This window comes from Aeromicrobium alkaliterrae (genome assembly GCF_039529015.1).
Lineage (GTDB): Bacteria > Actinomycetota > Actinomycetes > Propionibacteriales > Nocardioidaceae > Aeromicrobium > Aeromicrobium alkaliterrae.
In genome coordinates, this window is the sequence record NZ_BAAAME010000004.1 from 223,746 (window position 1) to 281,416 (window position 57,671).

Consider the following 57,671-nt stretch of genomic DNA (forward strand, 5'->3'; position numbering starts at 1 on the left):
AGGCGCTCGCCGCCGTGTTCTACGGCGCGATCCGGTCCTCGGCCGAGTTCGTCGCCGACTCCAGCGACCCCGACGTGGCCAGCGCCCGCGTCGAGGAGGCGATCACCGTGATCCTCACGGGACTGCGCACGCTCGGCCAGCTCGTCACCGACTGAGCGCGCCTCCCCCTACTGGAACGTCGCGGAGCCGCGGTCCTGCGAGACCAGCTCGATCCAGGTCTTGCCGGCCGGGATCGTGACCGGGGCGCCCGCCGCGTCGACGAACGACACGGTGCTGTTGAGCGCCTCCTTCGTCCAGGTGACGTCGACGGCCTGTCCGCCGATCACGACGACGCCGGGCCCACTGCCCTGGAAAATGGTCTCGGGCACGCTGTTGCCGGCCGGGTCGCGGTAGCCCGCGTCGCGCTCCTGCGCGTAGATCACGACGAGGTTGTTCGCCACGAACTCCTCGCCGGGAGCCGCGAAGCCGTTCGTCCGCGTCCAGCCGCCGTCGGCGTACCCGAAGGTCGTCGTGTGGCTGCGCGAGAACGTCACGCTGGCCGAGGTGACCGGGCGCGCCCCGGCGGCCGCCGCCGGGGTCTCACCAGCCGGCGTGAACTGGAAGTAGGGGCCGGGGATCGTGGTCGGTGACGCCTGCGCCGCGACGGTGGTCAGGTCGAGCAGGCGGTTGTAGGGCCGCTTCTTGGCCGAGTCCGTGCTGAACCCCGGGGAGTTGTTGTCCTCGGTGTAGGTCGTGAGACCGGCCTGCGCGATGACGTCGTAGGCCGGGCCGGCTCCGCCGGAGGCCACGACGTGGGCGCCGACGGGCGAGGCGATGCCGGCGTCGGTCCCGCGGAGCGAGCGCACGTGACCGATCTTGGTCGGCAGCGTCGTGTGGTACAGCGCGGCGAGGCGCGTGATGCCGCCCTCGACCATCTCCTCGACGACCATGTCGGCCTGGTTCACGCCGTACTGCGGGGAGCCCGACTTGCTGTTCTCGACCTTGACGACGAAGACCGGGTTGACCGGCGGCTCGCCGCCGAACTCCAGGCCCGTCAGGGGCGAGACCTGGACCACCGTCTGGCTGTCGCCCTTGGTCGACTCCTGGTCGTCGGCCGGCTTGTCGTCGCCGCTGCAGGCGGTGGTCACGAGGGCCAGGGCGGTCACGACGGCGATGAGGCGGAACTTCATGCCCGCCAGCATGCCTCAACCCCTGGGGCGAACCGATTCGGACACGCGGGCGTTCCGCAGGCCGGCGGGAGGTCCTCCGCCGTGCGATGTCAGTGGTCGCTGGGACGATGGCGGGGTGTCCGATCCGCTCGCCCGATTCGCGCCTGCCACCCGTGCGTGGTTCGGTGAGAGCCTGGGTGCGCCCACCGCCGCGCAGGCGGCCGCGTGGTCGGCCCCGGACGACCGCCACCTCCTGGTCGTCGCCCCCACCGGATCCGGCAAGACCCTCGCCGCGTTCCTCAGCGCGATCGACACGCTGCTTCACCGCGAGCCGCGGGCGGCCGACGCCCCGCCCCGCGGCACCTCAGTGTTGTATGTCTCCCCGCTGAAGGCCCTGGCCGTCGACGTCGAGCGCAACCTACGCTCCCCGCTGGTCGGGATCTCGCGCACCGCGGCGCGCGAGGGCGACACCGTCGTCGACGTCAGCGTCGGCATCCGGTCGGGCGACACGCCGCAGCAGGAGCGGCGCCGACTCGCCACGCATCCGCCGGACGTCCTCATCACGACGCCGGAGTCGCTGTTCCTCGTCCTCACCTCGGCGGCCCGTGAGTCGCTGCGCGACGTCCACACCGTCATCGTCGACGAGGTGCACGCCGTCGCCGGCACCAAGCGAGGCGCTCACCTGGCCCTCAGCCTCGAGCGCCTCGACGCCCTGCTCGAGCGTCCCGCCCGACGCGTCGGCCTCAGCGCCACGGTGCGTCCGGCCGAGGAGGTCGCCCGCTTCCTCGGCGGTGGCCGGCCGGTCGAGATCGTCGCCCCGCCGTCGCCGCGGCACCTCACCCTCGACGTCCGGGTGCCGGTCGACGACCTCACCGACATCCCCTCGATCGACGAGGACAGCCCGGCCGGCACGATCTGGCCCCACGTCGAGCGTCAGGTGCTCGACCTGGTCCTGTCCCACCGCTCGACGCTCGTCTTCGTCAACTCGCGCGGCCTGGCCGAACGGCTCACGTCGCGGCTCAACGAGGCCTACGCCGACCGCCAGGGCAACGCCCGGGCGCCCGAGTCCGACGCGCGGGCGCCGGCCCAGGTCCTGGGTGGCAGCTCGCAGTCGAAGGGCGTCGCCGACGGCACGTCCGACCTGGTCGCCCGCGCGCACCACGGCTCGGTCAGCAAGGAGCAGCGCGCGCTGATCGAGGACGACCTCAAGACGGGTCGCCTGCCGTGCGTCGTGGCCACGTCGAGCCTGGAGCTGGGCATCGACATGGGCGCGGTCGACCTCGTCGTGCAGGTCGGTTCACCACCCACCGTGGCCTCGGGGCTGCAGCGGGTCGGACGCGCGGGCCACCAGGTCGGTGCGCTGTCGAAGGGCGTCCTGTTCCCCACCTCCCGCACCGACCTCCTCGGTGCGTCCGTCACGGCCGACCGCATGATGGCGGGCGCGATCGAGGCGCTCCGCGTGCCCACCAACCCGCTCGACGTGCTGGCGCAGCAGACCGTCGCCACCTGCGCGCTCGAGCCCGTCGACGTCGAGGAGTGGTTCACGGCCGTGCGCCGGTCCGCCCCGTTCGCCACGCTCCCGCGGCGCGTCTACGAGGCCGTGCTCGACCTGGTCTCCGGCCGGTACCCCTCGGAGGACTTCGCCGAGCTGCGTCCCCGGGTCGTGTGGGACCGCGACGCCGGAACCCTCACGGGGCGGCCCGGCGCGCAGCGGCTCGCCGTCACCAACGGTGGCACGATCCCCGACCGCGGCATGTTCTCGGTCGTCCTGCCCGTCGACGAGGAGTCCACGGCCGCGCGGCCCGCGCCACGACGCGTGGGTGAGCTCGACGAGGAGATGGTCTACGAGACCCGGGTGCAGGACGTCATCTCGCTGGGCGCCACGAGCTGGCGCGTCCAGGAGATCACGCACGACCGGGTCGTCGTCGTCCCCGCGCCCGGCCTCCCGGCGCGCCTGCCGTTCTGGCGCGGCGACGCAGCGGGCCGCTCGCCGGAGCTCGGCGAGGCGATCGGCGCCGCCGTGCGCGAGCGCAGCGCCGGCGGGGGTGCGAGGTCCTCCGACGATCCGTCCCTCCTCGACGACCGGGCGGCTGCCAACCTCGACGCCTTCCTCGCCGAGCAGCGCGCCGCCACGGGCGTCGTGCCCACCGACCGCACCCTGGTCGTGGAGTCCTTCCGCGACGAGCTCGGCGACTGGCGGGTCGTCCTGCACTCGCCGTACGGCCGTCGGGTGCACGCCCCCTGGGCGCTCGCGGTCGCGGCGCGCATCCGCGAGCGCTACGACCTCGACGGCGCGGTCGTGGCGTCCGACGACGGCATCGTCGCGCGCCTGCCCGACCTCGACGGCGACGCCGCCCCGGCCCTCGCCGAGCTGTTCGCCTTCGACCCCGACGACCTCGAGCGCATCGTCACGACCGAGGTCGGCGGATCCGCACTGTTCGCCGCCCGCTTCCGCGAGTGCGCGGCGCGGGCCCTGCTCCTGCCGCGGCGCAACCCCGGCTCCCGCGCGCCGCTGTGGCAGCAGCGCCAGCGGGGCTCGCAGCTGCTCGAGGTCGCGCGGCGCCACCCGGAGTTCCCCATCCTGCTCGAGACGGCCCGCGAGTGCCTGCAGGACGTCTACGACCTCCCGGCCCTCACCCGCCTGATGCGGGGCGTCGACGACCGCACCGTCGCACTCGTCGAGGTCACGACCGAGAAAGCCTCGCCGTTCGCCCAGAACCTCGTCTTCGGCTACGTCGCCGCGTTCCTCTACGAGGGCGACGCGCCGCTGGCCGAGCGGCGCGCGGCGGCGCTCTCGCTCGACTCCGGGCTGCTCGCCGAGCTCCTGGGCCGCGCCGAGCTGCGCGACCTGCTCGACCCGGAGGTCGTGCGCGAGGTCGAGGCCGAGCTGCAGCGCACCGCGCCCGACTTTCGCGCCCGCGACGCCGAGCAGGTGGCCGACCTCGTGCGGCGGCTGGGGCCGATCCCCGCCGACGAGGTGCAGCAGCGCTCCACCGATCCTGAGGCAGCACCGCAGTGGCTGGCCGACCTGCAGGAGTCGCGCCGCCTCGTCGAGGTCAACGTGGGCGGCCGAGCGATGTGGGCCGTCGTCGAGGACTCCGGCCGGCTGCGCGACGCCCTGGGGGTGGCGCTCCCGCTCGGTGTCCCCGCCGCCCACCTCGAGTCGCCCGCCGACGCGCTCGGCGACCTCGTGTCGCGCCACGCGCGCACGCACGGCCCGTTCTCCGCCTCGGCCCTCGCCGCGCGCTGGGGCCTCGGGGTCGGGCCGGTGCGCGACGTCCTCAAGCGCCTCACCGCCGACGGCCGCCTGGTCGAGGGCGAGTTCCGCACCGACACCGAGGCCACCAGCACCGACCGCACCGAGTGGGTCGACGCGGAGGTCCTGCGCCGTCTGCGCCGACGCAGCCTGGCCGCCGCGCGCCGCCAGGTCGAGCCGGTCGACGCCACGACCCTGGTCCGGTTCCTGCCGAGCTGGCACCGCCTCGACCGCAGCCGCCGCGGCGAGACCGGGCTCCTCGACACGATCGACCAGCTCGCCGGCGTGGCCCTCCCGGCCAGCGCCTGGGAGTCGGTCGTCCTGCCGGCCCGCGTGAGCGACTACTCCCCCGCGATGCTCGACACGCTGCTCGCCGAGGGCGAGGTGGCGTGGGTCGGCGCCGGGACCCTCGGTCGCACCGACGGCTGGCTTCGTCTGCTCCCCGCCGACCTGACCGGGCTCCAGGACCCGCTCGAGGTCGAGCGGAGCGAGCTCCACGACACGGTGCTCGAGCGGCTGCGCGCCGGCGGCGCCTTCCGGTTCACCGACCTCACCGCCGAGCTCGACGACCCCGACTCCAAGGCGGCCGACGTGCTGTGGGACCTCGCGTGGTCCGGTCTGGTCTCCAACGACTCGTTCGCCCCGGTCCGGGCCCGGGCCGGGAGCCGCAGCGGCACCCGCGCCCGACCGACCGGACGCCCCCGCCGGCTCAACGCCCGGTCGCTGCGCCCGGCTGCTCCCCCGGCGCTGGCCGGCCGCTGGTTCGCCCTGCCCGACGACCCGGTCGACCCCACCCGCCGCGCCGTGACGCGCGCCGAGCTCCTGGTCGCCCGCCACGGCGTGCTGACCCGGGGTGCGGTGATGTCCGAGCAGGTCCCGGGCGGATTCGCCGACGTCTACCGCGTCCTGCGCGAGTCGGAGGACCGCGGCGCGGTGCTGCGCGGGATGTTCGTGGAGGGCCTGGGCGCGGCCCAGTTCGCGGCCACGTCCACGATCGACGTGCTCCGCTCGTACGTGCGCGAGTCCGACGACGAGACCGTCACCCCGGCGTTCGCCCTGGCCTCGACCGACCCGGCGCAGCCGTTCGGCGCGGCGCTCGGCTGGCCCGAGACCCTGGCCGCCGCCGACAGCACCCACCGGCCGTCGCGCCGTGCGGGTTCGCTCGTCCTGCTGCACGACGGCGCCCTGGTCGCCTACGTCGAGCGCGGCGCCCGCCGCATCCTCACGTTCACCGACGACCCGGCGCACCTCACGGCCGCCGCTGCGGCCCTGGCCGACCTGGGACGCACGGGCCGCATCGGACGCCTCCGCGTCGAGACCGTCGACGACCGCTCCGTCGGTGGCACCGCGATGGGCGAGGCGATGACGGCGGCCGGGTTCCGCGCCCACCCGAAGGGACTGCAGCTGCATGCCGGAAGGTGACACCGTCTTCCGCACGGCGCAGAAGCTGCACGACGGCCTCTCCGGCCACGTGCTCACCGTCAGCGACTTCCGGGTGCCCCAGCACGCCACGGCCGACCTGACGGGCCTGGTCGTCGACGAGACCGTCAGCCGCGGCAAGCACCTGCTGACCCGTGTCGGCCCCTGGACGATCCACACGCACCTCAAGATGGAGGGCGTCTGGCGCGTGCACCCTCACGGGACGCGGTGGGACCGGCCCGCCCACTCGGCCCGGCTCGTGCTCGAGACGGCCGAGCGCCAGGCGGTCGGGTTCTGGCTCGGCACCGTCGACCTCCTGCCCACGGCCGACGAGGAGACCGTCGTCGGCCACCTGGGGCCCGACCTGCTCGGCCCCGGATGGGACCTCGACGTCGCACTCGACCGCCTCTCGGCGGCTCCCGATCGCGAGGTCTTCACGGCCCTGCTCGACCAGCGCAACCTCGCCGGGTTCGGCACGGAGTACGTCAACGAGCTGCTGTTCGTGATGGGCGTCCACCCCACGACCCGGGTCGGGGCGGTGCCCGACCTGCGCCGCATGATCGTGCGCGGCCAGCAGATGATCCGGGTCAACTCCACCCGCTGGGAGCGCTCGTTCACCGGGAGCACGCGGCCGGGCCAGGAGCGGTGGGTCTTCCACCGCGAGCGCAAGCCGTGCCGCCGGTGCGGCACCCGCATCGCCGACGCCGACCTGGGCGACGTCCCCACGCAGGAGCGCAACGCCTTCTGGTGTCCGCACTGCCAGCCCGGCCAGGGGCCGGAACCCGCTCCCCGCAGGGCGAGAACTCACTCCTGACAGGGCGGGAATCCACTCGCGAGGGGGCGGGAATCCACTCGCGAGGGGTCAGGAGATGGCGGTGGGGGCCTTGGCGGGGGCGGTGTCCCAGACCATCGCCTCGTCGAGGTCGGTGCGGCGGTGGTCCCACGAGTCGAGCCACCAGTTCTGGCGGATCGTCCACGGGCGGCTCGTGCCCTGCTTGGGCAGCAGCTGCGCGACGCGCTGCACGTAGCCCGAGGTGAGGTCGAGCAGCGGGCGCTCGTCGCCACCGGGGCCGTCCGGGTGCGGGGCGCCGAAGCGGCGGCCCGTCACGCGCAGGTGCTCCACGAAGCTCGCGACGTACTGCGACGTCAGGTCGGCGCGCAGCGTCCAGGAGGCGTTGGTGTAGCCGACGCACCAGGCGAGGTTGGGCACGCCGCTGAACATCAGGCCCTTGTAGACGTACAGCTCGTGCGGATCGAGCACCTGGCCGTCGACCTCGAGCTCCGCCGTGCCGAAGTTGACGAGCTGGAGACCCGTCGCGGTGACCACCACGTCGGCGTCGAGGTGCGTGCCGTCGGTCAGCTCGATGCCGGTCTCGTCGAACCGGGCGATGTGGCCCGTGACGATGTCGGCCCTGCCGTGACGCAGCGCGCGGAACAGGTCACCGTTCGGCACGATGCACAGACGCTGGTCCCACGGGTCGTAGCTCGGGTTGAGGTGCGTGTCGACGTCGAAGCCCTCCGGCAGCGAGCGGCGGGCCCGGGCCAGCAGGACCCGGCGGGCCAGCTTCGGGAAGCGCTGGCAGAGCTCGTAGAAGCCCACCGCGACCGAGGCGTTGCGGAAGCGCGTCAGGCGGTGCGCGAGGCCCGCCGGCAGGATCTTGCGGGTGATCCCGGCCAGCGGGTCGACCTCGGGCAGGCTCGTGATGAACGTGGGCGAGCGCTGCAGCATCGTGATGTGCTCGACGTCGTCGGCCAGCGACGGGATCAGCGTGACCGCGGTGGCTCCCGAGCCGATCACGACGACGCGCTTGCCGCTGACGTCGAGGTCCTCGGGCCAGAACTGCGGGTGCACGACGGTGCCGCCGAAGGACTCCAGCCCGGGGAACTCCGGGGTGTAGCCCGTGTCGTACGAGTAGTAGCCGCTGCAGAAGTACACGAACGAGGCGGTCAGCGTCGTGACTCCGGTGTCGGTCGTGGCCGTCACGGTCCAGAGCGCGTCGTCGCTCGACCAGGAGACCTTGACGACGCGGTGCCCGAAGCGGACGTGCGGCAGCACGCCGTCGGCCTCGGCCGTGTCCTGGATGTACTGGCGGATGTCGGCGCCGTCGGCGATCGACTTGCGGTTCGTCCAGGGACGGAACGGGTAGCTCAGCGTGTACATGTCACTGTCGGAGCGGATGCCGGGGTAGCGGAACAGGTCCCACGTGCCACCGATGCGGTCGCGCGCCTCGAGGATCGTGAACGAGGACGTCGGGGACATCTCGCGGAGCCGGTGGGCCGCGCCGATGCCGGACAGGCCGGCTCCGACGATCAGGACGTCGACGTGGTCGGTGCTCATGGTGGACTCCTCGGGCCGTACGTGACACTGGCGATGTCACCATACCGATGGTATGTCCACTTGTCACCGTCCTTGCCTACACTGGCGGCGTGACTGACACCGAGCTCGCGGACGCGAGCCCCTCCACGGAACCGCGCGAGAACCTGCGCGGACTCGGCATCTTCCTGATCGTGTCCGGCGGCATCGCCCTGGCCTCGGCCCTGATCCTCACGATCGAGAAGATCCACCTGCTCGAGAACCCCGGCGAGGCGCTCAACTGCGACATCAGCGCGTTCGTCAGCTGTGGCGGCGTCGTCAACCAGCCCCAGGCGTCGGCCTTCGGCTTCCCGAACACCCTCCTCGGCATCGTCGGCTTCACCCTGGTCGTGATGGTCGGCGTGCTGCTGGCCTCCGGCGTCCGGCTCCCCCGCTGGTACTGGGGCGGCGTGATCGTCGGCGTCACGTTCGGCATCGGCTTCGTGACCTGGCTGCAGAGCCAGAGCATCTACGTCATCCAGGTGCTGTGCCCCTACTGCATGGTCGTGTGGACCATGATGATCCCGATCTTCGTCGTCGCGATCGGCCAGGCCGTGCGCGAGCTGCGCCCCGAGTCCGGCGTCGGCCGCTTCCTGGTCGAGTGGCGCGTGCTGATCATCGCCCTCTGGTACGTCGTCGTCGCGAGCCTGATCTGGTTCCAGTTCGGCACCACGCTCTGGGCCTGAGCACAGGTACGACACCCCGCGGGCGCCCGCGCGTCACCGTTCGTCCACCTTCGGGTCACGGAGTCTCCCTACGCTCCGGCCATGTCTCACTCCCCCCACCGCTCGGCGACGTACCGCCGGGTGAGGGCCCTGGTCACTGCCACGGCCCTCCTCGCCCCCCTGGCCCTCCTCACCTCGGCGCACGCGGCCACGCCTGCGCACACCGACTCCGCCGAGGGCGCTGAGCTGTCGCTCGACGTCCTGGGCACCCACCGCACCGACGTCTTCGACGCGAGCGCCGCCGAGATCGTCGCGTTCCACGCGGCCACGGCCCGCACCTTCACGGTCAACGCCCAGTCGGGCCAGATCGACGTGATCGACGCCTCCGACCCGGCCGCCCCGGTCAAGATCGACGCGATCGTCGCTTCCAACGCCGAGGGCATCGACGAGGGCTCCACCGCCAACTCGCTCGCGATCCGTCCCGACGGCCTGATCGTCGCCGCGATCGAGGCGCCCGAGAAGACCGACGCCGGCTGGCTCCTGTTCGCCGACGCGAACACGCTCGACATCCTCGGCACCGTCCAGGTCGGTGCCCTGCCCGACATGGTCACCCTCACCGCCGACGGCTCGCGCGCCGTCGTCGCGAACGAGGGCGAGCCGTCCGACGACTTCCTGACCGACCCCGAGGGCTCGGTCGGCATCGTCAACCTTCCGCCGTCGCTGACCGCCCCGGTCCAGGACGAGGTCAGCACCGCCGACTTCCACGCCTTCGAGGCGGGTGGCACGAAGACCCTGCACGAGGACGTGCGCGTCTTCGGTCCGACCCCGCACGGCGACGACCTGCCGGTCTCGCGCAACCTCGAGCCGGAGTACGTCGCAGTCGAGCCCGACGGCAGCGTCGCGTACGTCGCGCTGCAGGAGGCCAACGCCGTGGCGGTCGTCAACCTCGCCACCGCGACGGTCGACGAGATCTGGCCGCTCGGCTTCAAGGACCACAGCGTCGACGGCCAGGGCCTGGACCCGTCGGACCGTGACGGCGGCATCAACATCGCCACCTGGCCGGTCAAGGGCATCTACATGCCCGACGGCATCAACGCGTACCAGGCCGCCGGCTCGACCTACCTGGTCACCGCCAACGAGGGCGACGCCCGCGAGTGGGGCAGCTACGTCGAGGGCCGCCGCGTGAAGGACCTCGGCAAGAACGGCATCAAGCCGATCTGCGAGGACTCGCCGCTGCAGGCCGCCAAGGGCGACGCCGCCCTCGGCCGCCTCAACGTGACGACCGAGAACGGCCTCAACGAGGCCGGCACGTGCTACGACGAGCTCTACTCCTACGGCGCCCGCTCGTTCTCGATCTGGACGACCGACGGCACGCAGGTCTTCGACTCCGGGCAGGACTTCGAGGAGATCGTCGCTCGCGTCGTCCCGGAGTACTTCAACTCCAACCACACCGAGTCGAACCTCGAGGGTCGCAGCGAGGACAAGGGTCCCGAGCCGGAGAACCTCACGATCGGCCAGGTCGGGGACCGCACGTACGCCTTCATCGGCTTCGAGCGCGTCGGCGGCGTCATCGCCTACGACATCTCCGACCCGGAGAACCCGTTCTACGTCACGTACATCAACAACCGTGACTTCTCGGTCTCGGTCGACGGCACCATCGAGGACGCGCCCGACCCGGCCGCGTTCCTGGCCTCGGCCGGTGACCTGGGCCCGGAGGGCCTGACGTTCGTCAGGGCCTCGGACTCACCGACCGGCGAGCCGATCGTCATCGTCGGCAACGAGGTCTCGGGCACGACGACGTTCTTCGGCGTCACCGACCTCGCCCCGGCCGAGCCGGACTCGTTCACCGACGTCCCGGAGAACCACTGGTTCTTCACCGAGATCTCGTGGCTCGCGGGCACCGGCATCACGACGGGCTACACCGAGGAGGACGGGACCCTGACGTTCCGCCCGAGCGAGCCGATCCTGCGCGAGCAGATGGCCGCGTTCCTCTACCGCCTCGCAGGTGAGCCGGAGTGGACCGCGCCGGCGCAGTCGCCCTTCGCGGACGTGCCCACGTCGCACACGTTCTACGACGAGATCACCTGGCTCGCCGACCAGGGCGTGACGACCGGCTACGCCGAGGCCGACGGCACGACGACCTACCGTCCGTCGCAGCCGGTGCTGCGTGAGCAGATGGCGGCGTTCCTGTACCGCACGGCCGACTCCTCGTCGGTCGACGAGGACGGCCCGACGTTCGCCGACGTCGCACCGAGCCACGTGTTCTTCGACGAGATCGAGTGGCTCGCCGGCACCGGCATCACCACGGGCTACGTCGAGAACGGCGTCACGACGTACCGCGGGGCACAGCCGGTCCTGCGTGAGCAGATGGCCGCGTTCCTGTACCGGTACGACCAGCAGCTGCCTCGCTGAGTCGTCGGTCGACCATGAGCGCCCTGTGCTGCGAGGACGTCCTCGCGGCACAGGGCGCGGTCGTCCGGTCAGCGGCGCGTCGAGGTGACGACGTGCTCGGCGAACAGGCCCGGCCAGGCCACGACCCCGTAGGGCGTGCGCGCGACCTCCAGGCGGCTTCCGTGGATCGCCTTGTGCAGCCGCTTGGCCGTCGCCATCGGGTGCGTCTTGTCGCCGGTCCAGGCCAGGATCAGGGTCGGCGTCTGGATGCGGATGATGAGCCGGCGGTGCGGGAAGTCGCTCGCCGCGGCGCCGCGCAGCACCGACGGCATCAGCAGGGCCGGCACGGTCGGCAGCGTCTCGGGCGCGTGGCCCATCGCGGGGACGGCCGGCGAGACCGCGTCGAGCGCGAGGAAGGCGTCCAGGCCCTCCCGCTCCACCAGCTCCGCGTTCGTCAGGTACGTCTCGGCCTGCTCGCGGCGCAGTCGCCCTGCGGTCGGCGGGGTCACGAACGTCAGGCTCGCGAACCGCGCCGGATCGCGGGTCACGGCGTGCAGCAGGGTGCCGGTGCCCATCGAGGGCCCGACGCCGTGGACGGCCTCGCCCGGCGCGACGTGGTCGAGCAGGGCCAGCAGGTCGTCGGCCAACCGCTCCCAGCGATAGGTGTCCGGATCGGCCGTGCCGCTGGACTCGGCGTGACCGCGCGCGTCGTAGCGCAGGACGCGATGGCCCCGCAGCGCCCGCGAGAGATCGAGCCCGAGCTGACGGTCACGGGCGCGACCCGAGGTGAGTCCGTGCAGCTGCACCACCAGGGGGCCGTCGGCGCCGTCGACGTCGTACGCGAGCGCGGCACCGCTCGTCGTGAATGTGTGCACGCCACCTCGCTCCAGGGCCCGGTCTCCGGGCCTCGCCGCGCCTAGGATAGCCGCGATGCGACTCACCAACGTGGCTCACATGAGGCTCCCCCCGGGTCGTGTGACGAGTCTCTCCACGGGGCTGGCCGGCCTGCCCGGTGTGGCCGTGCCGATCTCGTACGACCAACGACTCCACACCAGCGCCGGGGACCGCGACGGCTCGTGGATGGCGCTCGCGTTCCGGCTCGACCTCGACGCCACGTCCCAGCAGCTCGCCGACGCCTGGTCCGCGGTCGTCTCCCGGCACGGCACCCTGCGCACGGCGTTCTCCCGCCAGGACGGCCGGCTGGCACTCCACGAGACCGAGGTCGTCCACGGCGAGTGGGTCGAGCACCCGCCCACCGACCCGTCCGAGACCTCCCGCGAGGTGCTGCGCCGAGTGCTCGACGCGTCCTGCCGTCCGTTCGCTGCCCCGTCGCACCGGCTCTGCGTCGTCGTGCCCGAGCCGGGCGACGACCCGCGGCCGATCGTCGTCATCGCCGGCGACCACTCCCACCTCGACATGTGGTCGCTCCTGGTCCTGCTGCGGGACCTCCGGACGTGCCTCGTCGACCTCCTGGCCGGCCGAGCGCCCGGTGCCGACCTGGCACCCGCGCCCCCGTTCGCGGCGCACACACGCCTGCTGGAGCAGCAGGAGTCCACGCCCGACTGGGTCGCTGCGCGGTGGGCCGCGGTGCTCGCCGATGGTGGCGGGAGCCTGCCGACGTTCCCGCTGCCGCTGGGCGACGTCAGCGCGCCGAGGGCCGAGGTCGTCGAGGTGCGCGACGTGCTCGACCCGGCTCAGCTCGAGGCCCTCGAGAAGCGAGCCGCCGACCACGGCGCGCGTCTGACGGCCCTCGCGATCAGCGAGGTCGCCGCCGCCACCACCGACCTCTCCGGTCGCCCGTTGCGGGCCGTGTTCCCGGTGCACAGTCGCGACGACCCGTCCTGGTACGGGTCGGTGGGCTGGTTCATCACCAACTCCGTGCTCGACTGCACCGACCCCAGCCCGGTCGGGTGCACCGCAGCCCTTCGCGAGTCGATGAAGATCGGCGCGCACCCTCTGGCCCCGGTCCTGGGCCACCTCGACCGCGAGCTCTCACCGCCCGGCATGTTCGCCCTGTCGTGGCTCGACACCCGACGTCTGCCCGAGGTGCCGCCCGGGCTCGAGGTGCAGTGGGTCTCGGCCGTCACCCGCCCCGACGGGGTCATGGCCTGGTTCCTCGCCGGGGACGACGGCCTCCACGTGCGGTGCCGCTACCCCGACACGCCCGAGGCCCGCCAGCACGTGGGCAGCTGGCTCGACGCCGTCGTCGACCGGCTGACCGCCGCGATGCTCGTCTAGCCGCTCACGGCTCGCGCGGCGCGAGGTGTCGTCCGCCGGGGTCACGACGCCGCTGCCTCACCAGGAGCAGGCCCAGCCCGAGGAGCAGCAGGCCACCCAGCAGGAGAAGCACCGTCGGCCCACCCGTGCTGGGCAGCAGGCCGTCCGTCGGCACGACGGGCACGGGCGGCACGACGGGATTGGTCGTGCACGTCGCTCCGTCGCCGCCCGCCAGGACGTCGATCAGGCTCGGCGGCGCCTCGCACGTCGTCGGCGGGGTGCCGTCGCGGAGCACGAGGAAGTTCGCCAGGACACCGTCGCCCCGGTCGGCGAAGGCCTTCACCACGACCGAGTACTCGACCACCGCGGTCGCCCCGGCAGCGAGCCGGCCCGTCACGGTGAAGCCGCTGGCGTCGACGACTCCGACCTGGACGCCGGGCGCGTCGCCCACGACGCGTGGCGCCTGCGTGAGCGTCGCGTCGTCGACGACGTCCGTGAGGTGGTCGGCGTGTGCCAGGTCGATCACGGTGCCGCCGCGGTTCACGAAGGTCAGGCGGTAGGTCAGGGTCTGGCCGGTGACGACCTGCGTCTGCGACACCGGGTCCACGGACTTCGCGACGGCCAGGTCGGCGACCGGGTGCTCCGTGCACGTCGGCGTGGTGACGGTGCACTGCGCCGGCGGGTCGCCCGCGCCGGCGACCAGGAAGTTCCCGAGCACGGAGTCACCCCTCAGCGCGGCTGCACGGACCTGCACCGCGTACGTCACCTGGACCGCCGCCCCGGCCGCCAGCTCGCCCCGCACCGTGAAGGAGCCGTCGCTCACGGGTGACACGACGACCACGTCGCTCCCGCCGACGACGGCAGGTTCACCGACCAGCTCGGCGTCGTCCAGCACCCCGGCGAGGTGGTCGGTGTGGTCGATGGCCGCCGGGACCGCGCCGGCGTTGGTGAACGTCAGCGTGTAGGTGACCTCGTCGCCCGGGACCAGGGTCGTGCCCGACGCCGGGTCCGCGGACTTGACGACGCCCAGGTCGGCGACCGGGTTCGTGGTGCACGGCAGCTCGCTGCCGTCGACGCACTCCACCGGCGGTTCACCGTCGCCCTCGACGACCACGTTGGTCAGCACCGAGTCGCCGCGATCGGAGTCGGCCGCCACCGTGACCCGGTAGGTCACCTGCACGCTCGCCCCCGGCGCGAGATCGCCCGCGACCGTGAACGTCTGGCCGTCCTCGACGATCGACAGGCCTCCGTCGGGACCCACGAAGGCCGGCCCCGACGTCAGCGTCGCGTCGTCGAGGACCCCCGTCAGGTGGTCGGTGTGGTCGATCGGTGCCGCGACGCCGCCACGGTTCGCGAACGTCAGCGTGTAGGTCAGGAGCTGCCCCGGCGTCACGACGCTGCCCGAGGCCGGGTCGACCGACTTCACGACGGTCAGCTCGGCGACCGGGTTCGTCGTGCACAGCGCGGTGGACGGATCACAGGCGTCCGGTGGCACGGAGTCTCCGGCCACCAGGAAGTTCCCCAGCACCGAGTCGCCGCGGCCGTCCTCCTTCACGGTGACGGTGTACTGCACGACCGCGGTCCGCCCCGCGGCGAGCTCGCCGTTCACGTCCAGCCGGTCGCCCGAAAACGGGTCCGGCGAGAGCGCGAGGCCGAAGGACGCGTCGTCGACGAAGGACGGCTCGCCCGAGAGCACGGCGTCGTCCAGGACACCGGCGAGGTGGTCGGTGTGGTCGACCGCGACCGCGACGGCCCCGCGGTTCTCGAACCGCAGCGCATACGTCAGCTCGGCACCCGGCGCCACGACCGTGCCGGAGGCGGGGTCGACGGACTTCGACACGACGATCTCGGAGACCGGGTTGGTCGTGCACGTCGTCGAGCCCGGCTCGCACTCCGCCGGCGGATCCGTGTCGCCCTCGACGAGGACGTTGGTGAGCACCGAGTCCCCGCGGTCGGCCGCCGCCACGGTCACCTGGTAGGTCACCGAGATCGTGGATCCCGTGGGGACGGAGCCGCTGACCGCGAAGGCGTCGTCGCCGGCGCCGAGCGGGCTCGGGGCGACCGACAGGGCCGGGTCGGACGCGACCGGCTGGGACGTCAGCTCCGCGTCGTCCAGCACGCCGACCAGGTGGTCGGTGTGGTCGACGGCCGCCGGCGCACCGCCGGTGTTGGCGAAGGTCAGGGTGTACGTGAGCACCTGACCCGGCACGACGACCGATCCCGAGGCCGGCTCCACCGACTTGGCGACCGTGAGCTCGGCGACCGGGGTCACGGTGCACATCCGGGTGGCCGGGTCGCACGGACCGTCAGGCGGGGCGTCGCCCTCGACGAGGTAGTTGTCCAGCACCGAGTCGCCGCGATCGGCGTGCTTGACGGTGACGGTGTACTCCACGACGGAGGTCCGGCCGGCAGCCAGGTCTCCTGCCACCTGGAGCCGTTCGCCCGTGAACGGCAGCGGCACGACCGCAAGGCCGTGGCCCTCGCCACCGGCGAAGCCTGGCCCGCCCGTCAGCGTGGCGTCGTCCAGCACTCCGCCCAGGTGGTCGGTGTGGTCCACCGGGACGGCGACGGCTCCCCGGTTCTCGAACCGCAGCGCGTACGTCAGCTCGGCGCCCGGTTCGACGCTCCCGGCCTCGGGGGTGACCGACTTGGAGACGACGACCTCGGAGACCGGGTTGGTCGTGCACATGGACGAGGTCGGCTCGCAGACCTCCGGCGGCTCGGCGTCGCCCTCGACGACGACGTTGCCCAGCACCGAGTCGCCGCGCTCGGCCGCGGCGGCAACGGTGACCTGGTAGGTGACGGAGTACGACGCCCCACCGGGCACCGTGCCGGTGATGCGGAACCGGTCGTCACCCGCGCCGAGCGGGGTCGGCGTGACCGTGAGCGCCGGATCCGACGCGACGGGCTGCGAGGTCAGCTCCGCGTCGTCGAGGACCCCGGCGAGGAGGTCGGTGTGGTCGACCTCGGCCGCCTGTCCCCCGCCGTTGGCGACGGTGATCGTGTACGTCAGCACCTGACCCGGCACGACGACGCTGCCGGAGGCCGGGTCGACGGTCTTGGCCACGCGGAGGTCCGCCGGCACCGGGTGGGTCGTGCACGTCGGGAGCTGCCCCGGGGTGGGCTCGCACGTGCCGGGCGGCGTCTCGCCCTCCGCCAGGAGGACGTTGTCCAGGACCCCGTCGCCCCGCCCCTCCGGGAGCACCTGGGCCGAGTACGTCACGGTGACGGTCGTGCCGCCCGCGACCTCGCCCGTGATCGCGATCGTGGAACCGTCCCGCACCGCCGTGACGTCCGGCGACGAGCTGACGGGCCCCGTGACGACGGCTGCGTCGTCGAGCAGGCGCTCCAGGTCGTCGACGTGGTCGAGCGCGACCGGGGCACCGCCCAGGTTCCGGAACGTCAGCGTGTACGTCACGGTGTCGCCGCGCACGAGCGGTGCGCCCGAGCCCGGGTCGGAGGTCTTCTCGATCTCCAGGTCGCCGGGGATCGGGGACTCCGTGCAGGCGCGGTCGTCACCGCCGTCCTCCTGGACGCAGTTGTCCAGCACGGCGTCGCCGAAGCCCGTGGCCTTGACCCGCACCGTGTACGTGACGGTCACCGGGTCGCCGCGGCCGATCGAGCCCGTGACCGAGATCTGCTCCGTGTCGACCGCCGCCACCACGCCCGGATCCGAGGACGTCGGTCCTGCCGTCAGGTCCGCGTCGTCCAGGACTCCCGCGAGGTCGTCGGTGTAGGCCACCGGAGCAGCAGCGCCGCCCGTGTGGGTGAAGGTCAGGGTGTACGTGACCAGCCCGCCGGGGCGGAGCTCGCCCTGCACGGCCTTGTCGACCGAGACGTCGCCGGAGACGGGGTGGGTCGTGCACAGCCGCGTCGACGCGTCGCACGTCGCCGGTGGGGTGGACCCGCGCGGCACGAGGTAGTTGTCGAGCACGCCGTCGCCGCTGGCGGGCAGCGGGTCGCGCACCGTGGCGGTGTAGGTGACGGTGTACGTCGCCCCGACCGGCACGGTCCCGGAGACCAGCAGTCGCCCGCTGATCAGTCCGGCGGTCAGGTCCGGGCTCGACGACGTGACGCCTGAGACCTCGGCGTCGTCCAGCACGTCGGTCAGGACGTCGTCGTGCGCGACCTGGACCGGCTGCCCGCCACGGTTGGCGAACGTCAACGTGTAGCGCACGGTGTCACCCGGCGCGACCGCCTGGCCCGAGGCCGGGTCCGAGGCCTTCGTGACCTCGAGCGCGCCCGGCACCGCCGTGTTGGTCAGGACGCAGGTGATGTTCGCGCCCGCGACGGGGGTCAGGGCCACCGACCCGGTGAACGCCTGGCCGCGCGGCAGACCGGGCTGCAGGCCCGCGGAGTCGGTGCAGGTCATCGAGCCCCGGTACAGGCTCAGGTCGGTCCCGGCGACGCCGGACTCGGTCAGGACGTGCGGCGTCGTCGTGGCGACGTAGGTGCCGGTCGTCCCCGTCCCGGCGGTCACGGTGGCCCCGGTGCCGCTCGTCGCCGCGTTCGCGGTGGAGCTGACCAGGGGGCCGGTCGCCGAGCCCGTGCGGATCGCGACCGCGAACTGGTCGCCCGATCGGCCGCGAGGGCCGTCGAGCGCCTTCGTGAGGGTGATCCGCGGGGCCCGCACGACGAGCGTCGCGTCCTCGGGGGGCAGCAGGAACGAGGTCGTGACGTTGGCCGGCCCGTTGACGTAGGTGCCCTCGGTGGCCGACGTGACCGCGACGGTGATGGTGCACGAGGTCTGCCCCACCGCCAGGTCGCCTCCGCTGACGCTGATCGTGCCGCTGCCCGGGGCGGCGGTCCGGGTGAGCGCCGCGCCGCCGGAGTCGACGCAGGTGCCACCGATCGCGGGGTTCGCGGCGACGCGGACCCCCGCCGGGAGCGTGTCGGTGAAGCCCCAGTCGAGCTTGCTGGCGAGCTCGGTCGTGTTGGTGATCGTGAAGGTCAGTGTCGAGACGCCGCCCGGCGCGATGATGGTCGGGCTGAACGCCTTGTCGAGGCTCGGCGTGGCGTCCAGGAGGCGCAGGTTGTCGATCGCCGCGTCGTTGCCGTTGCCCGTGCCGGTCATGTTGACCAGGCCCATGCGCAGCTCGCTCGCGGCCCAGCGGATCGAGCCGGGGGACGTGAGGGTGCTGACCTGGGTGTTGGGCTGTGCTCCCTGCGGGCACCCCGTGACCGGGCTCCCCAGGTACACGCGGTCGGCCGTCGCGTCGGCCGTCGACGCCGAGGTCTGGACGAAGAAGCGCATCTGGGCGGGATTCGCGAAGCAGTTGGTGTTCGCGACGTCCAACGACGCGACGTAGTAGCGCTGCGCCGGAGCCGTCACCTGGGGCGAGAGCAGCTGCACGTGGCCGGCACCGGGACTGATGCCGTTGTGGGTGAACGACGAGATCGCGTGGTTCGCGGCGTTGCCGCCGCCCAGTGCGGTGGCCATGGCCCGGATCCCCGCGTACCCGCTGTCGCCTCCGGCATTCACGCAGCCGCCGAACCCGGCCGCCGGCCCCGGGCCGCCGTTGACCCAGATGCCGTTGCAGGCACGGGCCTCGAGCCAGGCGGCATGGGCGCCGAACTCGGGGAAGGCTGCGGTCAGACCTTGCGGAGCCGGCCCGGCGCCGGTCGGCGGAGGCTCGAAGTCCTCGGCGTAGACCTGCACCGGCGCCTCCGGGACCCCGGCCGCGACGGGTCGCAGGTCGTCGGTCGCGGTCGGGCCCTGCGGGTCCGTCCCCGCGTACGGGTCGGGCTGCACGACCGTCAGCGACAGCACCAGCAGCACCGCCAGGGCGGTGACCAGACGGGACCGGACGATCCGTGAACGCATGCGTACTCCCTCGACCGCCTCGCGGCAGCGCTCCCCTGCGGTGTCCCTGCTGACCACGGGTCGACATCGGGCGCCGCTCCCCCCGGGCGGCACCCACGACCCGCGTCCGCGCAGGCCAGGGGTGGGGCCGGCGGACGCGGCATCACAGCACGGCGTTGGCCCGTCCGACCGGACCGGAATCGCGGCGGCAAGCGGCGATCACGCGCGAGAACGGCCGATGACGGCGGTTTCGTGTGGGAAGGGTCACAGGTGAGGGGAGCTGCGGGGATCCCTCGCTGCGCGGCTTCGCCGCGGTCGGGGGGCCCACCCGATTCCCCGCGGCCCCACGACAGACGTGACTGAGCCCCCGTCCTCCCCGAATACATCGGGGAGGACGGGGGCTCAGTCACGTCGTGGAGCTGCGGGGAATCGAACCCCGGTCCTGTAACGCTGCATCAGGGCTTCTCCGGGTGCAGTCCGTCAGACGCTTTTCTCAGCCCCGGTGCTCGGACGAACACGTCACCGACAGGCTCAGCCACGCAAAAGTCCCGATCACACCCCGTGGCACGGAGTGACCAGCAAGTCCCCTGCATGAGACAGACGATCCGGGACGGGGACGCTCCCGGGTCTGCCCTTCACCAGTCGCTGTCAGGCAGCGAGGGCGAAGTCAGTGCGCTTGGAATCGGCACTTATGGGTTGCAACGATCGTTTGAGAGATGACGTTGCCTTCTCTACCCGCTTCACCTGATCCGAACGACCACAGTCGAAACCGATCAGCCCCTCTTGAGTTATCTGCCCAGCATAGCGCTGCGGGCCGACCGGGTATTCCCGCCGGCCCGCAGCGGCTGGTCTCAGAGCTTGTAGTCCTTCAACAGCGCCCGGCCGATGATCATCTTCTGGATGTCGGAGGTGCCCTCGCCGATGAGCATGAACTTGACCTCGCGCATGAGGCGCTCGATCTCGTACTCCTTGGAGTAGCCGTAGCCGCCGTGGATGCGGAAGGAGTCCTCGACGACCTCGTTGGCGTACTCCGAGGCGAGCATCTTGGCCATGCCGGCCTCGACGTCCATGCGCTTGCCGGTGTCCTTCAGCCGGGCCGCCTTGACCATCATGGTGTGGATCGTCTCGACCTTGGTCGCCATCTCGGCCAGGCGGAACAGCACGGCCTGGTGGTCGGCGATCTGCTTGCCGAACGTCTTGCGCTGCTGGGCGTAGGCGATGCCGAGCTCGAAGCCGCGGATCGCCAGGCCACAGGCGCGGGCGGCGACGTTGACGCGGCCGACCTCGACGCCGTCCATCATCTGGAAGAAGCCCTTGCCCGGCTCGCCGCCGAGGATCTGCTCGGCCGCGATCTGGTGGTCCTCCAGGATGAGCTCGGTCGTCTCGACGCCCTTGTAGCCCATCTTCGCGATCTTGCCCGGCACCGTGATGCCCTGGGCCGTCTCGCCGAAGCCCGGCTCCTTCTCGACCAGGAACGTGGTCATGTTCTTGTAGACCGAGTCGTTGCCCTCGTCGGTCTTGCAGAGCACCGCGACCAGGGTGGACGTGCCGCCGTTGGTCAGCCACATCTTCTGGCCCGTGATCGAGTAGCTGCCGTCGTCCTTCTTGGTGGCCTTCGTTGAGACCGCCGAGACGTCCGAGCCGAGCGCCGGCTCCGACATGCTGAACGCGCCGCGGACCTCGCCCGTGGCCATCTTCGGCAGGTACTTCTTCTTCTGCTCCTCGGTGCCGTGCTGCATCAGCAGGTACGCCACGATGAAGTGCGTGTTGATGACGCCCGAGACGCTCATCCAGCCGCGCGCAATCTCCTCGACCACCAGCGCGTACGTCAGCAGCGACTCGCCCAGGCCGTCGTACTCCTCGGGGATCGTCAGCCCGAAGACACCGAGCTCCTTGAGCCCCTCGATGATCTCGGTCGGGTACTCGTCGGCGTGCTCGAGCTCCTGCGCGACCGGGATGATCTTCTCGTCGACGAACTCGCGGATCGTCGAGAGGATCGCGGTCTGCTCCTCGGTCAGGCCCTCGGTGCTGGCGAGACGTCCCATGCGTGACTCCCTGGTCAAAGTGTGTGCAACGACGGGGTGACTCTAGCCCCAGCCGTCGGAGCGCACACGCTCAGTCGACCCGAGGGGCCTCCACCAGGTCCGGCTCGTCGGACGATCGACGGGTCACCACGAAGGCCAGGCCCGCGAGGATCAGCACGAGCCCGACCCAGACGCCCGCGTGCGGCACCTGGTCGAGGAACACGCCCGCGAGCAGCGCCGCCAGCGGCACCTCGAGCAGCAGGAGCAGGGAGACGATCATCGGGCTCATGACCGCGAGCAGGTGGTTGAGGATCGAGTGGCCGAGGAACTGGGCCGCGATCGTGACGCCCGCGATCAGCATCCAGTCGTGGGCCGAGAACCCGGTCAGCGGCACGCCCCCGACCACGGCGGCGACCAGCAGCGCGAGGCTGCACACGGAGTAGCAGACCGCGGTGTAGGCCGTCGTCGACAGCTCGGTGCGCACGGCGCTGCCCGCCACGAGGTACAGCGCGGCGAACAGTCCGCCGGCGACCGCCAGGCCGTCGCCCACGAGCGCGCGCGTCGAGACCGTGAAGTCGAAGCCGGAGACCACCAGCACTCCCGCGATCGCGAGCGCGCAGCCGATGCCGGCCTGCAGCGGCACGGAGGCGCCGCGGATCCGGTCGATCAGCATGACCCACACGAGCTGGGTCGTCACGAGCGCCGTCGCGGCGGCGACCGAGGTGAGCTTGAGGGAGGCGACCCAGGTCGCGAAGTGCAGCGCCAGCATGAGCCCGGCGACCACGACGAGGCGTCGACCTCGCGGCGACAGGGCCTTCAGCTCGTCGCGGCGACGGACCAGCGTGATCGGCGCGAGCACGACCGAGGCCGCGGCATTGCGCCAGAACGCGATCGCCAGCGCGGGCGCGGCGGTCGCGGCCATCAGCGGACCGGACGCCGAGACGCCACAGATCGCGACGACGGCAAGAAGGGCGTTCACCGGAACAGTGTGCCCACCGGTGGTCATCTGACCGTGCGCGGCACCACGGGACAAGCGGCACGGACCAGGAGTCGTCGGCCCGGCTCCTGGTCACCCCCCGCCTCCGGGGGCCGGAAGTGATGCATTTCGGTACCCCGGCAGCCCGAAGGCATCATCGCCGGTCCCGCCCCGCAGGATCGTCCGTGCCCGCTTGTCCTGCACCACGGATCGCGGCCTGCCAGACGTCGCCCCCAGCGCCTACCCTCGACCCATGGACGCACCGCGTGACGCCGACGGGTCGAGCCGGGCCTGGCAGCGCGATCATCCGTGGGCGTTCGTCTACGACCGGATCTCCGGCGACTCACGGATCGGCGCACTGCTGTGGCGCATCGGCGTCGGGTCGGGGGTCGACGTGCTGCACCGCACCGCGGCGGCCGCGCTCGCGCGGCTCGAACCGGGCGCGACGGTGCTCGACATCCCGTGCGGCGGCGGCATCGTCCTGCGTGACCTCCCGCAGGACCACGGGCTGCGCTACCTGGCCGCCGACATCTCGCCCGCGATGCTCGAGCGCACGCAGGCCGAGGCCCGACGACGCGGGCTGACCGGGATCGAGACCGTCGAGATGGACGTCGGCGACCTCCCGCTCACCGGCGGCTCGGTCGACCTCGTGCTCGCCTTCACGAGCCTGCACTGCTTCCCCGACCCCCGCGCCGCCGTCGGCGAGATGGCCCGCGTGCTCGCCCCGGGCGGGCGGCTGGCGCTCAGCACGATCCTGACCGACACCCCGTGGCCCTACCGCGGCGTGTGGCCGGTCGGCCGAGCGGCGGGCGTCCTCGGCCCCGGATGCTCCGGATCCGAGCTGCGCGCCTGGAGCGCCGAGTCCGGCCTGGTCGACGTCCGCCTGAGGGCTGCCGGGGGCCTGTCGTACCTGACCGCCACCCGGGACTGACGCCTCCCGGAGATGTTGCACGGCGCGACCGGTGACAGAGTGGGACGCATGCCTGGCACCAATCTCACCCGTGAAGAAGCCCAGCAGCGCGCATCCGTGGTCGCCGACCCGACCTACGACGTCGCGCTCGACCTGACCATCGGCGACGAGCGCTTCGGCTCGGTCACGACCCTCACGTTCGCGGCCACCGCCGGGGCGTCGACGTTCGTCGACCTGGTCGACGCCGAGATCGACACGATCACGCTCAACGGCGCGCCGATCGATCCAGCCGTCTACGCCGACAGCCGCATCCCGCTCGAGGACCTGCAGGAGCGCAACGAGCTCGTCGTCAGCTCGCGCAACCTGTACTCGCACTCCGGCGAGGGCCTGCACCGCTTCGTCGACCCGAGCGACGACAAGGTCTACCTCTACACGCAGTTCGAGGTCCCGGACGCCCGCCGCGTGTTCACCACGTTCGAGCAGCCCGACCTCAAGGCCGAGTTCACCTTCCACGTCACGGCACCCGCGCACTGGCAGGTCGTCTCGAACTCCCCCACGCCGGATCCCGTGGCCGTCGACGGCACCGACAGCGCCACGTGGCACTTCGCCCCGACCAAGACGATGTCGACCTACATCACGGCCCTCGTCGCCGGCGACTACCACGTCGTCCGCGACACCTACACCGGTGAGCGCGGAGAGATCCCGCTCGGCGTCTTCTGCCGCCAGTCGCTCGTGCCGCACCTCGACGCCGACGACATCCTGCTGATCACCAAGCAGGGCTTCGCGTTCTTCGAGGACGCCTTCGAGATGGCGTACCCGTTCGGCAAGTACGACCAGCTGTTCGTGCCGGAGTACAACATGGGCGCGATGGAGAACGCGGGCTGCGTGACGTTCCGCGACGAGATGATCTTCCGCAGCCGACAGACCCAGGCCGCCTACGAGCAGCGCGCCAACACGATCCTGCACGAGATGGCGCACATGTGGTTCGGCGACCTCGTCACGATGAAGTGGTGGGACGACCTCTGGCTGAACGAGTCGTTCGCCGAGTGGGCCGCGCACCACTCCAGCGTCGAGGCCACCCGCTTCACCGAGGCCTGGACCGGCTTCACCAACAACCGCAAGAACTGGGCCTACCGCCAGGACCAGCTGCCGTCGACGCACCCCATCGCGGCCGACAACTACGACCTGCACGCGGTCGAGGCGAACTTCGACGGCATCACGTACGCCAAGGGCGCGTCGAGCCTCAAGCAGCTCGTCAGCTGGGTCGGTCTGGACGACTTCCTGGCGGGCCTGCGCGCCTACTTCGCCAAGCACGCCTACGGCAACACCGAGCTGGGCGACCTGCTGCACGAGCTCGAGGAGTCCTCGGGCCGCGAGCTCCAGTCGTGGGCCGCCGAGTGGCTGCAGACCACGGGCGTCAACACCCTGAAGGCCGAGTTCGAGACCGACGCGGACGGCGCGTTCACGTCCTTCGACGTGGTGCAGACCGCGCACGCCGACCACCCGACGCTGCGCCGCCACCGCATCGCGATCGGCCTGTACGACCTGACGGATGGTCGCCTGGTCCGCCGCGAGCGCATCGAGACCGACGTGCGCGGCGAGCGCACCGCGATCGCCGAGCTCGTCGGTCTGACCCAGCCCGACCTGGTGCTGCTCAACGACGACGACCTCACGTACGCCAAGATCCGGCTCGACGAGCGCTCGTTCGCGACGCTCGTGCAGGGCATCGCGACGATCGAGGAGTCCCTGCCCCGAGCCCTGTGCTGGGGAGCCGCGTGGGACATGACCCGTGACGCCGAGCTCGCCTCGACCGACTTCGTCGACCTGGTGCTGGCGGGCATCGGCACCGAGACCGACCTGGTCGCGGTCGGCTCGCTGCTGCGCCAGGGCCTCGGAGCGGTCAACCTCTACACGCCCGAGGAGGACCAGGCCGAGCTCGCGGGCCGCTGGGAGGCCGGGGTCCGCGCGCTCGTCGAGGCGGCCGAGGCGGGCAGCGACCACCAGCTCGCGCTCGTGCGCGGCTACGCCGGGGCCGCTCGGTCCGAGGAGTTCCTGCGCTCCCTGCTCGCGGGTGAGCTCGACGGCCTGACGGTCGACGCCGACCTGCGCTGGAGCCTCGTGTCCGCCCTGGCGCGCATCGGCTCGGCCGACGCCGACGAGATCGCCGCCGAGCTCGAGCGCGACGACACCAACGCCGGGCGCGAGCGCGCTGCCGGTGCCCTGGCCCTGCGACCGCTCGCAGAGGCCAAGGAGGAGGCCTGGCGCCGCGCCGTCGAGGACCGCACGACCCCCAACGAGACCCGCCGCAGCATCGCCGCCGGCATCCAGGTCTCGGGCCAGGCGGAGGTCCTCGCGCCGTACGTGGAGAAGTACCTCGAGATGGCCGAGCGGGTCATCGACGACATGGGCGTGTGGATCGGGCAGATCGCGCTGATCAACCTGTTCCCGAACGCGAACCCGTCGCTGTCGACGCTCGACCGCGTCGACCAGTGGCTGCAGACCACCTCGGCCCCGGCCGCGGCCGTCCGCTACGTCTCGGAGGGGCGTGACGACCTCGCCCGCGCCTTGCGCGCCCGGGCCGGCGTCAGGGGCTGACCCACCACGCAGAACGGCCCGGCTCCCTCGTCGAGGGGGCCGGGCCGTTCGTGTCGCGCGAGGTTCAGTGGTGGTCGACGTCGCCCGTCGAGACGTGGATCTCGTTGCCCGGGGCCGGCGGCACGTAGTTGTTGCGCGACAGCAGCGCCGTGAGGACCCAGATGACGGCGATCAGACCGACCGGGATGCCGACCAGCAGGACCGAGTAGCCCAGCCAGCCCAGACCCTCCTCCTGCTCCCACGTGACGGGGGTGTCGGCCATCGCGGCAGCGGGAGCCACGAGCAGCAGGGCGATCACGGACGTGACGAGCGCGAGCAGACGCGAGGGAGTCGACATGCGCCCATCGTACCGCCCGTAGTGTGGAGCCATGCCGGACCTCGACCTCTCGTTGCCCGACGGAAAGCTCTACGAGTACCTCGTCGAACGCCCCGCGGGCGTCCTGATCATCATCGCCGTCGCCCTGCTGATCCGATGGCTCGTGAAGCGCTCGATCGGCCGCGTCGTCCGCCGCGCCAGCCACGGCACGGTGCCGGGCGTGCTGGCCAACTCCAAGGCCGGCGAGATGCTGGCCGACCTGCGACCGGGCGCCTCGGAGCGGCGTCGCCAGCGCGCCTCGGCGATGGGCGACCTGCTGACCTCGATCGCCACGATCGTCATCATCGGCATCGCGTTCGTCATGATCCTCGACCAGGTCGGCGTCAACATTGCACCGCTGCTGACCGGTGCCGGCATCCTCGGTGTCGCGCTCGGCTTCGGCGCGCAGACGCTCGTCAAGGACTTCCTCGCCGGCATCTTCATGATCATGGAGGACCAGTTCGGCGTCGGTGACGTCGTCGACATGGGCGAGGCCGCCGGGACCGTCGAGGCCGTCGGGCTGCGGGTCACGCGGCTGCGCGACGTCAACGGCACGGTCTGGTACGTCCGCAACGGCGAGGTGCTGCGGGTCGGCAACCAGTCGCAGAACTGGGCGCGCACGGTGCTCGACATCACGGTCGGCTACGAGGCCGACCTCGACCGCGTGCAGCGCATCCTGGCCGACGTCGCCCACACGCTCTACGAGGAGCCAGCGCTGAAGGGCGTCATCATCGAGGAGCCCGAGGTGTGGGGCGTCGAGCGGTTCGCGAAGGACGGCGTCGTCGTGCGGCTCGTCCTGAAGACCGCTCCCCTGGAGCAGTGGACCGTCGCCCGCACGATGCGCCAGCGGATCAAGGCCAGCTTCGACGAGGCCGGCATCCGCATCCCGACCTCGTTCCAGACGACCGTCGAGGACCAGGCGTGAGCACCGCGAGCCCAGAGGCGACCTTCTACGACGAGATCGGCGGACGCGCCACGATCGAGAAGATCGTGCACGTCTTCTACACCGGCGTCGCGGGCGACGCGCTGCTGCGGCCGATGTACCCCGAGGCCGACCTCGGGCCGGCCGAGGAGCGCTTCACGCAGTTCCTCGAGCAGTACTGGGGCGGTCCGTCGACGTACAGCGAGCAGCGCGGGCACCCGCGCCTGCGCATGCGTCACGCCCCGTTCGAGGTCACCCCGCAGGCGAAGGACGCCTGGCTGGTGCACTTCCGCGCCGGCCTCGACGCCGCGCACCTGACCCCTGAGCAGGACGCGCGCTTCTGGGAGTACGCCCAGCACGCCGCGCAGTTCATGATCAACACCCCGGGCTGAGCCACAGACGGGTCAGAGGCCCTCGAGGTAGGCGCGCTCGGCCGCGGTCAGCGGCCGAGCCGCCTGCGTCGAGACGTCGAACGCGACGAGCACGGCCGTGTTGCGGGCCAGGACGGTCTCACCGTCGCGCCACTCGCACACCAGCGTGAAGGACTTCGTGCCGAAGCGGGAGACCGCGACGACCATCTCCCACGCCTCTCGGCGCCACGGCACCGGCCGGCCGTACTCGACCTCGACGTGCGCCACGACCACGTGCCCGATCTCCCGGGACCGGCCGGCGCGCGACATCCAGATGATCCGCGCCTCCTGGAAGTACTCGAACACGCGCACCGGGTCGACGCTGCCGGACGGGTCCACGTCGCCGCGGCGACCGCGGAACGGGAACGGCGTGCCGTCGACCTGCGGGGCCCCGAGGTCGGCACGTGCGCCCAGACGGGTCTCCAGACGGGCGAAGACGTCGTGCTGCCCCTCGCGCTCCGGTTCCGCAGCGGGGTCGACGGCCTGGGTGATCTCCTGGGTCAGCACGTCTGCGTCGAGCTCCTGCTCGACGTCGACCGACCGACGCGACAGCATCATGGGCCGCAGGAAGTCGATCCCGATCGAGACCGGCTCGAGGGCCGCGTCGACCACTCCGTCGTCGACCAGCGCGGCTCGCGCCTCGGCCGCGTACGCGAGGTACACGACGTTGTTGACGTGGTTGAGCTGGTCGAGGTCGGCCCAGCGCATCGGCAGTCGGTAGCGCGTCACCGACCGATCATGTCAGCGGTGACGGCCGCGGCAGGTGCGCGGGTCAGGCGCCGGGGGTGCCGTCGATCTCGACGACGACGTCGCCCTCCTGCACGATCTGCCCCTCGTTAACACAGATCCTCGAGACGTGACCGCTTGCGGAGGCGATGACAGGTATTTCCATCTTCATGCTCTCCAGCACCGCGAGCTCGTCGCCCGCGTTCACCGGGTCGCCCTCGCGGACGACGATCTTCCAGACGTTCGCGACGATGTCGGCGCGAGCCGCGATCACGCCTGGCCCGCCGTCAGCATGCGCAGCGCGTCGGAGAGGCGACCGCGGGTCTCCTCCGGCACGATCACGTCGTCGACGATCCCGGACTCGGCCGCGATGTAGGGGCGGGCGACCTCCTCGCGGTACTCCGCGGCGAGCTCGTCGCGCAGGGTGATCGGGTCGTCGGCCGCGGCGAGCGCGCGGCGGTGCAGCAAGGTGACGGCGCCGCCGGGGCCCATGACCGCGATCTCCGCGTTCGACCACGCCCACTGGAAGTCCGCGCCGAGCGACTTGGCGCCCATCGCGATGTACGCGCCGCCGTAGGCCTTGCGCACCACGACGGTCAGGACGGGGGCGGAGGACTCGATGTAGGCCTTGAGCAGCTTGGCGCCGTGCGTGATGACGCCGCGGCCCTCCTCGACCGTGCCGGGCAGGAAGCCGGGGACGTCGACGAAGGTCACGACCGGGAGGCCGAAGCGGCCGCAGAACTCCACGAAGCGCGCGGCCTTGACCGAGGCGAGCGAGTCGAGGATGCCGCCGCGGGCGGCGGGCTGGTTCGCGATGATGCCGACCGGGCGACCGTCGAGGCGGCCGAGGACCGTCAGGATGCTGCGGGCGTGCTCGGGCATGAGCTCGAAGCGCTCGCCCTCGTCCAGCACGCCGTCGAGCACCTGGTTCATGTCGAACACGACGCTGGCCTTCTCGGGCACGACGAACGGCAGGGCGCTGACGGCCTCGGCGTCCGGCTCCACGGCGTCGACGACCGGCATGGGGGCACCGGCGTGCGAGGGCAGGAACGACAGCAGGCGGCGCGTCTCGGCGAGCGCGGCGGCCTCGTCCTCGACCTCGAGGTGGGCGACCCCGGACTTGACCGTGTGCAGCTGCGAGCCGCCGATCTCGTCGGAGGTGGCGTCCTCGCCCGTCGCCGCCTTCACGATGTCGGGGCCGGTCAGGAACATGTGGCCGTGACCCTTGACCATGATCGTCCAGTCGGTCAGCGCCGGCGAGTACGCGGCGGCACCGGCGCACGGGCCGAGGATCACGGAGATCTGGGGGACGCGGCGCTGCGCGACGACGTTGAGCGTGAAGATCTCGCCGCAGCCGTGGAGCGCGAAGACCCCGTCCGGCACGCGGGCGCCGCCGGAGTCGTTGAGGTAGACGATCGGGAAGCCGCGGTCGATCGCCAGGCGCTGGGCCTTGACGACCGCACTGGCGAAGACCGCGCCGATCGCGCCGGACGCCACGGCGGCGTCGTGCGCGATCACGACGACCGAGCGACCGTCGACGCGACCCCAGCCCGTCAGGACGCCGGTCCCCTTGCCGTCAGCCGTGCGCAACGGCGTGATCTCGACGAAGGAACCGGCGTCCACGAGCAGCTCGACCCGCTCGCGTGCGGTGTGCTCACGGGCTCCGCGGGGCTCGATGCGAGCCATCCGGTCGCGACGGCGCTGCGTGAGCGCCGAGCGGTGGGTGGTCGCGTCGAGAGCTGCGAGGTCGAGCTGGGTCACCATGCCTCCAGGTGGGAGCGGGTCAAAACATGAGGTTTCCCTCAACTCTAACAGACAAGATGAGGAACCCCTCATGTTTCATGTCACGTGGGCCGGGTCACGTCCACCCCTCCCCAGCCCGGACGTGATGCGCTACCGTGCTGGAGACGTTGCTAAGCAAGCGCTTAGCGCTCCCGAAACTCTCGAAGGAGACACCTCGTGACCGAGATCCGTACCGCGATCGTCACCGGCGCCGCCCAGGGCATCGGCGCCGCGACGGCCCAGCGCCTCGCCGCCGACGGCCTGCAGGTCGCCGTCCTCGACCTCGACGCCGACCGGGCCCAGCCCGTCGCCGACGCCATCACCGCCGCCGGCGGCAAGGCCCTCGCCGTGGGTGCCGACGTCAGCGACCCCGCGAGCGTCGACGCCGCCGTGGCCAAGGTCGCCGAGGAGCTCGGCGCGCCGACGGTCATCGTCAACAACGCCGGCATCATCCGCGACAACCTCCTGTTCAAGATGACCGTCGAGGACTGGGACTCGGTCATGGCCGTGCACCTGCGCGGCTCGTTCAACACGGTCAAGGCGGCCCAGAAGTACATGACGGAGGCCAAGTTCGGCCGCATCGTCAACCTGTCGTCGACCTCGGCCCAGGGCAACCGAGGCCAGGCCAACTACTCGGCGGCCAAGGCCGGTCTGCAGGGCTACACCAAGACCCTCGCGATCGAGCTCGGCAAGTACGGCGTCACCGCCAACGCCGTGGCCCCGGGCTTCATCCAGACCGACATGACGGCCGCCACGGCTGAGCGCATCGGCGTCCCGTTCGACGACTTCATCAAGTTCAGCGCCGAGCAGATCCCGGTGGCCCGCGTCGGCCAGCCCGAGGACATCGCCCACACCGTCTCGTTCCTCGTGAGCGAGGGTGCCGGCTTCGTCTCGGGCCAGGTCATCTACGTCGCCGGCGGACCGAAGGACTGACGCCGATGACGACACGTGAGACCCCCGACGGCCTCGATCTCGACGCCGTCGGGGCATGGCTCGCCCGGGAGACCCCCGGGCTCCTGGGCGAGCCGCTCACGGCGTCGCTCATCACCGGCGGCAAGTCGAACCTGACCTACCGGGTCACGGACGGCAGCACCGAGGTCGTCGTGCGGCGACCTCCCCTCGGGCACGTGCTCGCGACCGCGCACGACATGGGCCGGGAGTACCGGGTCATGGCCGCGCTCGCCGGCACCGCCGTTCCCGTCCCCGTCGTCCACGCGCACTGCGACGACACCGACGTCACCGGCGCGCCGTTCTACGTCATGGCCTCAGTGCCCGGCACGCCCTACTCGCGCGCCTCGCAGCTGACCGAGCTCGGACCCGAGCGCACCCGGGCCATCGCCGACCGTCTGGTCGACACGCTGGTCGACCTGCACGCGGTCGACCCCGCATCGGTCGGGCTGGCCGACTTCGGCCGTCCTGACGGCTACCTCGAGCGCCAGCTGCGCCGCTGGCGCAAGCAGCTCGACTCCTCGCGCAGCCGCGAGATCTCCGGCATCGACGAGCTCGCCACGCAGCTCGAGCGCCAGCTCCCGACGCACTCCGCGGGCACGATCGTGCACGGCGACTACCGGCTCGACAACGCGCTGGTCGACGCCGACGACCGCATCACCGCGGTGCTCGACTGGGAGATGAGCACGCTCGGCGACCCGCTGACCGACGTCGCCCTGATGCTGGCCTACCAGCAGATGTCGGCCTCCGGCGGCGGGGCGGTCGTGACCGACGCTCCGCTGGCCGCCGGCTACCCCTCGCCGGAGGACGTCCTGCAGCGCTACGCCGCCGGATCCGGCCGGGATCTCGGCGCGATGGGCTTCCACATCGGGCTCGCGTTCTTCAAGCTCGCGGTCATCCTCGAGGGCATCTACTTCCGCCACAGCCAGGGCCAGACGGTCGGTGGCGGCTTCGACGGGCTCGGCGACGCCGTGGCCGTTCTCGTGGCCGAGGGGCTGGAGGCCACTAGGGTGTGACGCGTGACCGTCGAGATCCTCGAGCCACGCAAGCGCCCGACGCAGGAGCGTTCCCAGAAGAAGTTCGACCTTCTTCTGGCGGTCTCGCGCGAGCTCTTGCTGGAGGTCGGGTTCGAGTCGTTCACCTGCGAGGAGGTCGCGCACCGGGCCGAGCTGCCCATCGGGACGCTCTACCAGTTCTTCGCGAACAAGTACGTGATCGTGTGCGAGCTCGACCGGCAGGACGCCGTGGCGGTCCGCTCCGAGCTCGCGACGTTCGCGGCCCAGATCCCCTCGCTCGACTGGCTGCGGTTCCTCGACAAGGTGCTCGACCACATCGCGGCGCTCTGGGCGGCCGACCCGTCGCGCCGGGCCGTGTGGCACGCCGTGCAGTCGACGCCCGCGACGCGCGCGACGGCGGCGGTCACCGAGCGTGACCTCGCGGCTGCCGTCGCCGGCGCCCTCGCGCCGCTGACCCCCGGCACGCCGCGCGAGCGCCGCCGCATCATGGCCGAGGTCATCGTCCACGTGGCCTACTCGATGCTGAACTTCTCGATCCGCGACGGCCAGGAGCACGCCGAGGCCGTCATCGAGCTCAAGCGCCTCCTCGCCGCCTACCTCCTCGCCGCCGAGTCCTAACCCCCGGCAAATTACGGAGTCAACTCCGTAATCGGTGACAGGGCAAGGGAGATCTCGCGTGTCCTGTCGCGGGCTGCCGTGCCGTGTGAATTGTCCACAACCGTCGGCCGTGCACAGACGGGCTGGACTGCCCACCACGGCCGCGGCGGGGACGTCACGATGGGCGGATGGACGATCTCACCTCCCTCTTCGGGGCCTGTGGCGGATCCCTGGAGCGTCACGAGCTCGCCGACCTCGGCTGGACCGAGACGACGGTACGGCGTGCGCTCCGCGACGGTGACATCGTCCGGATCCGGTTCGGCACCTACGCGCACGGCCCCACCTGGCGCCGGGCCGACCCAGTCGAACGGCACCGCATCCTCACGCGGGCCGTGCTCGGTAAGCTCGGCCGCCATGTCTACGCCTCCCACCACTCGGCGGCCGCCCTGCACGGCCTCGACCTCTGGGGCGTCGACCTCGCGGAGGTCCAGGTCGGTCGACTCGACGGCCGATCCGACCGGCTCGACGCCGGGGTTCGCTTCCATCGCGGCGCGATCGACGCCGCCAGCCTGGTCGAGATCGACGGCGTCCTGGTGGCGCCCGCCGGAAGGGCCGCGATCGAGACCGCCCTCGGAGCACCGGTGGAGTGTGGGGCGGTGACTCTGACGTCCGCGATGCGCACCGGCGCAGCGTCCCGCTCGGAGATCGACACGCTCGTGCGGACGTTCGGGCGGTGGCCCGGTGCCGTGAGCGCCAGCCGCGCCGCCACCCTCGCCGACCCGCGGCTGGAGTCGGTCGGTGAGGTGCGCTCCATGTGCTTCTTCGGTGCGCACGCCATTCCGCTGCCGGAACCACAGCACGAGATCTACGACGACGACGGACGACTCGTGGCACGATCCGACTTTTGGTGGCGTCTGTATCGACACGTCGGCGAGTTCGACGGACTCGTGAAGTACGGCCGCCTGAACCCGTACGCGACCGACGTCGGTCGCGTCCTCGTCGACGAGAAACGTCGCGAGGACGCCGTTCGCCGCCTGGTCAACGGCGTGAGCCGCTGGACCTGGCACGAGCTCGATCCGCCGCGCGCCGGCATGCTTGCCACGCGACTTCGGACGGACCTGGAGCGATCCGCGCAGCTCTCGCGGCGGGTCATCGACGTCGGCGCCTGACTCGGCACGGCGAACCGCGACTCGGCACGCGAGATCTCCCGTGCCAAGTCGCGGATTACGGAGCCAACTCCGTAATTCGCTCGGGGTTAGGGGTGGGTGAGGGTGACGTAGGCGGTGGCGTAGTCGGCATCGTGGGAGAGGCTGAGGTGCCACCCGAGATCGGCCGCGCCCGCGCCCAGGGACGTGGCCACCGCGGTGGCGACGTCGCCGAGGAGGCGGATCGCGGGGCGACCCCAGGCGTCGGCGACGACCTCGATCTGCCGGTGCACCCCGTCGGGCGGCAGCACCGGCGGCGAACCGTAGATCGCGGCCGACCACGCCTTCACGACCGCCTCCTTCGCCGCCCAGCGAGCCGCGAGCGACGCGTCCGGATCGGCCCGCTCCGCCGCGTCGGCCCGCTCCCCCGGCGTGAACGCGTCCGCGAACCGCGTGCCCGGCTGCGCGAGCTGAGCCGCGAAGCCGGGCACGTGGACGAGGTCCACGCCCACACCGAGGACCGTCACGAGCAGCCGGGGCCCGAGTAGACGTCGCCCACCAGACGCGCCTCCGGGTCGAGCAGCAGCGCCGCCTCACGCGTCTTGACGCCGGAGTCACCGAGCCGACGGTCCGCCGGACGCTGGTACGCCGGCTCGCCCCCGTGCATGACCTCCACGAGGCGACGACGCCCGGCCAGACGACGGGCCTCCGAGCGCGTCAGGTACTCCGCACGCTGCTCGGCCGGCACCGTGGCCAGGAAGGCGGCCGGGTGCGCCAGCGCGATGAGCCCGGCCACGTGCCCGAAGCCGAGGCTCGTCACGAGCCCCGCGCGCAGTCCGCTCGTCGCGAGCGGCTTGCGCAGCCACACGAGGTGCTCGTGCTCGGCCAGCACGTCGTCGACGCAGTCCAGGCTCCGGTTCGGCGGGATCGTGCCCGCCTCCAGCACCTGGCACAGGCCGATCAGCTGGAACGCCGCGGCGCCACCCTTCGCGTGACCCGTCAGGGTCTTCTGCGAGACGACGTAGAGCGGACGGCCCTCGTCGCGACCCAGCGCGGCGGAGATCCGCTCGTGCAGGTCGGACTCGTTCGGGTCGTTCGCCGCCGTCGACGTGTCGTGCTTGGAGACCAGCGCGACGTCGTCGTGCGTCAGCCCGAGGGCCGACAGACCGCGCCCGAGCGGCGACTGCGCCCCGCCCAGGCCCGCCGCCAGCGCGCCGATGCCGGGCGCCGGGATCGAGGTGTGCACGCCGTCGGCGAACGAGCCCGCGTAGGCCACGACACCGAGCACCGGCAGTCCCGCCGCCAGCGCCACGTCGCCGCGCGCCAGCAGGATCGTGCCGCCGCCCTGCGACTCCACGAACCCGCCACGACGACGGTCGTTGGCCCGGCTCAGGTAGCGGTCCTCCAGGCCCTTGGCCCGCATGACCTCGGTGTCGGCGGTGGCCGACATGTCGGCGAAGCCGATGATGCCCTCCGCGCTCAGGTCGTCGAAGCCGCCGGCCACGACGAACTGCGCCTTGCCGAGGCGGATCTTGTCGACGCCCTCCTCGACCGACACCGCGGTCGTGGCGCACGCCGCGACCGGGTGCACCATCGCCCCGTACGAGCCGACGTACGACTGCACGACGTGCGCCGCGATGACGTTCGGCAGCGCCTCCTGCAGGATGTCGTTGGCCTTCGCCTCGCCCAGCAGCGTGTCGATGTAGAGCGACTGCATCGACGTCATGCCGCCCATGCCGGTGCCCTGCGTGTTCGCGACGTAGGCCGGGTGCACCCAGCGCATGAGCTCGGTCGGGTTGAACCCGCTCGAGAGGAACGCGTCGACGGTGCAGACCAAGTTCCACAGCGCGACCCGGTCGACGGACTCGACCATCTCGGCCGGGACGCCCCACACCGTGGGATCGAAGCCGGTGGGGATCTGACCGCCCACCGTGCGCGTGATCTTCATGCGGCGCGGCACGCGGATCTCCGTGCCGGCCAGGCGGGTCACGGTCCAGTCGCCGTCCTCGCCCTCGGTGATGCGCGTGTGCTCCGGATCGCCGGCCTTCATGGCCTCCGCCTCGGCGCGCGAGCCGACCGTGAAGGTCAGGTCGTGGTCGAGGAAGACGCTGGCGAGCAGCGGCACCGTGTGGTCGGTGATCGTCGTGTCGTCGGCGTACTCGCGCACGCCCACCCGCTCGCGCACCACGTCGTGGTAGCGCTCGACCAGGTCGGCCTCGGCGACGTCCTCGTCGGACTCGACGTCGATCCAGGTGCCCTTCTCCCAGCGGATCAGGCCCGTGCTCCACGCCAGCTCCGCGACGCCGGCTGCGGACAGACGGTCCTCGACCTCCGCCTCGAAGCGCGTGCGCGACGAGCCGTACGGGCCGAGCTCGCCGGCGCCGACGATGACCACGAGGTCCTCGGGGCGCGCCTGCAGCTCGGGCCACGCCGGGGCCGCCGGGACCTCGCGCGGAGCGTTCGGCGACGGCGCGAGCGCGGCGATCGTGGCGACCTCGGGCTCGACCGCAGCCGTGGGACGACCCAGCGAGGCGGCGAGCCCCGGCAGGTCGACGTCGGCGCCGGCCAGGCCGCCGGTCAGGTCCCGCACGAGCGGGGCCCGCAGGGCCTCGTCGCGCGAGCGCGGGGTGCAGGCGTCGAGCAGGGCCGCGGCCATCTCCTCGGGCGCCCACGTGCGGATGCCCTTCGCCTCGACGGCGGCCACGAGCGGGTCGTTGCCACCCATCAGGCCCGTGCCGCGCACCCAGCCGATCAGGGCGTGCACGAGGGTCACGCGCTGCGACCAGCGCTTCTCGACCTTCCACTTCGCGACGATCGCGTCGAGCGCGGCCTTGGCCTCGCCGTACGCGCCGTCGCCGCCGAAGGTGCCCCGGTTCGGGGAGCCGGGCAGGACGACGTGCAGGCGCGAGGCGATGTCGTGCGCGCGGCCCTCGAGGGCGAACGCGCCGATCAGCCGCTCGACCGACCACACGAGGATGCGCATGTCGATCTCGTTCGACGGGCCGGCGTCGGCCAGGTCGCCGCGCACCGGGCCCGCCGCGAACGGCAGGAGGAGCGTCGGCGTCAGGGCCGGCTTCACGACCGTGGCGACCGGGCCGGACGTGTCGGACTGCTCACGGGCGACCCACGACGCGAGGGCGTCGACGTCGGTGAACGAGGCCATGTTGGCCGGGACGACCCACAGGGCCGCGCCACCGCGGGCCCGCGAGCGGTACAGGTCACGGAAGGCCGCCAGCCGGGCCGGGCCGAGCGACGACGTCGTGGCGACGACCGTCGCCCCGCCGGCGAGCAGCTCGCCGACGACCGCGGAGGCGATCGAGCCCGGGCTGGCGCCCGTCACGACCGCGACCTCGTCGGCCCAGGGGCCGGGCTCGGTGTCGGTGGCCTGCTCGGCGATCCGCTCGAAGCGGGTCGCGAGCGCCGGGTCCGTGCTCTGTCCGGCCCAGAACCGCGCCTGGCGGGCGACGACCTCGCCCGTGCCGGTGAACTCCGCGGTGACGTCGTCACCGTGGGCGATCCGCACGAGGTCCTCACGGGCCGAAGCCCAGCGGTCGTCGAGCAGCAGGGCACGGCGCGTGTCGAAGACCGGCGTGACCTTCTTCGCCCAGTCCGGGCCGAGCTCCTTCTCGACGAGCTCGAGCACCGCGGCGTCGTCCGCCTCGGCCTCGGTCTGCGCCGCGTGGTCGACGACGTCGGCCAGGCCGAGCTTGTCGAGCACGATGCGTGCGGCAGAGGCCAGCGCGCCGTCGGGACCAGCGATGTGGGCGGTCAGCTCGCCGAGCGCCTCGACGTCGACCGTGCCGCCGCCTCCGCCACCGGCGGAGGGCATCTGCACCGACGTGCCGTGGGCCGCAGCGACCGCCGCGACGGCTGCGTCGACCGCGGCGTCGAGGTCACCCGCCGAGCCGATCGTCAGCTCGCCGAGCTGTCCACCGCGCACGCTGGCACCCTCACGGGTGTCGAGCGCGACGCGCACCAGCACGTGCTGCGCCCAGCCGGCGCCGAGTCCCCACGTCTGCGTGACGCGGTCGCTGATCGTGGCGGGACGCTTGCCGGTCGGTCCGAGCACCTTCTTGAGGTGGTCGCCGATCGCGGCCGAGAGCACCGGGCCCAACGGCTTGTAGCCGCGAGCGAGCCCGTTGACCTGGGAGCCGAGGGTCGGGATGTCGGCCTCGGCCGCACCGTCGATCGCGCCGAGCGAGAGCTCACCGCCCAGGTCGAGCAGCAGCTGGTTGCGGCGCGAGGACGCACCGTCGCACAGCGACTCGATCGTGTCGGCGGCGCCGATCTGCTCGGGACGCAGCTTGGTCCACCAAGCGATCAGCACCGACGTCGCGTCGGACGCGGCGAAGGTCAGGTCGGCCGCAGTCTGCGTGGCCGGACCGCCCGAGGCGGGTGCGGCGGCAGCGGCCGGTGCCGCGTCGGCGCTGGGGGCCTCGTCCGTCACTTCCGGCTCGTCGTCGACGACCGGCTCCTCGTCGATCGCCAGCACCACGGCAGCGTCGCGCTCGACGTTGAGCACCTGCACGGCATCGGTGCGACGCGTGTGCGCGCCGACCGGCAGCTTGAGCGTGGACGCGGCGAGGTTGGCGATCGTGGGCGACTGGCCCACGCCGATCTCGACCAGACGCTCGACACCGAGCCCGCCCTCGCTGAGCGGGGCGAACATCAGGTCCTGCGTCTCGATCCAGCGCACGGGGCTGGCGAACTGCCAGGCCAGCAGCTCGATCAGCAGGGTGCGGCAGAGGGCACCCGGGCGGGCGCTCCAGGTGTCGAAGTCGGCGAGCACGGTGCGCAGGACGCCGATGCCGCGACCCTCGGGGTCGACCAGCTCGGCGACCTCGGTGACGTACTCCCGGCCGAGCGTGAACGGCCGCGGCACGAGGTTCGGCACGTAGCGGCCGATCAGCACGTCGGGGTCGATCTCCTCGGGCAGCAGCTCGTCGAGGCGCGCGCGGAAGTCGTCCACACCGCCGTGCAGGACGCGCGAGTGGAACGGCACGTCGATGCCGGGCACCAGGATGAACGCGCCCTTGCCGTTGAACCGCTCGCGTCGCTCGGCGATGTCGGCCTCGAGGGCCTTCAGGCCGCGGACGCTGCCGGCCAGCGCGTACTGCGAGTCGCGCAGGTTGAGGTTGACGATCTGGAGGAACTCACCCGTGCGCTCAGCGAGCTCGTCGACGTACGCACCCACGGTGGAGTCGTCGAGACCGATCTGCGACGGACGGATCGCCGCCAGGCGGTAGTCGCTGCGGCCCTCGGCGTCGCGCTCGACCAGCGTGTGCATGACCGAGCCGCGCTGGAACACGACCTCGACGACGGCCTCGAGCGGGATGACGCCCGAGACGGCGGCGAGTGCGTTGTACTCGCCGACCGAGTGACCGGCCAGGACCGAGCCCTCGACGAAGGCACCGGCCTCGCGCAGCTCGGCGGTCTGGGCCGAGCCGAGCACGGCCATCGCGACCTGCGTGAACTGGGTCAGGAACAGCACCCCGTCCGGATGCCGGTGGGCGACCCCGTTGGCGACGAGCAGCGTCGGGTTGTCGCGCACGACCGTGAGGATCGAGAAGCCGAGCACCTCGCGGGTGTGGGCGTCGGCACGATCCCAGACGTCCTTCGCGGCGGCGGAGCGCTGGTACCCGTCCATGCCCATGCCGGCGTGCTGGATGCCCTGGCCGGGGAAGACGTAGGCCGTGCGCGGGGCGACGACGCGAGCCGTGGCGGCCATCGCGAGCTCGCCGTCGGCGCGCACCGTGACCTCGACGACCTCGGCGCCGCGGTCGAGCGCGACCCGGTCGACGCGGACGTCGAGCTCGGCGCCCAGGCGCACCGGGGCGAGGAAGCGAGCCGTCCAGCCCTCGACGGGCCGGCCCACGGCGCGCTGCGCGAGGGCCGAGACCCACATGCCGTGCACGATCGGGGAGCCGAGACCCGCGAGCAGCGCGGCGGCGTCGCTCGTGTGGATCGGGTTGTGGTCGCCTGAGACCGCGGCGAACGCGCGCATGTCGGCGGGAGCAGACACCGCGACCTTGTTCCGCGAGCGGCGCGGGGTGTCACGCGGGTCGTCGACCAGACCGCCACCGCGCTGCGGGTCGGTCAGGGTGCCGGCGCCGGAGCGGCCGCGGATCGCGAGGCGCTCGCGCAGGCGGGCGACCTCGGTCGTGCCGGTGCGGACCTGGACGTCGATCGTGACGACGCGTCCGACCTCGGTGTCCTCGACGCTCGCGACGGCGGCGTCGATCGTGAGATGGTCGCCCTCGGCGGGCTGCGCGAGCACGGCGATCTCGTGGTCGAGGTGCACCAGGTCGAGCGCGCCCTCGACGACGGGGAGACCCGTGGAGGTCGTGGCGGCGGCCAGCTCGGCGAAGACCGACGGCCAGGCCAGTCCGACCAGGACGTCGGGCACGAAGCCCGCGGCCAGGTCGCCCGTGCTGCCCGTGCCCGGCGTCGTGACGCCGGCGTGGTCGGCCACGAGGTCCCACGACCAGGCTCGGACGAGGGAGTCCTCGCCCGGCCGCGGGAAGGAACCGCCTGCCGCACCGCGCAGCAGGTCGGTCATCGCCGCAGCAGCTGCCGCGACCTCGATGACCGGTGCGGCGCCGAGGGTGGCGCTCGCGGGGACGTCGAGAGGCAGCTCCACGGCACGACCGTGGCCCACCGGGACGGTCAGGACCGCCCGATCGACCTCGGTCGACCCGCCGTGCACCAGAAGGGTGGCGCCGGTCGGAGCATGGTCGGCTCGGGTGTCGCCGGTGACGGTCCAGCCGTCGGCGCCGAGTCGGTGGACGGGGTTGACCACGGTGCGGCCTGCCCACAGGACGTCGTGGGCGGCCAGGACGAGGCCGAGCACGCCGGGGGCGCGGTCGTCGCGGCGGCGGCCGGGGACGCGGGAGGTCGAGCGGCCGGCGGCGAGCAGGCCGTCGATCGTCTCGTCCTCGAAGCGCTGCAGCAGCTCGGCGACCGGCTCGTCGACGCGCGTGATGCCGCGGACCGCCACGGGACCGGGGATCACGCAGACCGCGTCAGCGCCGTAGCGCGGGTCGTGCGCCTGCCAGAGCGAGTCGGAACGCCACCAGCGACGCACGTCGGCGTCGATGACCGGCACGAACGTGACGGGCTTGCCCGGGCGACGGCACACGTCGAGGAAGAAGCTGACGTCGGCCGGGTGCAGGACGACCTCGCCGAGCGTGGCGTGCGCGGACCGGAGGGTCGCGAGCGCCTGCTCGGGATCGGTCACGTCGGCAGCCGTCGGGAGCAGCGTCGGCACGGGACCGTGGTCGGCGGCGGCGAGGCGCGCCTCGGCCCGCTGCGCGAGGGCGTGGAAGCGGTCGCGGAACGACACGTCGATCCAGGACCCGTCGATCGTGGTGAGCTGCGCGAAGCGCTCCAGGAGCGAGCCGTAGGACATGTGGGCGACATCGCCGAAGTACGGCTTCGCGGTCGCGTCGAGCGCGACGACGATCTCGTCGCGGCGCGCGGCCACGGCGTCGGCGTCACCGGCGACCTCGTCGAGCAGACGGCCCGTGCGCGAGGCCGTGTTGTCGATCTCGTGGATGTCGGCGCCGAGCTGGCTGCGGCCCGAGGCCATGCCGCGGACGGCGCTGCCCGCGCCGATCCACGCGGCCGTGCCGGGTGTGTCGACCAGGAGCTGCTTGACCTGCGGCGAGGTCGTGGCCTCGGCGGCGGCCATCGCGGCCGTGCCGATCAGGACGCCGTCGATCGGCATGAGCGGCAGCTCGTGGCGGCGGGCCCACTCGCCCGTGAGGTAGGACGAGGCGGCCTCGGGGGTGCCGATGCCACCCCCGACGCACACGACCACGCCGGGCGTGGACCGCAGGTCGGAGTACGTCGCGATGAGGAGCTCGTCGAGGTCCTCCCACGAGTGGTGGCCACCGGCCTGGCCTCCCTCGATCTGGATGATCAGGCTCGTGCTGGGCGTCTCCGCCTCGGCGAGGGCCTTGCCGATCTCGAGCACCTGACGGATCTGGCGGACCGTGCCGGGCTTGAAGACGACGTGCTCGATCCCAGCCTCGTGCAGGTCGGCGACGAGCGCGACGGCCTCGTCGAGCTCGGGCACGCCGGCGGTCACGATGACGGAGTCGATCGGCGAGCCGGCCGCGCGAGCCCGCTGCACGAGGCGCTGCTGGCCCAGCTGCAGCTTCCACAGGTACGGGTCGAGCAGCAGCGAGTTGAAGGAGAAGCTGCGGCCCGGCTCGAGGAGCTCGTCGAGCTCGGCCATGCGGTCGTGGAAGATCTCCGCGGTGACCTGGCCACCGCCGGCGAGCTCGGCCCAGAAGCCGGCGTTCGCCGCGGCAGCGACGATCTTGGCGTCGACCGTCGTGGGCGTCATGCCCGCGAGCAGGATCGGCGACTTGCCGGTCAGGCGCGTGAAGGCCGTCTCGAGGCGCACCGTGCCGTCGGGCAGGTGGACCACGGTCGGCAGGTGGCTCGACCACGGCGTCGGACGCACCGGCGCCGCGCCGGGCACGGTCAGCTCGCGGCGACCGCGGCGGGTCGTGACCGAGACGATCCCGACACCACGGGGACCAGCCTCGGCGGCCGTGACGGTCGCGGCGAGCGCCGCGGGACCGAGGTCGAGCAGCCACTCGGCGCCCGTCGCGAGGACGTCCTCGAGCTGAGCGACCCAGTCGACCGGGTCGATGAAGGCGACGCGGGTCAGGTCGCGGACCCACTCCGCGTCCAGGCCCAAGGTCGCGGCCCAGCCGGCGGCGAGCTCGGCCGCCTCGGCCAGGTCGGGGTGGTGGAAGGCGATCGCGGAGCCGAGGGGCTCGACGGCCGGGGCGAACGCGGCGCCACCGGTCTGCTTCTTCTCGCGGGCCTCGCGCTCGGCGGCGGCACGACGCTCGAAGGCGGCCAGCACGGCGGCGACGTCGGCCGACGGACCGGTCACGACGACCGCGCGGCGACCGTTGCGCAGGCCGCTGACGGCGCGGTTGCCCGGCAGGGTGGCGAGGACCTCGTCGACGGCACCCGGGGCGACGTTGCCGACCGAGACCATGACCGGCGCGTCGGCCGAGCCGGTCAGGCCGCGGCGACGGGCGACGACCTGCGTCGCGATGCCGGCGAGCCGGGCGACCGTGAGCACGTCCGCCTCGTCGCGTCCGCGCAGCACCTCGACGGCGAGGGCGCCCTGCGAGTGGCCTGCAGCGGCCGTGGTGCGGCCGAGGTCGATGCCCCAGCCGCGCATCGCGCGGATCGCGGCGATCTGGGTCAGCGCGATGCCGGGCACCGAGAGCGCGGGGACCGCGAGCTCGGCGTCGGTCGGGTGCGCCGGGGCGTCACCGGTGTCGACGGACTCCCCCGCCGCCAACGCGTCGGCCCACGCGAGCGGCGTGAACCGTGCGTCGACGCGGGCCAGGTCGGCCGCGACGGGCTCGAGCCGGGCCTCGACGCGGGCGACCAGCTCGGCCAGCTCGGCTCCCGAGCCGTGGTCGCGGACCAGCGTGGCCAGGGTCGGCAGCCAGGCCGCCCCCTGTCCGCCCAGGACGACGCCGAAGCGCGATCCCTCGTCGCGCAGGTCGTCGATCAGGGCACGGGTCCGGCCGGTGGCCGGGGTCGTCGTGCCGGTGTGGACGGGATGGGCAGGCGTGTCGAACGTCGTCACAGAGAAACCCCTCAAACGGTGCGGTGTCCCTGCATCCTCGCAAAACATGAGGCTATCCTCAAGTTTTTCGTGAGGGTTTCCTCATGTTTTTCGTCACGTGGACAGTCCACTGAGCCACGAAGGGCGCCGACCAGGTGGTCGGCGCCCGTCGTCGGAGGTGGATCTCGTGGTCTCAGACCCCGCCCGTGAGCAGCAGCCCACCGTCGATCGAGACGGTCTGCCCCGTGATCCAGGCGGCCTCGTCGGAGAGCAGGAACGAGACCAGCGACCCGATGTCCTCCGGCTCGCCGAGCCGCTTGAGCGGGTACGGCGCCGAGACCTCCTCCTCGCGTCCCTCGTAGAGCGCGCCGGCGAACTTGGTCTTCACGACCGCCGGAGCCACGGCGTTGACCCGGACGTTCGGGCCGAGCTCGACCGCGAGCTCCTCCGTCACGTGGATCAGTGCGGCCTTCGACGCGCCGTAGGTGCCGATGTTCGGCGCCGGTCGCCGCCCCGCGACCGAGGCGATGTTGACGATCGAGCCGCCGTTCGCCTCGAACGACGCGCGGTACACCTTCTGCGCCCAGCCGATCGCCGCGACGACGTTGGTCGCGAAGATCTTGTTCGCGGCGTCCAGGTCGATGTCGATCATGCGGCCGTACGCGGGGTTGATGCCCGTGTTGTTGACCAGGTGGTCCAGACGACCGAACGCCTCGAGCGCCGTGGCCACGACCTCGCCCTGGTGCGCGTCGTCACCCGCGTTGCCCGCGACCCAGCGCGCCACCTCGGGACCCCCGAGAGCGTTCGCAGCCTCCTCGAGGGCGTCGGGCTTGCGGGCCGTGATGACGACCCGTCCCCCCTCGGCCACGATCTTCTCGGCAACAGCGAAGCCGATGCCCCGGCTCGCGCCGGTGACGATCGCGACACGACCCTCGTGGCGTGCGGTCACGAGAGGCGCTCCAGGACCATCGCCATGCCCATGCCGCCGCCCACGCACATCGACTCGACGCCGAACTGCTTGTCGTGGTGCTGCAGCGAGTTGATCAGCGTGCTCGTGATGCGCGCGCCGGTCATGCCGAACGGGTGGCCGACCGCGATCGCGCCGCCGTTGACGTTGAGCTTGTCCTGCGGGATGCCCAGCACCTTGGCCGAGCCCCACGCCTGCACGGCGAAGGCCTCGTTGATCTCGTACAGGTCGATGTCGTCGATGCCGAGGCCCGCGTTCTTGAGCGCCGCCGGGATGGCCTCGACCGGGCCGAGTCCCATGACCTCGGGCGACAGGCCCGTGACGGCCGTCGAGACGATGCGCGCGAGCGGGGTCAGGCCCAGCTCCTTGGCCTTGGTGTCGCTCATGATGACGACCGCGGCGGCGCCGTCGTTGAGCGGGCACGCGTTGCCGGCCGTGACGGTGCCGTCGGGACGGAACACCGGGCGCAGGCCGCTGACGGCCTCCAGCGTGACGCCGGCGCGCGGGCCGTCGTCGGTCGACACCGTGCTGCCGTCGGGCAGCGTGACCGGGGTGATGTCCTTGGCCCAGAAGCCGTTCGCGATGGCCGCCTCGGCGAGGTTCTGGCTGCGCACCGCGAACTCGTCCTGCTCCTCGCGGCTCATGCCGAGGTGCTGGGCGACGTTCTCGGCCGTCTGGCCCATCGCGATGTACAGGTCGGGCAGCTCGCCGGACTCGCGCGGGTCGGTCCAGGTGTCGGCGCCACCCTCGGCGCGCTTCGCGGTGCGGGCGATCGCGTCGGCGAACAGCGGGTTCTCCGAGCCGGGCAGGTCGGCGAAGCCGTTGGCGAACCGGCTGACGGTCTCGACGCCACCGGAGAGGTAGACGTCGCCCTCGCCGGCCTTGATCGCGTGGAACGCCATGCGGGTCGTCTGCAGCGACGACGAGCAGTAGCGGTTGACCGTCACACCCGGCAGGTGGTCGAGGCCCGACAGCACGGCGACGGCGCGGGCGATGTTGTGTCCGCCCTCGCCGGCCGGCTGGCCGATGCCGAGGTGCAGGTCGGTGATGTCGCGCGGGTCGAGGGCCTCGACCTTGGCCAGGGCGGCCTTGACCATCTGCACGGTCAGGTCGTCGGGGCGCATGTCCTTGAGCGACCCCTTGACGGCGCGGCCGATCGGCGAGCGGGCGGTCGAGACGATGACGGCTTCGGGCATGGTGTGTTCTCCTCGGGTGCTGCGGGGGTGGGTGTCGAGCAGGTCTGGGTCAGAAGCCCAGGTCGCGGCCGATGAGCTCCTTCATGATCTCGTTGGAGCCGGCCCAGATGCGGGTCACGCGGGCGTCGCGCCAGGCGCGGGCGACGCGGTACTCGTTCATGAAGCCGTAGCCGCCGTGGATCTGCACGCAGTGGTCCAGGACCTTGTTCTGCACGTCGGACGAGTACCACTTGGCCTTGGCGGCGTCGATCGCCGTGAAGCGACCCTCGGCGTGCGCGACCACGGCCTGGTCGATGTACGCCTCGACGACCTCGATCTGCGTCACGAGCTCGGCGATCAGGAACTTGTTCCACTGGAACGCGCCGATCGACTGGCCGAACGCCTTGCGGTCGTGCGCGTACTGGATCGTCTCGGCGAGGATCTGCTTGGCGTGCGCGACGTTCGAGATCGCACAGCTCAGGCGCTCCTGCGGCAGCTTCTGCATCATGTAGATGAAGCCCATGTCGATGTCGCCGATGATGCGGTCGTCGCCCACGCGGACGTTCTCGAAGAACAGCTCGGCGGTGTCGGACTCGGTCTGGCCGACCTTGTCGAGCTTGCGGCCGCGGCTGAAGCCCTCGTCGCCGGCCTCGATCGCGAACAGCGTGATGCCCTTGGCGCCCTTCTCGGGCGACGTGCGGACCGCCGTGACGACCAGGTCGGCGCTGAAGCCGTTGGTGATAAAGGTCTTGGAGCCGTTGATGACCCAGCCGTCGCCGTCGCGCACCGCGGTGGTCTTGAGCGCGGCGAGGTCGGAGCCGCCGCCCGGCTCGGTCATGCCGATCGCGAGCAGGATCTCGCCGGAGGCGATGCCCGGGAGCCAGCGCTCCTTCTGCTCCTGCGTGCCGAGCGCCACGATGTAGGGCGCCGTGATGTCGGAGTGGATGCCGACGCACGAGGCGAGGGCAGCGCTGACCTTGCTGAGCTCCTCGGCCCACACCGCGTTGAAGCGGAAGTCGTTCGCCTCGGCGCCGCCGAACTCCTCGGGGATCTCCAGCGCCAGCAGGCCCAGGTCGCCGGCCTGCGTCCAGAAGTCGCGCGGGAGCGACTTGTCCTCGATGTACTGCTCGATGTGCGGGGCGACCTTCTTGGCCAGGAACGCCGCGCAGGTCTCGCGGAACGCCTCGTGGTCGTCGGTGTAGATCGTGCGGTCCATGCGGGCCTCTCGGGACGCGGGTGGTCGAGGTGAGCGCTCTCCGGTCGGCTCGGTGTTACCGCCGGGTTACTAAGCGCTTGCTTAGCATGCCACCGCTGGTCCATGCTGTCCACCATGACCACGACCGCCCGCGACCGGCTCCTCGACGCCGCCGTCGCCGCGTTCGCGGAGCACGGCTTCGGCGGCACCACGACGCGCGACATCGCCGCCCGGGCCCAGATGAGCCCGGCGGCGGTCTACGTCCACCACGCCACGAAGGAAGAGCTGCTGTTCGCGATTTCGCAGCGAGGTCACCAGGAGGCGCTCGACGTCCTGGCCCGGTCGTACGCGAAGGTCGACGCGCCGGTCGAGCGGGTCGCGGGCATGGTGCGCGACTTCAGCGAGTGGCACGCGCGCAACAGCCGCATCGGCCGGGTCGTGCAGTACGAGTTCGGCGCGCTCTCGTCCGACCACCGGGCGGTCATCGCCGACCTGCGTCGCCAGATGGAGCAGCACATGCGAGACGCCCTCGTCGCGGGGGTCGACGAGGGCGTTCTCGAGGTGACCGACGTGCGCGGCACGGCGCGGGCCGTGTTGTCGCTCAGCGTCGATCTGGTGCGGTGGTTCGAGCCCGGAGGCGCTCACACCGCGGCGGAGCTGGGACGCCTGCACGCCGACCTCGCGGTCCGCATGCTGCGCCCCAGCGCCGGTTAGCGGTCAGGCCTGGAGCACGGCCTCGGCGTTGATCGTCAGGCTGATCTTGTCGCCGATCATGGCCTTGTCGGCGCCGGCGACGGGGATGTTGAAGTCGATGCCGAACTCCTTGCGGCTGATCTCGCCCGTGGCCTCGACGCCCACACGGGTGCCGCCCCACGGGTCGCCGCCCTCGCCGAGGAACTCGACCTTGAGCTCGAGGGGCTTGGTGACGCCCTTGATCGTCAGGTCGCCGTTGACGACGAACTCCGCGTCGCTCTTCTGCGTGACGCCGCTCGTCGTGAAGGTCATCTTCGGGTGGGTCTCGGTGTCGAAGAAGTCGCTCGAGCGCAGGTGCGCGTCGCGGTCGGCGGTGCCGGTGTTGATCGAGCTGAGGTCGACCTCGACGGTGACCTTCGACGCCGTGACGTCCTCGGCCGTGACGAGCGAGCCCTCGAAGGTCTCGAACTTGCCGCGGACCTTGCTCATCAGGTGACGGACCGAGAAGCCGATCTCGGTGTGGGTGGGATCGAGGTTCCAGGTGCCCGGGGTGACGACGCTCATGACTGCTCCTGCATTTCTGAGGTGGACGTGAAAGATTGATGGTTCAACAGAAGAGACTGTAGCATGTGGTTGAGCGTTCAACAAACTCCGAATGACGATAGGATGACGACCATGGAGACGACCACCGACACGCAGTGGCTGGGAGAGTCGCAGCAGCGCGTCTGGCGCTCGTTCCTGGGCGCCACGACGCTGCTGATGGACCGGCTGGACCGCGACCTCCGCAATGCCCACGACCTCTCGATGCCGGAGTACGAGATCCTCGTCCGGCTCTCGGAGTCGCCCGACCGCTCGATCCGCATGGCTGAGCTCGCGGCGCAGATCATGCACTCCCGCAGCCGCGTCACCCACACCATCACGCGCCTGGAGCGCAAGGGCATCGTGCTGCGCGAGCAGGCTGCCTCCGACGGACGCGGCGTCACCGCCGTGCTGACCGACCACGGCTTCAGCGTCCTCGAGCGGGCCGCCCACACCCACGTCAACGGCGTGCGCGCCTACCTCGTCGAGACGGCGTCCCCCGAGGAGTTCGACGTCCTCGGCCAGGTCATGGCCCGCGTCGTCTCCCACCTCGACGTCAACGGCACCTGCGCCACCCCCTGACCCCCTCCCTCCCCCGCTCCCGCTTCCCCCAGATTTGCGCTGAGTTAGGCGGTTTCGGACGACCAGTTTCGCCTGACTGGGCGCACTTCTTCGTCCACAGGGCTCGTTCGTCCACATCGGCGCAGCTGGTTCTCGATCGACGTGCTCTGCCAGAAGATCGTCGTGGAATGCACCCCGTTCCCGATCCGCTCCACGGCCATCCCTTCACCCGGGCGGAGGCGGCAGCACTCGGCGTCACCGACAGCGCACTACGCGGCCGCCGGTTCGTCCGCATGCACGAGGGGGTGTACCGCACCGCACAGACCGAGGAGACCCTCGACGTTCGCCTCCGCGCAGCCCGCCTCACTCTGCCGCCGGGCGTCGCGATCAGCCACACGACCAATCTTCGACTGCGCGGTTTCGTCATCGGGCCCGTGCTGCCGCTTCACTTCGCGGCCCGACACCGGCATCAGCACCGAGACCCGGCGATCGTCCTGCACCGCTATCGCCACGAGCTGGAGTTCGAGATGCGGCACGGATTCGTGGTGCTGCCGCCAGCCCGCACCTTCGTCGACCTCGGCACCATGCTCGACGACCGCCGCTTGCTCCAGGTCGGTGACTGGATGGTCGGCACGGGGCTGGTGACCCTCATGGATCTGCGCGGATACTGCCTGGAGTCCCATCTCGACGGCGTCCGCCGGGCACGCCGTGTCGCCGAGCTGGTGCGCGAACGGGTCGCGTCGCCACGGGAGTCGGACCTGCGGTGGTGGATCCACCGGGCGGGCCTCCCCGAGCCGGAGGTCAACGTCGACATCGTCGACGACCAGGGACGATGGCTCGCTCGCGGCGATCTCGTCTACCGCCGCCGCAAGGTGCTCGTGGAGTACGACGGGTGGCAGCACGAGCGTGACGCCCGACAGCGGCAGTGGGACCACCTGAGACGTGAACAGCTCGAAGCTGCGGGATGGCGCGTCATCGTGATCACCGTCGCCGACATGGCGAAACCACACACCGTCATCGCCCGCATCCGTCAGGCGCTGGCGTCGGCGGCGTGACCTAGATTTGCGCCGAGTTGAGCGGTTTACCGGTGGAGAAGTCGCACAATTCGGCGCAAATCTGGGTGCTGGTCAGTCGCGGGTGAGGCGGCGGTGCGTGACGCGGTGGGGGCGAGCGGCCTCGGCGCCGAGCCGCTCGATCTTGTTCTCCTCGTAGGAGGCGAAGTTGCCCTCGAACCAGAACCACTGCGCCGGGTTCTCGTCGGTGCCCTCCCAGGCCAGGATGTGCGTCGCGATGCGGTCGAGGAACCAGCGATCGTGCGAGGTGACCACGGCGCAGCCCGGGAAGTCGAGCAGGGCGTCCTCGAGCGAGGAGAGCGTCTCGACGTCCAGGTCGTTGGTCGGCTCGTCGAGCAGCAGCATGTTGCCGCCCTGCTTGAGCGTCAGCGCCAGGTTCAGGCGGTTGCGCTCACCACCGGAGAGCACCCCGGCCTTCTTCTGCTGGTCGGGACCCTTGAACCCGAACGAGGCCACGTACGCGCGGCTGTTCATCTCGAAGTTCGCGACCTTGATGAAGTCGAGGCCCTCGGAGACGACCTCCCACACGTTCTTGTTCGGGTCGATGTTCGCGCGGGTCTGGTCGGCGTAGCTGATCTTGACCGTCTGACCGACGTCGAGCTTGCCCGAGTCGGGCTCCTCGCCGCCGGTGATCATGCGGAACAGCGTGGTCTTGCCGACACCGTTGGGGCCGACGACGCCCACGATGCCGGCGCGCGGCAGCGTGAAGCTGATGTCGTCCCACAGCACGCGGCCGTCGAACGACTTCGTCAGGTCCTGCGCGTCGAGCACGACGTCGCCCAGGCGCGGCCCGGCCGGGATGTTGATGTCGGAGGTGTCGATCTTGCGGGCCTTCTCGGCCTCGGCGGCCAGCTCCTCGTAGCGGGCCAGACGGGACTTGGACTTCGTCTGACGGCCCTTGGCGTTGGAGCGGACCCACTCGAGCTCGCGCTCCAGCATCTTGGCGCGCTTGGCGTCCTTCTGCCCCTCGATCTTCAGACGTTCCTTCTTGGTCTCGAGGTACGTGGAGTAGTTGCCCTCGTAGCCGTGGATCGCGCCGCGGTCGACCTCGGCGATCCACTCGGCGACGTTGTCGAGGAAGTACCGGTCGTGGGTCACGGCCAGGACGGCGCCGGGGTACGACTTCAGGTGGCCCTCGAGCCACTGGACCGACTCGGCGTCCAGGTGGTTGGTGGGCTCGTCGAGCAGGAGCAGGTCGGGCTGCTGCAGCAGCAGCTTGCACAGTGCGACGCGGCGGCGCTCACCACCGGAGAGGTTGTCGACGAGCAGCTCCGGCGGCGGGCAGCGCAGCGCGTCCATCGCCTGGTCGAGCTTGGAGTCGATGTCCCACGCGCCGACGGCGTCGAGGTAGTTCTGGAGCTCGCCGGTCTCGGTGCCGAGCGCGTCGTAGTCGGCGTCGGGCTCGGCCATCTCCGCGTAGGCGGCCTCGAGACGCGCCATCTTGGCCTTGATCTCGGAGACGGCCTCCTCGACGTTCTCCAGCACCGTCGCACCCTCGGTCAGCGGCGGCTCCTGCTGGAGCATGCCGACGGTCGCGTCGGGGTCGCGGACGAGGTCGCCGTTGTTGGGCTGGTCGAGGCCGGCCATGAGCTTGAGCAGCGACGACTTGCCCATGCCGTTGGGCCCGACGACGCCGATCTTCGCCCCGTGCAGGAACGAGAGCGTCACGTTGTCGAGGACGACCTTGTCGCCGTGGGCCTTGCGGACATTGCGGAGGGAGAGGACGTAGTCAGCCATGGTGACCCCAGCCTACCGACGGGCCAGCAGGTCAGCCGAGGGCGTCGACGATGCCGGCGCGGTAGCGCTGGTACGCGCTCAGCTCGGCCTCGACGGGGGCCACGACGAGCGACCCGCTGACCTCGGCGATCCCGGCGCGCAGCTCGCGGTCGACGCGGGCAGCCTGGCTGCGGGCCACGAACCGCGACGCGATCCGCGAGCCCAGCGCGAGCACGACACCACCGAGCAGCGCCGCGACACCGATCACGAGCGACAGCGGGTGCCCGTCGGCCGGACCGAAGCCGGACACGACCGGCGACTCCGGCACCCCGAGGTCGACGACCCGCTCGAGCACCCACCACGCCAGACCGCCGACCGTGGCGACCAGCAGGAGCCACTGCAGCAGGCTGATGGCGTGCAGCCATCCCGCGCCGCGCAGGCCGAGCCGGGTCGAGGCCACGGCCTCCTCGATCGCGTCGGAGACGCCGGTGCCCTCGGTGGCCGACTCCGCCGACCGCCGCACCGACTCGCGCCAGGGCCGCTCGAGGCCGACCGACGCCTTCTCCACGAACACGCGGACCGAGGTCTCGACCGCCGAGCGCTGCGGGCGCACGGAGTCGGGCAGGCTGGTGCGCTCCAGCTCGCGCTCGTCGAGGTCGAGGCCGAGCTCGTCGAGCGGATCCTTCCGAAGCCCACCGATCCACCGCGTGAGCGGCCACCCGGTCATGCGCACCGCGCGACGCCGGCTCGAGGCACCGACCGCCGCGGCGAGCTGCGCGCCGCCGACGGAGTCGAACAGGGCCCGGTCGAGCTCGTCGCGATCGGCCTCGGTGATGCCGGGCACGTTGCCCCGCCCACCGACGGCAGCGATCTGCTCGGCCGCGGCGGAGACGTCGGCCGCCAGGCGGTCCTTGGCCGAGGCGCGCGCGCGGATGCGGGTCACGAGCTCGCGCTTCAGGTCGTCGATGCCGTCGCCCCGCGTGGCCGAGACACCGATGACGGGCACGTCGGCCATGCCGCCGGCCGAGACGATGCGCCGCACGTCCTCGACGGCACGCGTGCGCTGCTCGTAGGGGATGCGGTCGATCTGGTTGAGCACGACGAGCGAGACGTCGTTGTAGGAAGCCATGGGCCGCAGGTAGCGGTCGTGGATCGCGGCGTCGGCGTACTTCTGCGGGTCGAGCACCCACACGATCAGGTCGGCGTACTGCACGAGCCGGTCCATCTCGACGTGGTGCGAGACCTCGGTGGAGTCGTGGTCGGGCAGGTCGAGCAGCACGAGGCCGTCGAGCTTGGTGTCGTCGTCGGACCGGTCGAGCATGCTCATGCGCGAGACCTGGTGGCGCGGGGGGATGCCCATCCACTCCAGCAGGCCCTGGGCGCCGTCCGGGCCCCACGCGCACGCCAGCGCCCACGAGGTGGTGGGGCGGCGCAGGCCGACACCGGCCAGGTCGAGGTCGGTCAGCGCGTTGAACAGGGACGACTTGCCCGAGCCCGTGGCACCCGCGAGGGCGACGATCGTGTGCTCGCCGGACAGGCGCAGACGCTCGACGGCGCGGCCCGACAGCTGGTCGGCCGTCGACAGCACCGACTGCGGCAGGCGTCCGTGCCCGGCGGTCGCGGCGGCCACGAGGCCGTCGACCCGGCGCCCGATGTCGCCGATGTCGTCGCGGTACACCGGCGTGGGGCTGTCGCTGAACTCGCTCATGTCTCTCGTCCCCCCTGTCCGGTCGAGTGGGTGCCGCGGATGACGCGGGTCTCCAGGTCGTCGAGGTGGCGGGCGTACTCCGCCCGGCGGGCCGCGTCGCGCAGGCCCTGCTGCGTCTCGCGCACCACGGCGGGGTCGGGCGACAGCACGGCGAAGCGGTCGCGCTCCTCCCGCACCAGCCCGTCGACCTGGCGGTCGAGGTCCGACCGCGCCTCCTCGGCCAGGACCGTGACGACCTCGGGCGACAGCACCGCGTCGAGCACCCGGCCACTGATGCGGCCCGCGTCGGTGCCACCGCCGCCCAGCGCCGTGATCATGAGCGAGACGGCCAGACCCGGGACGCCGATGGCCAGCACGTCGGTCGAGAGGCGACGGTCGGCGACCGCGAGACGCAGCTGCTCGACGACCCGCTGCTGCCAGTCGCGGGCGACGCGCTCGGCTCGGGCCCGCAGGTCGCGCGGCGCCCGGTCGAGCCCGGGTCGTGCGGCGACGATCGCGTCACCGGCGGGCGAGGCCGCCCACCGCGTGACGACGCCGTTGGCGGCCGACTCGACGTGGTCGACGAGCAGCACCGCGAGGTCGTGCTCGATCGCCGCGGCGACGTCGTCGGCCTTGGAACGCTTGCCGGTGACACCGTCGACCAGGCGCTCACGGATGCGGCCGACCTTGCCCTCGACCGACTTGAGCATCTCGCCCGTGCCCACGAAGCTCTGCCAGCGGACGGCGACGTCACCGCTGACGAGTCCCCCGTCGGCCAGGGCGGACCGCAGGGCCAGACCCGACTGCTCGAAGCTCTCGTCGACCGCGGTCCGCAGCTCGTCGGCGGCCCGGACCTGCAGGTCGAAGGCGTCCGCCAGGTCGTGGCTGCGGAGCACGTTGTGCCGGACCGCGCCGTCGAGCGTGGAGCGGACGATCAGGGCACGGGTCTCCTCGTTGCTGGCCAGGTCGTGCAGCCAGTCGACGATGGGGGCGACGGTGTCGGCCGGCAGCAGGCCGTCGGTGTCGACGGGGGTCTCCGGCACGGTGAACAGGGGCGAGTCGGACAGGCCGCGCGAGGTCATCATGCGGGCCAGGTGGCCGCGGACCTCGGCGACGCCCTCGCGTGACGTGCGATCGAGCACGACGGCGACCGAGGTGCTGCGCTCCGAGGCCTGGCGCAGGTAGTCCCACGGGACCTGGTCGGCGTACCGAGCAGCGGACGTGACGAACAGCCAGAGGTCGGCCGCCGCGAGCAGCTGGGCGGCGAGCTCGCGGTTGCCCTCGTCGATCGAGTCGACGTCGGGGGCGTCCAGGATCGACAGGCCGCGCGGGACCCGCGTGCTGGCGCGCAGCCGGAGCCCGTAGGTCGTGTTGCCCGGCAGGTCGGTGCGCGGGAGGTCCGGAAGGATGCGGTCGGCCTGGAACCAGGCGCCGTCGTCGGGGTGGTGGGTCAGGACCGGCGAGCGGGTCGTGGGGCGCAGCACGCCGGACTCGGTGACGACCTCACCGACGATCGAGTTGACCAGCGTGGACTTGCCGGCGCCGGTCGAGCCGCCGACGACCACGAGCACCGGCGCGTCCATCTGGACCAGGCGCGGGAGCACGTAGTCGGAGAGCTGGTCGGCGATGGCAGCACGGAGTCGGCGCGCTTCCTCGGCGTCGTCGGTCTCGAGCGGGACGTCCGCGTAGCGGATGCGGTCGAGCAGCGCACTCAGCGCACCGAGGAGCTCGCCCGGGGCGTCTACGCCGGCCACGACCACTCCTCTCACGTCTCATGCGTCACACGGTTCGTCGAAAGCCTAGTGGACGAGGGTCGCACGGTGGTCCGACGACTGCGTCACGACCACGGGCCGGACGGAACTCCGGGGGCCACGTAGGCCGGGTGCACGGGTGGAAGCGGCGGGCGCGGCAGCGGGGTGAGCGGCGGCGGGAGCACGAGTCGCGGGCGCAGCTCGTCCATCTCGGCCCGTACTGCGAGCGTGTGCTCGACGCCGCGGTGCAGGGGCCGCCGCAGCATGACGGCGTCGTGCGAGAAGGCCAGGTCGGTCGTCAGGCGCTGGTAGCGGCGCAGGGCGCGGACCGCCTCGGGGCCCCCGTTGTCCCGGGCGTGTCGCCGGGCCTGCGAGCGGTAGCCGAACCAGGTGAGCCAGGGCAGCTCGGTCGGATCGATCCAGCCGCGCTGGGCCAGGTAGGAGAGTGAGCGGCGCAGCACGACGGACTCGCGCTGCCGCAGCATCACCGCCAGCACCAGGAATCCGGCGAAGACGAGCATGAGCGCCAGGTAGAACAGGATGAAGCCCAGGGGGCCGACGTAGCTGATCGATCCGTTCCACAGGCCGTGCATGAGCATGCTGCCCGCCCAGCCGAGGATCACGATCGGGACTCGCGCCCACCAGGAGCGCGTCAGCACCGCGAAGCCGAGCGCCAGGCCCAGCGCCGACGTGAACAGGGGGTGCGCGAAGGGGCTCACGAGCCCGCGGATCGCGAAGGTCGCGGTCGCCCCTTGCGCGCCGCTGACGCCGAGCTCGGGACCGCCGAGGTAGCTCACGGAGTAGTAGAGGACGTTCTCGACGAACGCGAAGCCCAGGCCGACGACGCCCGCGTAGAACAACCCGTCCAGCAGCCCGCCGAGGACGCGGCGGGCCCGCAGGAAGGTCGCGAGCAGAAACAGGCCCTTGCCGGTCTCCTCCACGAACGGCGCCACGAACGTCGCGGTCGCGGAGTCCGTGAGGTCGAACGTGTCGGCCAGCAGGTCGTTGAAGATCAGCGCGATGCCCACCGCACCGACGGCGCCCCAGAGAAACGCCGAGACGACGTAGCGACGCGGTTCGGGGTCGTAGCGGTCGATCCACCAGTAGAACAGGCCCACCAGGGGCAGCGGCAGCAGACCGAGGCCGATGCCGAGCGCGATCGCCTGGGCCGAGTCGGCCCGGATCCCCAGGTAGACGATGAGTCCCACGCCGCCGATGGCCAGCAGGACGTTCCCGATCACGAGCGCGAGGCGACCCCGCTGCTTCCACGGGTCGCCCGCGGGCGGCACGGGAGCGGCAGGGGCGGGCCCGGAGGGTGGGAGCACGACGTCCGGGGTCACGTCACGCATCGTAGGGGACGCGGGCCACTACGCTGGTCCGGCAAGCGCCCGTAGCTCAGAGGACAGAGCAGGAGCCTTCTAATCTCCCGGTCGCAGGTTCGACTCCTGCCGGGCGCGCCACAGCCACCCAGGTCAGAGGACAGAGCAGGAGCCTTTCCTCATCTCCCGGTCGCAGGTTCGACTCCTGCCGGGCGCGCCACAGCCCCTCCCCTTGGCGGATTCCCACGAGACCGTCGGAAGTTTCCTGGGTGAACCAGGAATCCTGCATCGAGCGCACGAAGTTTCGTACGCTCGACGCAGGAAACGAGCGGTCTCGTGGGAAACCGCGGCGGGCGTCAGGAGCTGAAGAGCTCGAGCGCCTGAGCGGCGTCGGCCGCGACGAAGAAGCCGACGAGGCCGAAGACCCAGCCCGTCATCTCCTCGGCCTGGCGCGTCAGCCAGCCGTCGAGCCGTCGCAGCGGCGCCTCGACCGCGCCCGAGGCCGCGGCGCGCGCCACGGCCAGCAGCAGCGCCGGCACGATCATGACGACGGCGTAGCCACCGACGATCCCGACCTGGGCCCCGAGGGCGAGGTCGGAGGCCGCCAGGATCCCGATCGCCGCCAGGTACGGCAGCATCGTCGGCACCTCCACCGCGACAGCGATCGTCGCCGTGCCCGCGATGGAGCGCCCCGCGCCGTCGCCGTCGCGCAGGCGGTCGCGCCAGACCAGCGCCCGCCCGGCGAACCGGCCGACGACCGCCGAGCTGAAGGACGACGCGAGCAGCGCGATGCCCACGGCGAGCTGCACCCACCGCAGGGCGTCGAGGTCGCCGACCCCCGAGAGCGCTCGGGTGAGTGACTCCCCCACCAGCAGGAGCACGACCCCGATCGCCGCGTACATCGCCGCGACGGTCACGAGGAACGTCAGCAGCGGCCGCCAGGCCACGGGGCCCGGGCGCAGCAGCCAGACCAGGGGGATGACGAGCGTGCCGATGCTGGTGGAGTCGACCAAGGCCAACCCCACCAGCACCGCGAGCGTCGTCACCCCCATGACGGCTGCGCCTCAGATCGAGACGATCAGCCCGCGGGGGTCGTGGCCGTGGGCGCGTCGGTCGGCGCGGTGGCCGGGTCGGTCGTGGCCGGGGCCGGCTCGCCGCGCTTCTCGGCGACGGCAGCCTGGATCTGCTCGATCAGGGTGCCGTTGTCGGTGACCTTCTCGTCCTCGATGAAGATCGTGGGCGTACCGGTCACGCCGCGCTCGCCGCCGGCCTCCTTGGCGTTATCGATGCGCTTGAAGTACGTGTGGTCGGTGATGCAGGCCTCGACCCCCGTGAACCCGAGCGACTCGGCCGCGGCGACGAGCTCGTCGTCCTCCGGGCCCGGGTTCCCCTCGGTGGGCTGGTTGGCGTAGAGGTAGTCGTGGAAGGTCTTGTACGCCGCCGCGTCGTACTCCTCGTACACGCAGATCGCCGCGTTGGTCGAACGCTTGGAGTACTCGTTCGGGCTGCCGCCGCGATCGTCGAGGAACGAGAACGGGTGGTACTTGATCGTAATGTCCCCGGCGGCCACGAGCGCCTGGAGCTGCTCGCCGAAGGCCGACTCGAGCGCCTGGCACGCGGGGCACTGGAAGTCCTCGTACATCTCGACCACGACCGGCTCGTAGTCGTCGGTCGCGGCCGGCGCGCCGGCGTC

Annotated in this window: 38 protein-coding genes, 1 tRNA gene and 1 other RNA gene (1 of these 40 only partly in view); 17 read left to right on the forward strand and 23 right to left on the reverse strand. The window is 72.0% G+C overall.

Annotated features, from left to right (window positions below; translation table 11 throughout):
• Positions 1–167: 167 nt before the first annotated feature.
• The gene (locus tag ABD127_RS09120) at positions 168–1,169 is read right to left on the reverse strand and encodes a DUF3048 domain-containing protein (RefSeq protein WP_344200285.1); all 1,002 of its coding nucleotides are present in this window, start codon (positions 1,167–1,169) and stop codon (positions 168–170) included.
• A gap of 115 nt (positions 1,170–1,284) precedes the next feature.
• Between ABD127_RS09120 and ABD127_RS09125 the strand changes: the two genes are divergently transcribed.
• Positions 1,285–5,826, forward strand: a complete 4,542-nt coding sequence (locus tag ABD127_RS09125; RefSeq protein ID WP_344200288.1) for an ATP-dependent helicase — start codon at positions 1,285–1,287, stop codon at positions 5,824–5,826.
• Positions 5,813–6,637 (forward strand): DNA-formamidopyrimidine glycosylase family protein, encoded by an 825-nt coding sequence (locus ABD127_RS09130; protein WP_344200290.1) that lies wholly within the window; start codon positions 5,813–5,815, stop codon positions 6,635–6,637. Before ABD127_RS09125 ends, ABD127_RS09130 begins: the two co-directional genes overlap by 14 nt.
• A 48-nt stretch (positions 6,638–6,685) precedes the next feature.
• Here ABD127_RS09130 and ABD127_RS09135 read toward each other — a convergent pair whose 3' ends face one another.
• A complete protein-coding gene (locus ABD127_RS09135) occupies positions 6,686–8,161 on the reverse strand; it encodes a flavin-containing monooxygenase (protein WP_344200292.1) in 1,476 nt (491 codons plus the stop codon).
• Between the two features lie 89 nt (positions 8,162–8,250).
• Here ABD127_RS09135 and ABD127_RS09140 point away from each other — a divergent pair, with 89 nt between their 5' ends.
• On the forward strand, positions 8,251–8,862 hold the full coding sequence (locus ABD127_RS09140) for a vitamin K epoxide reductase family protein (RefSeq protein ID WP_344200295.1): 612 nt from the start codon (positions 8,251–8,253) through the stop codon (positions 8,860–8,862).
• Between the two features lie 81 nt (positions 8,863–8,943).
• Positions 8,944–11,253 (forward strand): choice-of-anchor I family protein, encoded by a 2,310-nt coding sequence (locus ABD127_RS09145; protein WP_344200297.1) that lies wholly within the window; start codon positions 8,944–8,946, stop codon positions 11,251–11,253.
• Between the two features lie 68 nt (positions 11,254–11,321).
• Here the strand turns inward: ABD127_RS09145 and ABD127_RS09150 are convergent, their stop codons facing one another.
• A complete protein-coding gene (locus ABD127_RS09150) occupies positions 11,322–12,107 on the reverse strand; it encodes an alpha/beta fold hydrolase (protein ID WP_344200300.1) in 786 nt (261 codons plus the stop codon).
• 79 nt (positions 12,108–12,186) lie between these two features.
• Between ABD127_RS09150 and ABD127_RS09155 the strand changes: the two genes are divergently transcribed.
• Entirely contained in the window at positions 12,187–13,470 is a 1,284-nt protein-coding gene (locus ABD127_RS09155; protein ID WP_344200303.1) for a condensation domain-containing protein, read from the forward strand.
• A 4-nt stretch (positions 13,471–13,474) separates the two neighbouring features.
• On the opposite strand, the gene ABD127_RS09160 is transcribed toward ABD127_RS09155, so the two are convergent.
• The 4 genes from ABD127_RS09160 to ABD127_RS09175 all read right to left on the reverse strand — a co-directional run bounded on the left by ABD127_RS09160 (position 13,475) and on the right by ABD127_RS09175 (position 22,255).
• Positions 13,475–19,273, reverse strand: a complete 5,799-nt coding sequence (locus ABD127_RS09160; RefSeq protein ID WP_344200306.1) for a DUF7927 domain-containing protein — start codon at positions 19,271–19,273, stop codon at positions 13,475–13,477.
• Positions 19,274–19,663: 390 nt separating this feature from the next.
• Positions 19,664–20,033: a transfer-messenger RNA gene (ssrA, locus tag ABD127_RS09165) on the reverse strand.
• Between the two features lie 70 nt (positions 20,034–20,103).
• On the reverse strand, positions 20,104–21,297 hold the full coding sequence (locus ABD127_RS09170; RefSeq protein WP_344200308.1) for an acyl-CoA dehydrogenase family protein: 1,194 nt from the start codon (positions 21,295–21,297) through the stop codon (positions 20,104–20,106).
• 70 nt (positions 21,298–21,367) lie between these two features.
• Positions 21,368–22,255 (reverse strand): DMT family transporter, encoded by an 888-nt coding sequence (locus tag ABD127_RS09175; protein ID WP_344200310.1) that lies wholly within the window; start codon positions 22,253–22,255, stop codon positions 21,368–21,370.
• Between the two features lie 250 nt (positions 22,256–22,505).
• On the opposite strand from ABD127_RS09175, the gene ABD127_RS09180 reads away from it, so the two are divergent.
• Positions 22,506–23,183, forward strand: a complete 678-nt coding sequence (locus ABD127_RS09180; RefSeq protein WP_344200312.1) for a class I SAM-dependent methyltransferase — start codon at positions 22,506–22,508, stop codon at positions 23,181–23,183.
• 48 nt (positions 23,184–23,231) lie between these two features.
• Positions 23,232–25,757, forward strand: coding sequence for an aminopeptidase N (pepN, locus tag ABD127_RS09185; RefSeq protein ID WP_344200315.1), 2,526 nt, complete (start codon positions 23,232–23,234; stop codon positions 25,755–25,757).
• Positions 25,758–25,821: 64 nt separating this feature from the next.
• Here pepN and ABD127_RS09190 read toward each other — a convergent pair whose 3' ends face one another.
• Positions 25,822–26,094, reverse strand: coding sequence for a hypothetical protein (locus ABD127_RS09190; RefSeq protein ID WP_344200317.1), 273 nt, complete (start codon positions 26,092–26,094; stop codon positions 25,822–25,824).
• 31 nt (positions 26,095–26,125) lie between these two features.
• On the opposite strand from ABD127_RS09190, the gene ABD127_RS09195 reads away from it, so the two are divergent.
• Both ABD127_RS09195 and ABD127_RS09200 read left to right on the forward strand, forming a co-directional pair.
• Positions 26,126–27,037, forward strand: coding sequence for a mechanosensitive ion channel family protein (locus ABD127_RS09195; RefSeq protein WP_344200319.1), 912 nt, complete (start codon positions 26,126–26,128; stop codon positions 27,035–27,037).
• Complete coding sequence (locus ABD127_RS09200) at positions 27,034–27,426, forward strand: globin (protein ID WP_344200322.1); 393 nt, start codon at positions 27,034–27,036, stop codon at positions 27,424–27,426. The genes ABD127_RS09195 and ABD127_RS09200 overlap by 4 nt, the downstream gene beginning before the upstream one ends.
• Positions 27,427–27,438: 12 nt before the next feature.
• Here ABD127_RS09200 and ABD127_RS09205 read toward each other — a convergent pair whose 3' ends face one another.
• Genes ABD127_RS09205 through ABD127_RS09215 form a run of 3 tightly spaced genes read right to left on the reverse strand, consistent with a single transcriptional unit; the run spans position 27,439 to position 29,934 of the window.
• Complete coding sequence (locus ABD127_RS09205) at positions 27,439–28,173, reverse strand: acyl-CoA thioesterase (protein WP_344200325.1); 735 nt, start codon at positions 28,171–28,173, stop codon at positions 27,439–27,441.
• Positions 28,174–28,216: 43 nt separating this feature from the next.
• Positions 28,217–28,444, reverse strand: coding sequence for a biotin/lipoyl-binding carrier protein (locus tag ABD127_RS09210; RefSeq protein WP_344200328.1), 228 nt, complete (start codon positions 28,442–28,444; stop codon positions 28,217–28,219).
• Positions 28,441–29,934: an acyl-CoA carboxylase subunit beta gene (locus ABD127_RS09215; RefSeq protein ID WP_344200331.1), complete on the reverse strand. Its 1,494-nt coding sequence runs from the start codon at positions 29,932–29,934 to the stop codon at positions 28,441–28,443. The genes ABD127_RS09210 and ABD127_RS09215 overlap by 4 nt, the downstream gene beginning before the upstream one ends.
• A 195-nt stretch (positions 29,935–30,129) precedes the next feature.
• Between ABD127_RS09215 and ABD127_RS09220 the strand changes: the two genes are divergently transcribed.
• The 4 genes from ABD127_RS09220 (at position 30,130) to ABD127_RS09235 (ending at position 33,682) form a co-directional block, all read left to right on the forward strand.
• Positions 30,130–30,885 carry an SDR family oxidoreductase gene (locus tag ABD127_RS09220; RefSeq protein ID WP_344200333.1) on the forward strand — a complete coding sequence of 252 codons (756 nt, stop codon included), beginning with the start codon at positions 30,130–30,132 and terminating at the stop codon, positions 30,883–30,885.
• A gap of 5 nt (positions 30,886–30,890) precedes the next feature.
• The gene (locus ABD127_RS09225; protein WP_344200335.1) at positions 30,891–31,916 is read left to right on the forward strand and encodes a phosphotransferase family protein; all 1,026 of its coding nucleotides are present in this window, start codon (positions 30,891–30,893) and stop codon (positions 31,914–31,916) included.
• Positions 31,917–31,919: 3 nt separating this feature from the next.
• On the forward strand, positions 31,920–32,534 hold the full coding sequence (locus ABD127_RS09230) for a TetR/AcrR family transcriptional regulator (RefSeq protein WP_344200337.1): 615 nt from the start codon (positions 31,920–31,922) through the stop codon (positions 32,532–32,534).
• A gap of 167 nt (positions 32,535–32,701) precedes the next feature.
• Positions 32,702–33,682 carry a type IV toxin-antitoxin system AbiEi family antitoxin domain-containing protein gene (locus tag ABD127_RS09235; RefSeq protein ID WP_344200340.1) on the forward strand — a complete coding sequence of 327 codons (981 nt, stop codon included), beginning with the start codon at positions 32,702–32,704 and terminating at the stop codon, positions 33,680–33,682.
• An 86-nt stretch (positions 33,683–33,768) separates the two neighbouring features.
• Here ABD127_RS09235 and acpS read toward each other — a convergent pair whose 3' ends face one another.
• The 5 genes from acpS to ABD127_RS09260 form a co-directional block, all read right to left on the reverse strand.
• Positions 33,769–34,185 (reverse strand): holo-ACP synthase AcpS, encoded by a 417-nt coding sequence (gene acpS, locus ABD127_RS09240; protein WP_344200343.1) that lies wholly within the window; start codon positions 34,183–34,185, stop codon positions 33,769–33,771.
• Positions 34,182–43,283 carry a fatty acid synthase subunit beta domain-containing protein gene (locus ABD127_RS09245; protein ID WP_344200346.1) on the reverse strand — a complete coding sequence of 3,034 codons (9,102 nt, stop codon included), beginning with the start codon at positions 43,281–43,283 and terminating at the stop codon, positions 34,182–34,184. The genes acpS and ABD127_RS09245 overlap by 4 nt, the downstream gene beginning before the upstream one ends.
• A gap of 172 nt (positions 43,284–43,455) precedes the next feature.
• The gene (locus ABD127_RS09250) at positions 43,456–44,211 is read right to left on the reverse strand and encodes an SDR family oxidoreductase (RefSeq protein WP_344200349.1); all 756 of its coding nucleotides are present in this window, start codon (positions 44,209–44,211) and stop codon (positions 43,456–43,458) included.
• Entirely contained in the window at positions 44,208–45,425 is a 1,218-nt protein-coding gene (locus tag ABD127_RS09255; RefSeq protein WP_344200352.1) for an acetyl-CoA C-acetyltransferase, read from the reverse strand. Before ABD127_RS09255 ends, ABD127_RS09250 begins: the two co-directional genes overlap by 4 nt.
• Positions 45,426–45,474: 49 nt before the next feature.
• On the reverse strand, positions 45,475–46,620 hold the full coding sequence (locus ABD127_RS09260) for an acyl-CoA dehydrogenase family protein (RefSeq protein WP_344200354.1): 1,146 nt from the start codon (positions 46,618–46,620) through the stop codon (positions 45,475–45,477).
• Between the two features lie 114 nt (positions 46,621–46,734).
• Here ABD127_RS09260 and ABD127_RS09265 point away from each other — a divergent pair, with 114 nt between their 5' ends.
• The gene (locus ABD127_RS09265; RefSeq protein WP_344200356.1) at positions 46,735–47,313 is read left to right on the forward strand and encodes a TetR/AcrR family transcriptional regulator; all 579 of its coding nucleotides are present in this window, start codon (positions 46,735–46,737) and stop codon (positions 47,311–47,313) included.
• A 3-nt stretch (positions 47,314–47,316) separates the two neighbouring features.
• On the opposite strand, the gene ABD127_RS09270 is transcribed toward ABD127_RS09265, so the two are convergent.
• Positions 47,317–47,856, reverse strand: a complete 540-nt coding sequence (locus tag ABD127_RS09270; protein ID WP_344200358.1) for a YceI family protein — start codon at positions 47,854–47,856, stop codon at positions 47,317–47,319.
• Positions 47,857–47,967: 111 nt separating this feature from the next.
• Here ABD127_RS09270 and ABD127_RS09275 point away from each other — a divergent pair, with 111 nt between their 5' ends.
• Both ABD127_RS09275 and ABD127_RS09280 read left to right on the forward strand, forming a co-directional pair.
• The gene (locus ABD127_RS09275) at positions 47,968–48,453 is read left to right on the forward strand and encodes a MarR family winged helix-turn-helix transcriptional regulator (protein WP_344200360.1); all 486 of its coding nucleotides are present in this window, start codon (positions 47,968–47,970) and stop codon (positions 48,451–48,453) included.
• Positions 48,454–48,620: 167 nt separating this feature from the next.
• Positions 48,621–49,487 (forward strand): DUF559 domain-containing protein, encoded by an 867-nt coding sequence (locus ABD127_RS09280; RefSeq protein WP_344200363.1) that lies wholly within the window; start codon positions 48,621–48,623, stop codon positions 49,485–49,487.
• A gap of 72 nt (positions 49,488–49,559) precedes the next feature.
• On the opposite strand, the gene ettA is transcribed toward ABD127_RS09280, so the two are convergent.
• The 4 genes from ettA to ABD127_RS09300 form a co-directional block, all read right to left on the reverse strand.
• Entirely contained in the window at positions 49,560–51,242 is a 1,683-nt protein-coding gene (gene ettA / locus ABD127_RS09285; protein ID WP_344200364.1) for an energy-dependent translational throttle protein EttA, read from the reverse strand.
• A gap of 31 nt (positions 51,243–51,273) precedes the next feature.
• Positions 51,274–52,929 carry a GTPase family protein gene (locus tag ABD127_RS09290; RefSeq protein WP_344200365.1) on the reverse strand — a complete coding sequence of 552 codons (1,656 nt, stop codon included), beginning with the start codon at positions 52,927–52,929 and terminating at the stop codon, positions 51,274–51,276.
• Entirely contained in the window at positions 52,926–54,662 is a 1,737-nt protein-coding gene (locus tag ABD127_RS09295) for a GTPase family protein (RefSeq protein WP_344200368.1), read from the reverse strand. The genes ABD127_RS09290 and ABD127_RS09295 overlap by 4 nt, the downstream gene beginning before the upstream one ends.
• 83 nt (positions 54,663–54,745) lie before the next feature.
• Positions 54,746–55,999 (reverse strand): PrsW family intramembrane metalloprotease, encoded by a 1,254-nt coding sequence (locus ABD127_RS09300; RefSeq protein WP_344200370.1) that lies wholly within the window; start codon positions 55,997–55,999, stop codon positions 54,746–54,748.
• A 44-nt stretch (positions 56,000–56,043) separates the two neighbouring features.
• Between ABD127_RS09300 and ABD127_RS09305 the strand changes: the two genes are divergently transcribed.
• Positions 56,044–56,119 (forward strand) — tRNA-Arg (locus tag ABD127_RS09305).
• Positions 56,120–56,334: 215 nt separating this feature from the next.
• Here the strand turns inward: ABD127_RS09305 and ABD127_RS09310 are convergent.
• Both ABD127_RS09310 and ABD127_RS09315 read right to left on the reverse strand, forming a co-directional pair.
• Positions 56,335–57,030 carry a GAP family protein gene (locus ABD127_RS09310; protein WP_344200373.1) on the reverse strand — a complete coding sequence of 232 codons (696 nt, stop codon included), beginning with the start codon at positions 57,028–57,030 and terminating at the stop codon, positions 56,335–56,337.
• Positions 57,031–57,056: 26 nt separating this feature from the next.
• A protein-coding gene (locus tag ABD127_RS09315) for a DsbA family protein (RefSeq protein WP_344200376.1) crosses the window boundary here: on the reverse strand, positions 57,057–57,671 show its 3' portion. 204 nt of this gene lie beyond the right edge of the window; 615 of the gene's 819 nt are visible here — the last part of the coding sequence; its start codon lies beyond the right edge, outside the window; the stop codon is at positions 57,057–57,059.

Coding starts and splice junctions, on each gene's coding strand:
- ABD127_RS09120 (WP_344200285.1), bottom strand. CDS start 1,169: ATGAAGTTCCGCCTCATCGCCGTCGTGACCGCCCTGGCCCTCGTGACC.
- ABD127_RS09130 (WP_344200290.1), top strand. CDS start 5,813: ATGCCGGAAGGTGACACCGTCTTCCGCACGGCGCAGAAGCTGCACGAC.
- ABD127_RS09135 (WP_344200292.1), bottom strand. CDS start 8,161: ATGAGCACCGACCACGTCGACGTCCTGATCGTCGGAGCCGGCCTGTCC.
- ABD127_RS09145 (WP_344200297.1), top strand. CDS start 8,944: ATGTCTCACTCCCCCCACCGCTCGGCGACGTACCGCCGGGTGAGGGCC.
- ABD127_RS09155 (WP_344200303.1), top strand. CDS start 12,187: ATGAGGCTCCCCCCGGGTCGTGTGACGAGTCTCTCCACGGGGCTGGCC.
- ABD127_RS09160 (WP_344200306.1), bottom strand. CDS start 19,273: ATGCGTTCACGGATCGTCCGGTCCCGTCTGGTCACCGCCCTGGCGGTG.
- ABD127_RS09170 (WP_344200308.1), bottom strand. CDS start 21,297: ATGGGACGTCTCGCCAGCACCGAGGGCCTGACCGAGGAGCAGACCGCG.
- ABD127_RS09180 (WP_344200312.1), top strand. CDS start 22,506: ATGGACGCACCGCGTGACGCCGACGGGTCGAGCCGGGCCTGGCAGCGC.
- pepN (WP_344200315.1), top strand. CDS start 23,232: ATGCCTGGCACCAATCTCACCCGTGAAGAAGCCCAGCAGCGCGCATCC.
- ABD127_RS09190 (WP_344200317.1), bottom strand. CDS start 26,094: ATGTCGACTCCCTCGCGTCTGCTCGCGCTCGTCACGTCCGTGATCGCC.
- ABD127_RS09195 (WP_344200319.1), top strand. CDS start 26,126: ATGCCGGACCTCGACCTCTCGTTGCCCGACGGAAAGCTCTACGAGTAC.
- ABD127_RS09215 (WP_344200331.1), bottom strand. CDS start 29,934: ATGGTGACCCAGCTCGACCTCGCAGCTCTCGACGCGACCACCCACCGC.
- ABD127_RS09225 (WP_344200335.1), top strand. CDS start 30,891: ATGACGACACGTGAGACCCCCGACGGCCTCGATCTCGACGCCGTCGGG.
- ABD127_RS09235 (WP_344200340.1), top strand. CDS start 32,702: ATGGACGATCTCACCTCCCTCTTCGGGGCCTGTGGCGGATCCCTGGAG.
- ABD127_RS09255 (WP_344200352.1), bottom strand. CDS start 45,425: ATGCCCGAAGCCGTCATCGTCTCGACCGCCCGCTCGCCGATCGGCCGC.
- ABD127_RS09260 (WP_344200354.1), bottom strand. CDS start 46,620: ATGGACCGCACGATCTACACCGACGACCACGAGGCGTTCCGCGAGACC.
- ABD127_RS09265 (WP_344200356.1), top strand. CDS start 46,735: ATGACCACGACCGCCCGCGACCGGCTCCTCGACGCCGCCGTCGCCGCG.
- ABD127_RS09270 (WP_344200358.1), bottom strand. CDS start 47,856: ATGAGCGTCGTCACCCCGGGCACCTGGAACCTCGATCCCACCCACACC.
- ABD127_RS09275 (WP_344200360.1), top strand. CDS start 47,968: ATGGAGACGACCACCGACACGCAGTGGCTGGGAGAGTCGCAGCAGCGC.
- ABD127_RS09280 (WP_344200363.1), top strand. CDS start 48,621: ATGCACCCCGTTCCCGATCCGCTCCACGGCCATCCCTTCACCCGGGCG.
- ettA (WP_344200364.1), bottom strand. CDS start 51,242: ATGGCTGACTACGTCCTCTCCCTCCGCAATGTCCGCAAGGCCCACGGC.
- ABD127_RS09290 (WP_344200365.1), bottom strand. CDS start 52,929: ATGAGCGAGTTCAGCGACAGCCCCACGCCGGTGTACCGCGACGACATC.
- ABD127_RS09310 (WP_344200373.1), bottom strand. CDS start 57,030: ATGGGGGTGACGACGCTCGCGGTGCTGGTGGGGTTGGCCTTGGTCGAC.